Raw genomic sequence first — 57671 nt, forward strand, 5'->3', positions numbered from 1 at the left:
AGAAGGTGTAGCATCATGGAAACGACTGTAAGAAAACAAAAGAAAAATTTAGAAACGAAGAAACCATCAATTTACTCTTTACAACTTCATGAAATGCAAGATTGGTTAAAGGAACAAGGAGAACCGAAGTTCCGTGCTGGACAAATTTTTGACTGGTTATATAAAAAACGTGTAAAAAATTATGAGGATATGTCAAACCTTTCTAAAGGATTGCGTGATAAATTGTCGAATTCCTTTGATATTACTACTTTAAACACGTTAGTAAAACAAACGTCTTCGGATGGAACAATTAAATTCTTATTCCAATTATATGACGGATATTCTATTGAAACGGTATTAATGCGACACGAATATGGAAATTCCATTTGTGTAACAACGCAAGTTGGTTGTCGTATTGGGTGTACGTTCTGTGCTTCGACACTTGGTGGATTAAAGCGAAACCTAGAAGCTGGAGAAATTGTAGCGCAAGTAGTAGAAGTTCAGCGTGCGCTTGATGAAACAGAAGAACGTGTAAGTTCTCTTGTTGTTATGGGAATTGGAGAACCATTTGATAACTACGATAATTTAATGGGATTCTTACGCATCATTAACCATGAAAAAGGACTTCATATTGGTGCGAGACATATGACTGTTTCGACGAGTGGAATTATCCCGAAAATTTATAAGTTTGCTGAAGAAGATCTACAAATTAATTTTGCGATTTCATTGCATGCTCCAAACTCAGAATTACGTTCAAAATTAATGCCGATTAACCGTGCTTATAAATTACCAGATTTAATGGAAGCTATTAAATACTATGTAAATAGAACAGGGCGTCGTATTACTTTTGAATATGGATTATTTGGAGGAGAAAATGACCAAGTAGAGCATGCTGAAGAGCTTGCTGCGCTCTTAAAAGGTGTAAAATGTCATGTGAACTTGATTCCGGTAAACTACGTACCTGAACGTGATTATGTACGTACGCCACGTGAACAAATTTTCTTGTTCGAGAAAACGTTAAAAGATCGTGGAGTGAATGTAACGATTCGCCGTGAACAAGGTCATGATATTGATGCAGCCTGCGGTCAGTTGCGTGCGAAGGAGCGCAAAGAAGAGACGAGGTGACGAGATGAAAGCCGTATTTCTATCGGATAAAGGAAAAGTTCGTCAACATAATGAAGATAGTGCAGGAGTTTTTCACAATTTAGATGGAAATGTATTAGCGGTAGTAGCAGATGGAATGGGAGGTCATCGAGCTGGTGATGTAGCTAGCTCGATGGCCATTCAATTATTCCATGATTATTGGAAGCAAACACATAATATGAATGAGCCGAAAAAAGTAGAACAATGGTTACATACTAGTGTTGGGATTATTAATGAGCGTATATATGAATACGCTCAGCAAAATGCGGAATGTAATGGTATGGGAACAACGCTTATAATAGCTGTTTGTACACCAAGCTTTGTGACAATAGGGCATATAGGAGATAGTCGTTGCTATATGGTATCAGAAGGAGAAATGACTCTAGTAACGGAAGACCATTCACTTGTAAATGAGCTTGTGAAACATGGTGAAATTTCGAAGGAAGACGCAGAGTATCATCCGAAAAAGAATGTGTTATTAAGAGCATTAGGAACAGAAGAAAAAGTTGGGTTAGATGTTAAAACGTTGGTGATTGAGGAAGATGATCAATTACTTCTTTGCTCTGATGGGTTATCAAACAAAGTTTCTATTGATGATATGCGACAAATTTTACAGTTAAATGAACAGCTTGAAGGTAAAGGGCAGCAACTCATTCAATTGGCAAATGATCGCGGTGGAGAAGATAATATCACACTTGTTCTTATTGATTATGCGGGTTCGACAAACGAAAGTAGGTGAAGTGCAACGTGCTGATTGGAAAACGCTTAAATGACCGTTATAAGCTGCTGAAAATGATTGGTGGTGGCGGAATGGCCAATGTATATTTAGCTCATGATGATATACTTGGCCGAGATGTAGCGGTAAAAATATTAAGACTCGACTACTCAAATAACGAAGAGTTTATTAAACGTTTCCATCGAGAAGCGCAGTCTGTTACAACGTTGTCGCATCCAAATATTGTGAATATGTATGATGTCGGAGAAGAAGATGGTATATACTATCTTGTCATGGAATATGTACCAGGGCAAACATTGAAGCAATACATAATTGAGCGAGGGATGTTACCTATAGGAGAAGCTCTTGATATTATGGAGCAGTTAACATCCGCTATGGCACATGCCCATCATTTTGAAATTGTGCATCGTGATATAAAGCCGCACAATATTTTAATTCGAGCTGATGGAATAATAAAAGTAACAGATTTTGGAATTGCGACAGCTACAAGTGCGACAACAATTACACATACAAATTCAGTGCTCGGTTCAGTCCATTATTTATCACCAGAACAGGCACGTGGCGGGATAGCAAATAAACAATCAGATATCTATTCTCTGGGGATAGTTATGTTTGAATTGTTAACAGGAAGACAACCGTTTTCTGGCGAATCTGCTGTTGCTATAGCTTTAAAACATTTACAAAGTGAAATCCCATCACCAAAAAGATGGAATGAAAATATTCCGCAAAGTGTTGAAAATATTATATTAAAAGCAACTGCAAAAGATCCGTTCCATCGATATCAATCTGCCAATGCGATGAAGCGAGATATTGAAACTGCGCTATATCCAGAGAGGATAAATGAGCAACCATTTTACATACCAGAAGATATGGAAGCGACGAAAGCGATTCCGATTATTCAACAAGAACAATTATTTGAAAATGTAAGTGATGAAACAATTGTTTTAAAAGGGAGTAAGGTGGAAGAACCGGTAAGAGCAGAAGCAGCTAAGTTAGATAAGAAGAAAAAACGGAGTAACAAGTGGCTTAAAGTTTTAATTTCAACATTTTTATTTTTAGCAATAGGAATAACATTAGCGCTTACGGTTATTCCAGGATTATTTATTCCGAAAGATGTGAAAGTTCCTGATGTGGCTGGTATGAAATACACGACAGCTGTAAATACATTAGTAGAAAAGGGCTTTGAGGTGACGGAGCCTAATATTGTATATACAGATGATGTTGAAGTTGGGGATGTAATAAAAACGGACCCTGTAGCAGGAAGAGTCGTAAAAGAAAACGCTAAAATTACTATCTATCAATCAGGTGGAAAAAAGAAAAGTAAGATGGCGAATTTCACAGGGCAAAACTTTGAGAGTGTAAAAGCTGAGTTAGAAGAAAAATATAAACAAGTTACAGTAAATTATATTGAAAATGATAAGCCGAAAGGTGAAATTGTAGAGCAAATTCCGACGCCTGATCAAATGGTTATAGAAGCGGAGCAAGAACTGAAAATCTGGGTAAGTAAAGGTCCTTATCAAATTAGACCAGGTGACTTTTCGGGGTGGACTGAAAATAGTGTAACTGGTTATTTGAATGAGAGAAAACTAACGTCAGATATAAAACGAGAGTATTCAGATACAGTCGAAAAAGGACTTGTAATTTCGCAATTTCCAAAACCAGGTACACCATTAAAAGAGGGAGATAAAGTAACTATTATTATCTCTGATGGTCAAAAACCTAAAGTGACTAAAACGGTAAAAGTGGACAATATCTCTATCCTATATGAGCCTGCTGTAACAGGTGAAAAAAAACCGCAAACAATAGAAATTTATAAAGAAGACATGCAGCAAAAAATGGATAGACCGGTTGAAACGAGAACAATTACTGAATCAGCGACTATTTCTTTAGAATTTGTAATTCAAGAAGGTTCAAAGGGACACTATAAAATTGTACGAGATGGAATAACGATTATTGATAAAGAAGTACCATATCCAACTCAATAATAGTGAAAGTCTACTTATTATTATTATTATTATTATTATTATTATTGCCTGTTATGCTGTCTACAAAGTGGACGGTATAGCAGGCAAAAATATATGATTCAAAAAGCTAGTAAAGTGATGCAGCTGTAAATATTTTTTTGCATTTAATGGGAAATTTAATGTATATTAGCGAAAGTATATATGGTAGGTTTTGAAATCTTTATTTGGAAAAATTAAATCCATTCATTTTTAAATTCAGCATCACCTTATACAAAAAAAGGAGAATTCTATGCCAGAAGGAAAAATTATAAAAGCTTTAAGTGGGTTTTATTACGTGCAGCATGAAGAAGGGGTTACGCAATGTCGTGGGCGAGGTGTATTTAGAAAAAATAAAATTACACCACTTGTAGGAGACCAAGTTGTTTTTCAGGCAGATAATCCAACTGAAGGTTATGTGCTTGAAGTGTTTGATCGGAAAAATGAACTTGTTAGACCTCCTATTGCTAATGTCGATCAAGCGATCCTTGTGTTCTCTGCAGTAGAACCAGATTTTAACCCTGGACTGTTAGATCGATTTTTAGTGCTGATTGAATATCATAACATTAAGCCAATTATTTGTATTAGCAAGATGGATTTAGTAGATGAAAAGATGAAAGCAACTGTTGAAGCTTATGCGAATGATTATCGTGAGATGGGTTATGATGTTTTATTTACTTCTATTAATACGTCAGAAAGTATTGATATATTAAAACCATACTTAGAAAATTGTGTTTCTGTCGTTGCGGGTCAATCTGGTGTCGGGAAATCTTCAATGCTTAATGTGCTACGTCCAGAATTAGAGCTGAAAACAAATGATATTTCCTCCCATTTAGGACGCGGGAAGCATACGACAAGACACGTAGAATTAATTGCAATTGGGAGTGGGCTAGTAGCAGATACACCGGGTTTTAGTTCACTAGATTTCATTGATATAGAAGTAGAAGATCTTACATATTGTTTTCCAGAGTTGAAAGAAGCGAGCCAATACTGTAAATTTAGAGGGTGTACACATCTTTCTGAACCGAAATGTGCGGTGAAAGCTGCGGTTGAAGAAGGGAAGATTACAGAATATCGCTATAAGAACTATAAACAATTCGTAGAAGAAATTAGAGAGAGAAAGCCGAGGTATTAGTTATGATTAAAATTGCACCATCGATTTTATCAGCAGATTTTTCAAAATTAGGGGAAGAGATTAAAGATGTAGAAAAGGGCGGAGCGGATTACATTCACGTTGACGTAATGGATGGACATTTCGTACCAAATATTACGATTGGACCGTTAATTGTAGAAGCAATCCGTCCGATTACATCATTACCATTAGATGTACATTTAATGATTGAAAATCCTGATAACTATATCCCGACTTTCGCACAAGCGGGAGCGGATATTATTACTGTTCACGTAGAGGCGTGTCCGCATCTACATCGTACAATTCAGTTAATTAAATCTCATGGCATTAAAGCAGGTGTTGTATTAAATCCACATACGCCAGTTTCAGTGATTGAGCATGTATTAGAAGATATAGATATGGTATTACTTATGACAGTAAACCCTGGATTTGGTGGACAGAAGTTTATCCATTCTGTATTACCGAAAATTAAACAAGTTGCAGACATGGTGAAAGAGCGCAATCTAGAAGTAGAAATTGAAGTTGATGGTGGTGTAAATGCTGAAACAGCAAGACTTTGTGTGGAAGCGGGAGCAAATGTACTTGTAGCTGGGTCAGCAGTATACAATCAAAAAGACCGCGGTGAAGCAATTCGCGTAATTCGTGGGTAGTGATGAACTTTTATCCTAGTAAGGTATTTATAGGATAGGGTAAAAATACGTAAAAAGGCAATCTACCGAATGGCAGATTGCCTTTTTACAATGGAAGGGGAAGAAAAAATGATTATTCATATTTTGGCAGGAGGACCTTCGGAATATTGCGCAGATTTTGCTCGATATGAGAATGAGGAAGTAGTATGGGCAGCGGTTGATAGGGGAGTATACCGTCTATTAAAGAAAGGGATTACACCGGCTGTTGCGTTTGGAGATTACGATTCAGTTACTGAAGAAGAATTAGTATGGATGGGACAGCAAACGAACGAATTACATATTGTTCCGCGAGAAAAAGATCAAACGGATTTAGAAATTGCAATCAACTGGGCATTAGAACAGAAGCCGGCACTAATTCGTATTTTTGGTGCTACCGGTGGAAGGCTTGATCACGGTTTGGCAAATATACAGATGCTTTTAAAAGGATTAGAAGTAGAGATAGAAATGTGTATTGTGGACAATAAAAATGAAATAACAGTTAAAAAAGTGGGTACACATATAATTGAAGAAAATAAAAATTTTCCTTATGTATCTTTTGTACCAGTTACTGAAATAGTGGAAGGGATTACATTGTTTGGTTTTAAGTACCCTCTTACTAATAAAACAATAGAGTGGGGATCAACACTTTGTATTAGTAACGAACTCGTTGAGGAAAAAGGTACTTTTTCATTTACTTCTGGCATATTAATGTTGATAAGAAGCACTGATTGAAGAAACAATTTTGCTCCTTACATCATATAGTGACCAAGTGGAGTAATGGGGATTAGGAGGGAAACCATGAGATTTTATACAATTAAGTTACCTAAATTTCTTGGTGGGATAGTTCGTGCAATGTTAAATACCTTTAAAAAAGATTAAAAAAAGCACCTATCACCGGTGCTTTTTCCATTGTTATAGTAAAAAAAGAGCCTATTGGCTCTTTTTTTTATTATTAAACACGTTCGATTTTGCCAGATTTTAATGCTCTAGCAGAAACGTAAACACGTTGAACTTTTCCGTCGATGCGTACGCGAACTTTTTGAAGGTTAGCGCCCCACTTACGTTTTGTAGCGTTCATTGCGTGAGAACGAGAGTTACCAGAACGAGCTTTTCTTCCAGTAATAGCACAAACACGAGCCATTTATATTTCCCTCCCTTGATACCTTACCATACGTAATTTTTCAATGTTAGTCTTTTATGCGATGCTAAAAACACTACTATAATTTAACACAACTAAAAAGAGAATGCAACACCGTAGAAAAAAGAAATCAAGAAAATTTACTTGACACTATATGTCAATGAAGAAAAGTTGAAATCCATAAAAATTGCTTGACATATTATAGTGGTACATGTTGTATAATAACAATGGACTATTTTGCTCATCATAAAAAAGTGTAATTTAAAACATAAAATATGAGAGTGAAAAGAAAGAACGATGGAATTTTCTTTAAAAAGATTATATGATAGTAACTAAAGTAGTCTAGCTCACTTTCACCATTTATGAAGGGGGAAACGAGATGTCAATTGAAATTAAAACGAAGTACGGTCAAATTGATATTAGTACAGATGTAATTGCAACAATTGCTGGAGGTGCCGCGGTAGATTGCTACGGTATCGTAGGTATGGCATCAAAAAATCAGTTAAAAGATGGATTAACAGACATTTTACGAAAAGAAAACTTTACTAGAGGTGTTATTGTTCGTAAAGATGAAGATGAAGTACATATTGATATGTATATTATTGTGAGCTATGGTACGAAAATTTCAGAAGTGGCACATAATGTGCAGACGAAAGTGAAATATACATTAGATCAAACTGTAGGACTAGCAGTAGATTCTGTAAACATCTACGTACAAGGAGTTAAAGTAATAAACTTGTAATGTGCATTAAGGAGGAAAATCTGTGTCAATTCAAAAAATTGATGGAAAACGTTTATCACAAATGATCATGCAAGGAGCGAATAATTTAACAAACAATGTTCAGCTTGTTGATGCATTAAACGTATTTCCAGTTCCAGATGGCGATACCGGTACAAACATGAACTTATCTATGACTTCAGGTGCGCGTGAAGTGAAAGCAAACCCTTCACAGCATGCTGGTAAAGTCGGCGTAAGTTTAGCCAAAGGATTATTAATGGGAGCTCGTGGTAACTCTGGAGTTATTTTATCTCAGTTGTTCCGTGGTTTCTCTAAATCCATTGAACAAAAAGAAGAATTAACAACAGTTGATTTTGCTGCAGCACTAGAAGCTGGAGTAGAGGCGGCTTATAAAGCGGTTATGAAACCGATTGAAGGAACGATTTTAACGGTTGCAAGAGAAACGGGTAAATATGCAGTAACAGTTGCGAAAAAACAGCGCGACTTTGTTTTGTTTATGGAAGACGTTGTGAAAGAAGCAAACGCATCGTTAAATCGTACGCCAGATTTATTACCTGTATTAAAACAAGTTGGCGTTGTAGATAGCGGTGGTAAAGGTCTTGTAGTGGTATACGAAGGATTTTTAGCTGACTTAAAAGGAGAAACGATTTCTTCTGATGCACCGACGCAACCATCTATGAATGAAATGGTACGCGCAGAACATCACCGTAGTGTACAAAGCCAATTGAGTACAGAAGATATTAAGTATGGATATTGTACGGAGTTCATGGTGAAATTAGAGGCTGAAAAGGTGAAAGAGCATAATTTCTCTGAACAAAAATTCCGTGAAGATATTAGTGTATATGGTGATTCTCTACTAGTTGTGTCTGATGATGAAATTGTAAAAGTTCATATCCATGCAGAACATCCTGGAGACGCTATGAACTACGGACAAAAATACGGTAGTTTAATTAAGATTAAAGTAGAAAATATGCGTGAACAGCATACTGCTTTATTAGATGAACCTACTATGGTTCCTGAACAACCAGCTCAATCGAAAGAAAAACAACCATATGGTATCGTAACTGTAGCTATGGGGTCTGGTATTAAAACTTTATTTGAGAGCATCGGTGCAACGAAAGTTATCGAAGGTGGTCAAACGATGAATCCAAGTACGGAGGATATCGTGAAGGCAATTGAAGAAGCAAATGCTGAAAAAATCATTATTTTACCGAATAACGGAAATATTGTAATGGCAGCAGAACAAGCGGCATCAGTTGTAGATCAAGAAGTTATTGTTGTTCGTTCGAAAACAGTTCCTCAAGGTATGGCAGCAATGTTAGCATTTAACCCAGTTGGAACGTTAGAAGAGAATGAAGAAAATATGCAAGAAGCTTTATCTCATGTGAAAACAGGTCAAATTACGTATGCTGTACGTGATACGGAAATTGATGGTGTAGCAATTCAAAAAGATGACTTCATGTGTATTGCAGATGGGAAAATTGTATCTACAAATGCTGAAAAAGTAGGAGCTGCGAAGCAATTACTAGAAGCGCTTATTGATGAAGATTCTGAAATCGTAACGATTCTACAAGGTGAGGATGCAACTGACGAAGAAGTAGCAGAGTTAGTTGAATTTGTAGAAGAGAAATTTGAAGATGCAGAAGTAGAAGTGCATGCTGGAAACCAACCAGTGTATTCTTTCATCTTCTCTGTAGAATAAGATAAGATTCGTTTTGAAAATAAATGGATTACTTACTTGCTAATGGATAAGAAGTAGTAATATGAAGTTTATTACTAGTTTTTATTCAAAAGGCTAGCATATTGAAGAGAGAAAAGAGCCTTGCTGCTAATAGTGAGGCTCTTTTTTACTTGTTTTATATAAGGGATTTGAGTAGTTTCTCTTAGAATGCCTATGATAGAATATATAAGGTGAAAGAGAGCGATTACAGATGCTAATTGGTACTCAAATAAAATGCAATAAAGAAAATAATGTGACGGGGTGTGAGAATCTTGAATGATGTTGTACAAGTTCCTGTTACGGATGTAAAGGGGATCGGAGGAGAAACATCTGAGTTACTACATGAGATGGGTATTTATACAGTTTCTCATCTATTAGAACATTTTCCGTACCGTTATGAAGATTATGCGATGAAAGATCTTGCTGAAGTAAAGCATGATGAACGTGTAACGGTTGAAGGAAAGATTCATAGTGCTCCTTTGCTGCAATATTATGGTAAGAAGAAATCGCGTTTAACAGTTCGTGTTCTCGTCGGTCGTTATTTAATTACGGCGGTATGTTTTAATAGGCCTTACTATAAGCAAAAATTAAAGTTAGATGAAACGGTAACGATTACTGGTAAATGGGATCAACATCGTCAAACAATTGCTGTATCAGAACTTCATTTTGGGCCGGTTGTACGTCAACAAGAAGTGGAACCTGTTTATTCAGTAAAGGGGAAACTTACAGTAAAACAGATGCGTCGTTTTATTGCTCAAGCGTTAAAGGAATATGGAGATTCTATAGTCGAAGTGTTACCGGATGGTTTGTTAGGGCGATATAAATTATTACCAAGATATGAAGCGCTTAGGGCATTGCATTTTCCGGTAGGACAGGAAGATTTGAAGCAAGCGCGTCGCCGTTTTGTATATGAAGAATTTTTCTTATTTCAGCTGAAAATGCAAACGCTCCGGAAAATGGAGAGGGAAAATTCAAAAGGGACCAAGAAAGAGATTCCGTCAGTAGAATTACAAGAATTTATCGATGCACTGCCGTTTCCATTAACGGGTGCACAGCGCCGAGTTGTAGATGAAATTTTGAAAGATATGACATCTCCTTATCGGATGAACCGACTATTGCAAGGTGACGTTGGTTCTGGGAAAACGGTTGTTGCTGCGATTGGCCTTTATGCATCGAAATTAGCTCATTATCAAGGTGCTTTAATGGTTCCTACAGAAATTTTAGCTGAGCAACATTATCAGTCGCTTGCTGAAACGTTTTCGCATTTTGGTATTAAGGTGGAACTGTTAACAAGTTCTGTTAAAGGTGCGAGACGTCGAGAAATTTTAGCGAAGTTAGAACAAGGAGAAATAGATATTCTTGTTGGAACGCATGCCTTAATTCAAGATGAAGTTATATTTCATAGGTTGGGTCTCGTTATTACAGATGAACAGCATCGATTTGGTGTAGCGCAGCGCCGAGTTTTACGGGAGAAAGGTGAAAGTCCAGATGTATTATTTATGACAGCGACACCAATTCCGCGTACGCTTGCGATTACTGCATTTGGAGAGATGGATGTTTCGATAATCGATGAGATGCCAGCAGGTAGAAAGGTGATTGAAACATATTGGGCAAAACATGATATGTTAGATCGCGTTCTCGGTTTTGTTGAAAAGGAGATAAAAAAAGGAAGACAGGCATACGTTATTTGTCCTCTAATTGAAGAATCTGAGAAACTTGATGTGCAAAATGCTATCGACTTACATAGTATGCTGACGCATCATTACCAAGGGAAATGCCAAGTTGGATTGATGCATGGGAGATTATCGTCTCAGGAAAAAGAAGAGATAATGGGACAGTTTAGTGAAAATAAAGTGCAAATTCTTGTATCGACAACAGTTGTTGAAGTAGGTGTGAACGTACCGAATGCGACTGTAATGGTTATTTATGATGCAGAACGTTTCGGTTTATCGCAGCTTCATCAGCTTAGAGGGCGTGTCGGCCGTGGTAGTGAACAATCATATTGTTTATTAATAGCAGACCCTAAATCAGAAACAGGGAAAGAAAGAATGCGCATAATGACTGAAACAAATGATGGATTTGTATTGTCAGAAAAAGATTTAGAATTACGAGGTCCTGGAGATTTCTTTGGGAGTAAGCAAAGTGGCTTACCAGAATTTAAGGTTGCTGACATGGTACATGATTATCGAGCGTTAGAAACAGCAAGGCAAGATGCGGCGATACTAGTAGATTCAGAAGCGTTTTGGCACAATGATCAGTACGCTGCCTTGCGTACGTATCTTGATGGGACAGGTGTGTTCCAAGGAGAGAAGCTCGATTAAAGGGAGTCAACAAAAGTTTTTGTTGCATTCTACTTTTAATGATTATATACTACTGTTAGTACCTAGTCATAAAAATGGATGGTGCGGTATGAAAAAAAGAAGAAGTAAAAAAGAAAGACAAGAGTTATTACAACAAACAATCGAATCAAATCCTTTTATTACGGATGAAGATTTAGCGGAAAAATTTCAAGTGAGTATACAAACAGTACGACTTGATCGTATGGAATTGTCTATTCCTGAATTAAGAGAGAGAATTAAACATGTAGCTACAAAGCAACATGAAGAAGATGTGAAATCTTTACCGTTAGAAGAGGTTGTTGGAGAAATTATTGATATTGAATTAGATAGACATGCAATCTCTATCTTTGAAGTAAAGGTAGAACATGTATTTAAAAGAAATCAAATTGCCCGTGGGCATCATCTGTTTGCGCAAGCAAACTCACTAGCTGTTGCGGTTATTGATGAAGAATTAGCTTTAACTGCAAAGTCTACCATTCGATACATTCGCCCTGTAAAATTAGGGGAGCGTGTTGTTGCAAAAGCGCGCGTTGAAGATGTAGAGAATGATAAGGGACGGACGGTTGTCAAAGTGCGTAGCTTCGTTGGAGAAGAACTTGTTTTTACAGGCACTTTTGAAATGTATCGATCTAGTAATTATAGTGAGGAAGGTAACAACTTATGAAAATCGCAATAGATGCAATGGGCGGAGATCACGCTCCAAAGGCTGTAGTATTAGGGGCAATGAAAGCTATTAAGGAATATTCTGATTTACATATTACGTTAGTAGGGAAAGAAGAGGAAATTCGTCAATACTTAACGAGTGATGAACGAATTACTATTCTTCATACAGACGAAAAAATAGAATCAACGGAGGAACCGGTAAGAGCGGTTCGTCGAAAAAAACAAGCTTCAATGGTGCTTGCGGCACAACAAGTAAAGGATGGAGAAGCAGACGCTTGTATATCCGCAGGTAGTACAGGAGCTTTAATGGCAGCTGGATTATTTGTAGTCGGTCGTATGGAAGGAATTGAGCGACCAGCTTTATCGCCTACAATGCCAACTGTAGATGGAAAAGGTTTTGTTATGTTAGATGTTGGAGCAAATGTTGATGCAAAACCAATTCATTTATATCAATATGCAGTAATGGGATCTGTTTATGCTGAGAAGGTAAGAGGAATTGAAAATCCTCGCGTTGGACTATTAAACGTTGGAACAGAGGATGGAAAAGGAAACGAGCTTTCAAAGCAAGTGTTTGCAATGCTTAAAGATGCGCCAATTAATTTCGTTGGGAACGTTGAATCAAGAGATTTATTGCAAGGTGTAGCAGATGTTGTTGTATGTGATGGTTTTACAGGGAATGTAGCGTTGAAATCATTAGAGGGAACAGCACTTGCGCTATTCTCTATGTTGAAAGAACAACTAATGAGTTCGTTTACGAGTAAATTAGCAGCGGCGGTATTAAAACCAAAACTTATGGTATTAAAAGATAAAATGGATTATTCGGAGTATGGAGGAGCTGCATTATTTGGATTGAAAGCACCTGTCATTAAGGCTCACGGTTCTTCTAATGACCAGTCGATATTTAGTGCGATTCGTCAAACGAGAGAAATGGTAGCGAAAGAAGTAATTCCTACGATTTCAAGCGTAATGGAGAAAGAGTCACTCCAATAAGAGGAGGATTTGAAATGGGAAAAATAGCATTTCTTTTTCCGGGCCAAGGTTCACAGGCAGTTGGAATGGGTAAACAATTAGCAGAGAATAATAAAGAGGTTGCAAAAGTGTTTGCAAAAGCAGATGAGGTGTTGCAAGATTCACTTTCAGAAGTGATTTTTGAAGGACCGCAGGAAAAGCTTACATTAACAACAAATGCGCAGCCTGCATTATTAACAACGAGTTTTGCTATTTTGACAGCTTTGAAAGAGTATGACATTACACCTGACTTTGTCGCTGGTCATAGTTTAGGCGAATATAGCGCTCTTGTAGCAGCTGGTGCATTAACTTTTGAAGATGCTGTATATGCTGTAAGGAAACGCGGGGAATATATGGAAGAAGCTGTTCCGGGTGGGGAAGGCGCAATGGCAGCTATATTAGGTGCTGATCCACATATGCTGAAACAAGTTACAGAAGAAGTAACAAGTGAAGGATATGCAGTGCAAATCGCTAATATGAATAGTACGAAGCAAATTGTAATTTCTGGAACGAAGCAAGGCGTAGAGGTTGCCTCTCAAAGAGCGAAAGAAAATGGTGCAAAGAGAGCGATTCCACTAAAAGTAAGTGGGCCATTCCATTCTTCACTTATGAAGCCGGCAGCTGAGAAGTTCCAAAGTGTTTTAAATGAAATTACAATTCATGACACGAATATTCCTGTTATTGCAAATGTTACGGCGGAAGTTATTACACGTGGTGCAGACATTCAAGAAAAGTTAATCGAACAGCTTTATTCGCCTGTATTATGGTACCCGTCTATTGAATATATGGTGAACCAGGGAGTAGATATATTTATTGAAATTGGACCTGGAAAAGTACTTGCTGGACTTATGAAGTCAATTGATTCATCAGTAAAAGCATATGCGATATACGATGAAGAGACATTAAAAGATACCATTTCAAATTTGAGAGGAGAAAACTGATGTTAAAAGGGAAGGTAGCATTAGTAACTGGCGCTTCACGTGGAATTGGTCGCGCGATTGCGATCGATTTAGCGAAACAAGGGGCAAATGTAGTAGTAAATTATGCTGGTAATGAACAAAAAGCAAATGAAGTAGTAGATGAAATTAAAAAATTAGGTTCTGATGCAATTGCGGTAAGAGCAGATGTTGCAAATGCTGATGATGTTACAGATATGGTGAAACAAACAGTAGATACATTTGGACAAGTTGATATTCTTGTAAATAATGCTGGTGTAACGAAAGATAATTTATTAATGCGTATGAAAGAAGAAGAATGGGATACAGTTATTAATACAAACTTAAAAGGTGTATTCTTATGTACAAAAGCAGTATCTCGTTATATGATGCGTCAACGTCATGGTAGAATTATAAATATCGCTTCTGTTGTTGGTGTTATAGGAAACCCAGGACAAGCTAACTATGTTGCTGCTAAAGCGGGTGTTATTGGATTAACAAAAACATCTGCAAAAGAGTTAGCAAGTCGAAATATTACAGTGAATGCAATTGCGCCGGGCTTTATTGCGACTGATATGACGGATGTACTAGATGAGAATATTAAAGCCGAAATGTTAAAAGTTATTCCAGCTGCTCAATTTGGTGAAGCGAAAGATATAGCGAATGCTGTAACGTTTTTTGCTTCTGATCAAAGCAAATATGTTACAGGTCAAACGTTAAATGTTGATGGCGGTATGGTAATGTAATAAAAGAATTGATTTCACCTAGTTTTTTTGGTCAATATTTAATATAATATTTGAGGGGAGGTGAATGGAATGGCAGATGTTTTAGAGCGCGTAACAAAAATCATCGTTGATCGTTTAGGAGTAGAAGAGACTGAGGTAGTACCAGCTGCAAGCTTCAAGGAAGATTTAGGAGCAGACTCCCTAGATGTAGTAGAACTTGTAATGCAATTAGAAGATGAATTCGAAATGGAAATTTCTGATGAAGATGCTGAAAAGATTGCTACTGTTGGCGATGCTGTGACTTACATAGAGAGTCATCTATAATGCTTAAGTGAAGTCCCGTTTTTTAGCGGGGCTTTCTCGGCTTATATCTGGAGGGACCTATGCCGTACCGAAAATATAGAGAAAAAAAATACGAAACAAAATATCGTGAAGCATTTAAAGTGTTTCAAGAAAAGATAGGTATTACGTTTACGGATGAAAAATTATTGATTCAAGCATTTACGCATTCATCGTATGTGAATGAGCATCGAAAAAAACCGCATGAAGATAATGAGCGTCTTGAATTTCTTGGAGATGCAGTATTGGAACTGACTGTATCGCAGTATCTGTTTCAAAAATATCCGACAATGAGCGAAGGAGAGTTAACAAAACTACGTGCAGCTATTGTATGTGAGCCATCTCTTGTTCGTTTTGCGAACGAATTGTCATTTGGTAGCCTTGTTTTATTAGGAAAAGGTGAAGAAATGACAGGTGGACGTGAACGACCAGCTTTATTAGCGGATGTCTTTGAAGCGTTTATTGGTGCCCTTTATCTTGATCAAGGGCTAGAAACAGTTTGGGAATTCTTAAAAGAAATTGTATATCCGAAAATTAATGAGGGTGCTTTTTCTCATGTGATGGATTATAAGAGTCAGTTGCAAGAATTGATTCAGCGTGATGGCAGTGGCAATGTTGAGTATCAAATTTTGCAAGAAAAAGGACCAGCTCACAATCGAGAATTTGTGTCACGTGTTACGTTAAATAACGTAGCTTTAGGTCTTGGTAGTGGTAAGTCAAAAAAAGAAGCAGAGCAACAAGCTGCTGCAGAAGCATTGAAAAAATTAAAAGAACAACTATAAGGAATCCCCCTTTGAATGAGGGGGATTCCTTGTGCATAGAATGAAACTTTCTTTTTGTTTGTAAAGAAAAAGAAGGTAAATCCGTATAATACTTGTTTTTGTATAGAGAACATTTATAAAGACGGAGAATAGGAGGAAGGCCTTTCGTGTTTTTAAAAAGATTAGAAATAGCAGGGTTTAAGTCTTTTGCTGAGCGTGTATCTGTTGATTTTGTCCCAGGTGTAACTTCTGTAGTAGGACCTAATGGAAGCGGGAAAAGTAATATTACTGATGCAATTCGCTGGGTACTTGGTGAACAATCTGCAAAATCATTACGTGGTGCAAAGATGGAGGATATTATTTTTGCAGGCAGTGATACGAGGAGAGCGGTTAATGTTGCTGAAGTAACAATAACTTTAAATAATGAAGATCAACGTTTACCAATTGAATACAATGAGGTGTGTGTAACACGTCGTGTATCTCGTTCAGGTGATAGTGATTTTTATATTAATAAACAATCATGTAGATTGAAAGATATTATTGATTTATTTATGGACTCTGGTATGGGAAGAGAAGCTTTTTCGATTATTAGCCAGGGGAAAGTTGAAGAGATTTTAAGTAGTAAGTCAGAAGAGCGTCGAGGTGTATTTGAAGAAGCGGCAGGCGTACTAAAATACAAACTTCGCAAAAAGAAAGCTGAAGGTAAATTAGCAGAGACACAAGAAAACTTAAATCGTGTACAAGATATAATTCATGAATTAAGTAGTCAAGTAGAACCTTTAGAAAGACAAGCTTCTATTGCGAAAGATTATCTTGAGAATAAAGAAGAATTAGAGAAAGTAGAAGCTGCGCTTATTGTCCATGAAATTGAAGAATTGCATGAGAAATGGGAAGCGCTTCGAAATCAGTTTGGGCATAATAAAAACGAAGAAGCTAAAATGTCAACGAATTTACAAAAAAGTGAAGAAGAGCTTGAGGAATTACGAGGACAATTACAAGCGGTAGATGAGTCTGTAGACTCGTTACAAGAAGTACTTCTTCTTTCTAGTAAAGAGCTAGAAAAACTTGAAGGACAGCGCGAGTTGTTAAAAGAGAGAAAGCAAAATGCTACGACGCATTGTGCGCAACTTGAGCAGTTAATTGTTGAATTAACAGAGAAAGCTAAAAGTTACGATGGTGAGATTGATTCAAGTACAGAAGCTTTAATGCAATTTGTGAATGAAGTAAAAGAGTTGGAGCAAAAATTGCATGATAATGAGCAATTACTTGCTACTTTTGCTGACAATTTAGAGGAACAGATTGAGAATTTAAAAGGTGACTATATTGAGCTTTTAAATCAACAAGCTAGTCATCGTAATGAATTATCTATGATTGAAGAACAATCTAAACAACAAAACTCTAAAAATGAACGCCTTGATGAAGAAAATGCGAAATATGTAGAAATGCGTATGGAAATTACAGCGAAAAAGACGAAACTTGTAGAAAGTTACGAACAAGCGAAAGAAAAAGTAGCTGGCATTCTCTCAAACATACAGAAGACAGAGGCGGCGCTTGGGAAATGTAAGACGCAGTATAGTGAAAATGAAACAAAACTGTATCAAGCATATCAATTTGTGCAACAGGCACGTTCCCGAAAAGAAATGCTTGAAGAAATGCAAGAAGATTATTCTGGATTCTATCAAGGTGTACGTGAAGTATTGAAAGCTAGAGAAAATAGGTTGCAAGGTATCGAGGGGGCTGTTGCGGAACTGTTAACGGTACCGAAAGAATACGAAGTTGCAATGGAAATCGCTCTAGGTGCAGCGATGCAGCATATTGTTGTACAAACAGAGGAGCATGCTCGTAATGCGATTGCATTTTTAAAGCAAAATAAACATGGACGTGCAACGTTTTTACCGCAAGCTGTTATTAAAAGCAGATCATTATCATTTGAGCAATTACGCATTGCAAATCAACACCCATCGTTTGTAGGTGTGGCGGCAGAACTTGTGCAGTACAATAATAAATATGAAAATGTAGTTTCAAATTTATTAGGTACTGTTATTGTTGCAAAAGATTTACGCGGGGCGAATGAGTTGGCGAAACAACTACAATACCGTTATCGCATTGTAACAATCGAAGGTGATGTAGTGAACCCTGGCGGTTCTATGACAGGTGGAGCGGTAAAACAGGCGAAATCTTCTTTATTAGGACGTCAACGTGAGCTAGAAGAGTGGACGAACAAGTTAACTGATATGGAAGAAAAAACGACGAAGTTAGAAAACTTTGTTAAAGCAGTAAAGCAAGAAATTCAAGAAAAAGAAGTACAAATACGCGAACTGAGACAAAGTGTAGAGGTAGAGCGTGTAGAAGAACAGAAATTAAGAGAAGAAATTAGTCGCTTAGAATTAGAAGAACATCGTATTAATGATCGTTTATCAATTTATGATTTAGAGATTGAAGGGTTCTTACAAGATCAAGTGAAAATGCAAGGGCGTAAAGAAGAGCTAGAAAAGATTTTAGCGACCCTTCAAGTGGAGATTACGGAATTAGATAGTAACATTGCAGCTTTAACGAAACAAAAAAGTGAGCAGCATTCTTCGAAAGAAAAGGTTCAAAAAGAAATGACAGAGTTAAAAGTGTTAGCAGCTGAAAAGCAACAACGCTTATCTAACCAAAAAGAAAAAGTTGAACGATTGACGAAGGAAAAAGAAGAAACAGATGCAACGCTTGTTAAAACGAAAGAGGACTTAGCATTCTTAAAACAAGAAATGACATCGAACTCAAGTGGTGAAGAGCAAATTACGAATATGATTGAGAAGAAAGCATACGATCGTAATCAAACTTCAGAGTTAATTCGCTCTCGTCGTGAACAACGTGTATCGTTACAAGAGAGAGTAGAACAGTTAGAGCGTAATCTGAAAGAGACCACAGGTAAACATAAATACATTCTTGAGATGTTGAAAGATCAAGAGGTGAAAATTAACCGACTTGATGTAGAGTTAGAAAATAGATTACAACATTTACGTGAAACATATACAATTTCATTTGAAGCGGCAAAACTAAAATATACAATGACAATGCCTGCAGAAGATGCGCGTAAGAAAGTAAAATTAATCAAATTATCCATAGAAGAGTTAGGTACAGTGAACCTAGGGGCAATTGATGAATATGAACGTGTAGCGGAGCGTCATACATTCTTACTAGAGCAGAGAGACGACCTAGAAGAAGCGAAAGCGACATTGCACCAGCTTATTACCGAAATGGATGAAGAAATGAAAAAACGCTTTTCTACTACGTTTGAAGGCATTAGAATGGAGTTTCAATCGGTATTCTCTGAATTATTTGGAGGCGGTAGAGCGGATTTAGTAATGACTAATCCAGAGGATTTACTAAATACGGGTATTGATATTGTAGCACAACCGCCAGGGAAGAAACTGCAGAACTTAGGTTTACTTTCAGGTGGAGAGCGTGCTTTAACAGCAATTGCGCTTTTATTTGGTATTTTAAAAGTACGCCCAGTACCGTTCTGTGTACTAGATGAGGTAGAGGCAGCCCTTGATGAGGCGAATGTAGCTCGTTTTGCACAGTATTTAAAGAAATTCAGTGATGAGACGCAGTTTATTGTAATTACACATAGAAAAGGTACAATGGAAGAGTCTGATGTGTTGTACGGTGTAACAATGCAAGAATCGGGGGTATCTAAACTTGTTTCGGTTCGTTTAGACGCCGGAGAAGAACTTATTGCAAGTGAATAGGAAGGATGGGAAAGTATGAGTTTTTTTAAAAAACTAAAAGAAAAAATTTCAAAACAAACGGATACAGTTACAGAGAAATTTAAACAAGGATTAGAAAAAACGAGAAATTCATTTGCGGATAAAGTGAATGATTTAGTGTATCGTTACCGTAAAGTGGACGAAGATTTCTTCGAAGAGTTAGAAGAAATCTTAATCGGTGCAGACGTTGGCGTTGCGACGGTAATGGAATTAATTGACCAATTGAAAGAAGAAGTACAACGTCGTAACATTCAAGATCCAAAAGAAGTACAAGCTGTTATTTCAGAAAAACTAGTAGGAATTTACAAAGGTGACAGCGATTTTAGTAACGAAATTAATATGCAAGAGGACCAATTAACGGTTGTTTTATTTGTTGGTGTTAATGGTGTAGGAAAAACGACGACAATTGGTAAACTGGCGCATAAGTTTAAATCAGAAGGTAAGTCAGTCCTATTGGCGGCAGGAGACACATTCCGTGCTGGAGCGATTGAACAATTAGAAGTATGGGGCGATCGCGTTGGTGTAGAAGTGATTAAACAAGGATCTGGATCTGATCCAGCGGCGGTTATGTATGACGCTGTACAAGCAGCGAAAGCACGTAAGGTAGATGTATTACTATGTGACACAGCAGGACGCTTGCAAAATAAAGTGAACTTAATGAAAGAGTTAGAGAAGGTAAAGCGTGTAATTGAGCGTGAAGTACCAGGTGCTCCTCATGAAGTATTGCTTGTTATTGATGCAACAACAGGACAAAACGGTTTAAGCCAAGCGAAAACATTTCGTGAAGCAACGAATGTAACTGGTATTGTTTTAACGAAGTTAGATGGAACTGCTAAAGGTGGTATTGTATTAGCGATTCGTAACGAAATGGATGTACCGGTGAAGTTTGTTGGATTAGGAGAGCAGATGGATGACTTGCAGCAGTTTGATCCAGAACAATATGTGTATGGTTTATTTGCGAACTTAGTAGAAACAGAAGAAGTATAAGCGAAAGAAGCGGTATTTCCGCTTCTTTTTCTACAAAAAATATATGATGTTAAGAAAAAAACTTGACACTCTTTTGGACTACATGTAAACTAATTCATGTAAAGGGAAATCACTTAACAAAGGATGATCCAACATGCTCGAAAAAACAACGAGAATGAACTATTTATTTGATTTTTATCAATCGTTGTTAACGCAAAAACAAAGAAGTTATATGTCGCTTTATTATCTAGATGATTTATCTCTTGGTGAAATTGCGGAAGAATTTGATGTAAGTCGCCAAGCCGTGTATGATAACATTAAACGGACTGAAGCGATGCTTGAAGAATATGAAGAAAAATTAGTATTACTTCAAAAGTTTCAAGAGCGACAGCGACTTGTTGCAAAGCTAAAACAGCTAATCAGCGAAGAAGAGCATGTGAATGAAGAAATGAAACAAGTTGTTGAAGCTATCGAAAAATTAGATTAGGAGGGCGGCAATATGGCATTTGAAGGATTAGCCGACCGACTTCAACAGACAATGCAAAAAATCCGCGGCAAAGGAAAAGTTTCTGAAGCCGATGTGAAAGAAATGATGAGAGAAGTTCGTCTAGCTCTTTTAGAAGCGGATGTTAACTTTAAAGTAGTAAAAGATTTTGTGAAGCGTGTGTCTGAACGTGCTGTCGGACAAGATGTAATGAAAAGTTTGACACCTGGACAACAAGTAATTAAAGTTGTACAGGAAGAACTTACAGAACTTATGGGCGGAGAGCAAAGCAAAATTGCTGTTGCTAATAAGCCACCGACTGTTATTATGATGGTTGGTCTGCAAGGTGCGGGTAAAACAACGACGACAGGTAAGCTTGCGAATTTGCTTCGTAAAAAGCATAATCGTAAACCGATGCTTGTTGCAGCGGATATTTACCGTCCAGCAGCGATTAAACAGCTTGAAACATTAGGGAAGCAATTGGACATGCCTGTATTTTCTTTAGGAGATCAAGTAAGTCCTGTTGAAATTGCGAAACAAGCGATTGCAAAAGCAAAAGAAGATCATCACGATTATGTTTTAATCGATACAGCGGGTCGCCTGCATATTGATGAAGAATTAATGGATGAATTAGCGAAAGTGAAAGAAGTTGCGAAACCGGATGAAATTTTCCTTGTTGTCGATGCGATGACCGGGCAAGACGCGGTAAATGTTGCACAAAGTTTCCATGAACAGTTAGGTTTAACAGGTGTTGTATTAACGAAATTAGATGGTGATACGCGCGGTGGTGCTGCATTATCTATTAAGGCTGTAACAAACACGCCGATTAAATTTGCTGGTATGGGTGAAAAACTAGATGCAATTGAAGCGTTCCATCCAGAGCGTATGGCATCCCGTATTTTAGGGATGGGCGATGTCTTAACGTTAATTGAAAAAGCGCAAGCTACAGTTGATGAAGAGAAAGCAAAAGAACTTGAGCAAAAAATGCGTACGCTTTCGTTTACGCTTGACGATTTCCTAGAACAACTTGGACAAGTGCGCCAACTTGGGCCGCTTGATGAATTGTTAGGAATGCTTCCTGGTGCAAATAAAATTAAAGGGCTGAAAAATGCGCAAGTTGATGAAAAACAAATTGGGCATATTGAGGCAATTATTCGTTCTATGACTAAATTAGAACGAGAACAACCGGAAATAATCAATGCTAGTCGCAAAAAGCGCATTGCCAAAGGTAGCGGTACAACTGTACAAGAAATCAATCGTCTAATTAAGCAATTCGATGACATGAAAAAAATGATGAAGACGATGACGGGAATGCAAAAAGGTAAGAAAAAAGGACTAGGTGGATTGAAGTTTCCATTCATGTAAGGAAAAAAAGATGGCTCTGTTAAGAAAAAATACTTTACAAAGCAATAGTCTTTTTGCTAATATAATTATCTGTGTGAAATAAATTCGGAGGTGCTTTATAAATGGCAGTTAAAATTCGTTTAAAACGTATGGGAGCTAAAAAAACTCCTTTCTATCGTGTAGTTGTTGCAGATTCTCGTTCTCCTCGTGACGGACGTTTCATTGAGGAAATCGGAACTTACAATCCAGTTGCTCAACCAGCTGAAGTTAAGATCAACGAAGAAGCAGCATTAAAATGGTTAGGAAATGGTGCTAAACCATCTGATACAGTTCGTAACTTATTCTCTAACCAAGGTATCATGGAGAAATTCCACTTATCTAAACAAGGTAAGTAATTGAGGCAATGACTATGAAGAAGTTAGTCGAGACGATTGTCAAGCCTCTTGTCGATTATCCTGAAGATGTAAAAGTTACACAGGAACTTTGCAACGGAGAGATAAAGTATCGATTAACTGTACATCCTGAGGATGTTGGAAAAGTCATTGGAAAGCAAGGGAGAGTTGCGAAGGCGATTCGAATGCTCTTGTATTCAGTGGGACATCATAATGATGAAAAAGTAACACTGGAAATTCAATAAACGTAAAAAGGGCGAGGAGTTATTCCTCTCCCTTTTTTAACATTTAAATAGAGATTGCATGTTCCATCTGTGAAATGGAGATGCTTAATTTATATAGAAACCAGGGGTGACATACTATTTATGACAAAATGGTTTAACGTAGGGAAAATTGTAAATACTCATGGCGTAAGAGGAGAAATCCGTGTTATTTCTCGTACTGATTTTCCAGAAGAGCGATATAAAGTAGGAAATACGCTATACATATCGAATGAGAAAGGCACAGACTATCTTCCGGTGAAGGTAACTTCTCATCGCCAACATAAGACATTCGATTTATTAACATTTGAAGGATATAACAATGTAGATGAAGTAGAGAAGTTTAAAGGTTCTTTAATAAAAGTACCAGAAGAGCAGTTAGGCGAACTTGCTGAAGGTGAATACTACTATCATGAAATTATTGGTTGCAGTGTTGTAACGGAAGAAGGAGAAGCGCTAGGGACAATCAAAGAGATTCTATCTCCTGGTGCAAATGATGTTTGGGTAATTAAACGCCCGAAGGGTCAAGATCTTTTAATTCCTTATATCGATGACGTTGTACTTCAAGTTAATATTGAAAATAAATTAGTAACCATTCATGTAATGGAAGGGCTGCTATAATGAAAATTGATATTTTAACGTTGTTCCCAGACATGTTTACCGGTGTATTTGGATCTTCTATATTAAAGAAGGCGCAAGAAAAAGAAGCGGTAAACCTTCGTGTTGTTAACTTTCGTGATTATACAACAAGTAAGCATAATAGCGTAGACGATTATCCTTACGGCGGAGGAGCTGGTATGGTGCTTACTCCTCAGCCTATTTTTGATGCTGTAGAAGATTTGACGAAAGAGACAGAGCGTAAGCCGAGAGTTGTCTTAATGTGTCCGCAGGGCGAAAGATTTACGCAGAAGAAAGCGGAAGAGCTTGCAGGGGAAGAACATTTAATCTTCGTATGTGGGCATTATGAAGGATATGACGAACGAATTCGTGAGCATCTTGTAACGGATGAGATTTCTATTGGTGACTATGTATTAACGGGCGGAGAATTAGCCTCTATGGTTATTACTGATAGTGTGGTACGTCTCTTGCCGGGTGTGCTAGGAAATCATGCTTCACAAGTAGAGGATTCGTTTAGTACAGGTTTATTAGAGCATCCTCATTATACACGTCCAGCTGATTTTCGTGGTATGAAGGTACCGGATGTATTAATGTCAGGGAATCATAAAAACATTGATGAATGGCGACATAAGGAATCTTTGCGCCGAACGTATACGCGTAGACCTGATTTATTAGATGAGAGAGAGTTATCTAAACAAGAGAAAAAATGGCTTGAGGAAATAAAGCGAGAGCAGTAATAACTTCATATATTTGCTATTGCAACAGGCTTAGTAATATGCTATTATAACATTTGTGCTACTGAAATCAGTAGCCGTATTAACGATGTTCCGCTGTAATTTATTAAGACTTTATAAGAGCATCTGTTTAAAGGAGAGAATTTAATATGCAACAATTAATCGCAGAAATTACAAAAGGCCAATTAAAAACTGACCTTCCTTCATTCCGTCCTGGTGACACTTTACGTGTACACGTAAAAGTTGTTGAGGGAACTCGTGAAAGAATTCAGCTTTTCGAAGGTGTTGTAATTAAACGTCGTGGTGGCGGAATCAGTGAAACATTCACAGTTCGTAAGATTTCTTACGGTGTAGGTGTTGAGCGTACATTCCCAGTTCACACGCCAAGAATCGCGAAAATCGAAGTACTTCGCCGTGGTAAAGTACGTCGTGCTAAGTTATACTACTTACGTAACCTTCGCGGTAAAAAAGCACGTATTAAAGAAATTCGATAAGACATGTATGGGAGCTTGTAAATGCACAAGCTCCCTTTTTCCAATCTATATGAAATTTTGGTATAATACGAGCAGTTTACATAACCGTGGAGGGGAAATGCATGAAAAAAGAGAAGAGTTCACTTTGGGAATGGATTAAAGCAATTTTGATTGCTGTTGTATTAGCTGGTGTTATTAGACAGTTTTTCTTTGCGCCAATTCTCGTAGACGGGGTATCGATGGCACCTACTTTACATGATCGTGATCGAATGATTGTGAATAAAATTGGTTATCACATTGGAGATCCAAAACGCTTTGATATTATCGTATTTCGAGCAACAGAAGATAAAGATTACATTAAGCGTATTATAGGCCTGCCAGGCGATGAAATAGAGTATCGTAATGATAAACTGTATGTTAACGGAAAGGCTTATGAGGAGCCGTATTTAGACAAGCAGAAAAAGCAAATTGCTGACGGACCGCTTACATATGATTTTAATCTTGAAGAAATGACAGGCAAGAAAACCGTTCCAAAAGATCAATTATTTGTTTTAGGTGATAATCGTCGTTTTAGTAAAGATAGCCGTTCAATCGGTACGATTTCAATGGATCAAGTAATTGGTAAAGCTAATATGTTATATTGGCCGTTAGAAGACGCACGTATTGTGAAATAAATGAAAAAGAAGGTGGCAACATGGTAATTCAATGGTTTCCAGGGCATATGGCGAAGGCTAGACGCCAAGTAACGGAGAAATTAAAATTAATTGATGTTGTAATTGAACTTGTAGATGCTCGATTACCATTATCATCTCGAAACCCAATGATTGATGAAATCATTACACATAAGCCAAGGCTTGTTGTTTTAAATAAAGCGGATATGGCGGATGATCGTTTAACAAAACAATGGATCGCATATTTTAAAGAAAAAGGCCATATGGCAATTTCGATTAACGCGCAAGCTGGACAAGGTATGAAGGAAATTGCAGCAGCTTGTAAAGTGCTTGTTAAAGAAAAATTTGATAAAATGGTTGCAAAAGGTATTAGACCGAGAGCGATTCGTGCATTAATTGTAGGTATACCAAATGTTGGTAAATCTACATTGATTAATAAATTGGCAAAGAAAAATATTGCTAAAACAGGAGATCGTCCAGGTGTGACAACAGCTCAACAATGGATTAAAGTTGGGAAGGAAATGGAATTGTTAGATACACCAGGTATTCTGTGGCCTAAATTTGAAGATCAATTAGTGGGTCTTCGTTTAGCGACAACGGGTGCAATTAAAGATTCAATTTTAAATTTACAAGATGTAGCTGTTTACGCATTACGTTTTATGGAGAAACATTATCCAGAACGCTTGAAAGAACGCTATAATTTAAATGAGATTCCAGAAGATATCGTGGAATTATTCGATGCAATTGGAAAAAATAGAGGCTGCTTAATGGGCGGCGGAATGATTGATTATGATAAGACATCTGAGCTTGTGCTTCGTGAGCTTCGTGGTGGCAAACTTGGAAAAATGACGTTTGAAACACCGGAAGAGTTTGCAGAGCAAGTAGAAGATGTGGAAAAAATAGAAGAAGTATAAGACGTGCGTTTGTGCGTCTTTTCTTTTTGGATATGTTTAAAAAGGAGCTTGTATAAATGCAAACTATGACGATAAAAGAAGCGGAAAATGTATTGAAAGAAATTATGAATGAAGAAGATGATCGCTTTCAACTGTTAATGAAAGATGATCGAAAAGGTGTTCAAAAGCTCGTTTTGAAGTGGTATAAACAAAAAGAGTTAGAACAGAAAGAAAAAGAGAAGTTTTTTGAAATGTCCAAGTATGAAAATGCTTTGCGTGAAAAAGGGGTCACATATATTGCGGGTATTGATGAAGTAGGGCGCGGGCCATTGGCTGGGCCTGTTGTGACGGCAGCTGTCATTCTTCCTGAGGATTTTTATATTCCAGGGTTAAATGACTCGAAAAAGTTGAGTGAAGCGAAACGTGAGCGTTTTTATGATGAAATAAAAGTACAAGCAATTGCAATTGGAGTAGGAATTGTATCACCGCAAGTTATTGATGACATTAATATTTACCAAGCAACGAAACAAGCGATGTTAGATGCAGTTGCAAATTTATCTTGTACACCCCAACATTTATTAATTGATGCGATGAAGCTTCCTACACCAATTCCGCAAACATCAATTATTAAAGGTGATGCGAAAAGTGTTTCGATTTCAGCAGCATCCATTATCGCAAAAGTAACGAGAGATCGTATGATGAAAGAACTGGGAGAGAAGTATCCTGAATATGGATTTGAGCAACATATGGGATATGGCACAAAGCAACATTTAGAGGCAATTGAAGTGCATGGAGTACTAGATGAACACCGCAAGTCATTCGCACCAATTAAAGATATGATTCAAAAATAAGCTGTAAATATACAGCTTATTTTTTTATTTTGGCATATAAACATTACTATTTTCGAAAAAGAATAAAGCGATTTCAGTTTTCTGACACTTTATTGTAGACAGCGTGCCAATCATCTTATACAATGGCAATGTAATGTTTTTTAAACATTAAAAAACTTTTCGAGTAAAACAGGAAAACAGGGGAGGATGGGACCATGAATATCCATGAGTACCAAGGTAAGGCAGTCCTTAGAAGCTATGGGGTTAGCGTTCCGAACGGGAAGGTTGCATTTACAGTAGAAGAAGCTGTAGAAGCAGCGAAAGAATTAGGAACAGATGTATGTGTAGTGAAAGCACAAATTCACGCTGGTGGACGCGGCAAAGCTGGCGGAGTAAAAGTTGCAAAAAATTTAGATGAAGTTCGTACATATGCAGAAAGCATTTTAGGAACTACACTTGTGACACATCAAACAGGTCCTGAAGGTAAGGAAGTAAAACGCTTACTTATCGAAGAAGGTTGCGATATTAAAAAAGAATATTATGTAGGTCTAGTTTTAGATCGTGCAACTTCTCAAGTTGTTTTAATGGCGTCTGAAGAAGGCGGAACAGAAATTGAAGAAGTAGCAGAAAAAACACCTGAAAAAATCTTTAAAGAATATATTGATCCAGCAGTAGGCTTACAAGGTTTCCAAGCGCGCCGAATCGCATTTAACATCAATATTCCAAAAGAGCTTGTAGGACAAGCTGTGAAGTTTATGATGGGCTTATATCGTGCGTTTATCGAAAAAGATTGCTCTATCGCTGAGATTAACCCACTTGTTACAACAGGTGAAGGTAAAGTTATGGCATTAGATGCAAAATTAAACTTTGATTCTAATGCATTATATCGCCATAAAGACATTTTAGAGCTTCGTGATCTTGATGAAGAGGATTCAAAAGAAATTGAAGCTTCAAAATACGACTTAAACTACATTCCTTTAGATGGAAATATCGGTTGTATGGTTAATGGTGCAGGTTTAGCGATGGCTACAATGGATATCATTAAACATTACCACGGTGACCCAGCTAACTTCTTAGATGTTGGTGGCGGTGCAACTGCAGAAAAAGTTACAGAAGCATTCAAAATTATCCTTTCTGACAAAAATGTAAAAGGTATCTTCGTTAACATTTTTGGTGGCATTATGAAGTGTGATGTTATTGCAGAAGGTGTTATTGAAGCAACGAAACAAGTAGGTCTTGAGTTACCTTTAGTTGTACGTCTTGAAGGTACAAACGTAGAACTAGGTAAGAAAATTTTAAATGAGTCTGGCTTAAATATTGTTGCAGCAGAATCTATGGCAGACGGTGCACAAAAAATTGTTTCACTAGTGGGCTAATAGAAAGCGGGGGAGAAAAATGAGCGTATTAGTTAATAAAGATACAAAAGTTATTGTTCAAGGTATTACAGGTTCTCAAGGTTTATTCCATACAAAACAAATGATTGAATACGGTACGAAAATTGTCGGTGGTGTAACACCAGGTAAGGGCGGCACTGATATTGAAGGTGTACCAGTATTTGATACAGTAGAAGATGCAGTGAAAGCAACAGGCGCAAACGCTTCAGTTGTATACGTTCCACCCGCTTTTGCGGCAGATGCAATTATGGAAGCTGTTGATGCAGAAATTGATTTAGTAGTATGTATTACTGAAGGGATTCCTGTATTAGATATGGTAAACGTAAAGAGGTATATGGCGGGTAAACATACACGTTTACTTGGACCAAACTGCCCAGGTGTAATCACACCGGATGAATGTAAGATTGGTATTATGCCAGGATATATTCATAAAAAAGGTCATGTTGGTATCGTATCTCGCTCTGGTACATTAACGTATGAAGCTGTACATCAGTTAACACAAGAAGGTATTGGCCAATCTACTGCTGTAGGTATCGGCGGAGACCCTGTTAACGGTACAGACTTTATTGATGCTTTAAAAGCATTTAATGAAGATGAAGAAACACATGCTGTAATTATGATTGGTGAAATCGGCGGTACAGCAGAAGAAGAGGCAGCTGAATGGGTAAAAGCTAATATGACAAAACCTGTTGTAGGGTTCATTGGTGGTCAAACAGCGCCTGCTGGCAAACGTATGGGCCATGCTGGTGCAATCATTTCTGGCGGTAAAGGGACTGCTGCTGAAAAGATTAAAACAATGGAAGCTTGTGGCATTAAAGTAGCTGAAACTCCAGCAGTTATGGGAGAAACGCTAATCTCTGTTTTAAAAGAAAAAGGTTTATTTGAGACTTGTAAAAACTATTAATCTGTTGAAAGACACCTTCTTACTTGAGGGTGTCTTTTTAGACTTTTTCTGTTTACATAATAAAAATTATGGGTAAGGAGAATCAAGATGAAAAGAGAGAGATTATTACATCTTCATTACTTGCTAGCAGATTATTGGAAAGCGATGGAGAGGCTACTATATGTCGATCCAGAATTAGAGAACATATATAATTTTAACGAAAAACAAATGGAATACTACACTGGAATATCCTCGAAAAAATCTGCAGAACTAGTAAAATTTCTTCAAAGTTCAAGTCTTCCGCAATATATATCGTATTTAGAGAAAAATCGTATTTTTTATATAACGATATGGGATGAAAATTATCCACAATTATTACATGAAATACAAGACCCCCCCTTCGTTTTATATGGAAAAGGAGAGGAAAATTTCCTGAATAAAGTAAATAAATTAGCGGTTGTTGGAACGAGAGAACCATCATTATATGGTCATGAGAGTTTGAAGTTTATTTTACACCCTTTATTAGAAAGAGAGTGGCTTATTGTCAGTGGGTTTGCAAAAGGGATAGATACAATGTCTCATGAGATTACAGTAAGGCATCATTGCCCGACTATTGCGGTATTAGGGCACGGATTGTCTTTTATGTATCCGAAAGAAAATAGACATTTATATAAAATGTGGAAGGAATATATATTGTTATTGACAGAGTATCCGCCGCACTATGCACCGAAAAAATGGTATTTTCCAAAAAGGAACCGGATTATTAGTGGCATAAGTAAAGGTGTTTTAGTTGTAGAAGCGAAATCAAGAAGTGGAACACTTATTACTGCAGACCTTGCGTTAGAGCAAAATAGGGAGGTGTTTGCGCTTCCTGGACCTATATTTATAGAGGGGGCATCGGGAACGAATCATCTTATTCAACAAGGAGCAAAACTAGTAAGAAATGCAGAAGATATCTTGGAAGAGATTTTAAATTAACCTTATATTTTTATGTTTTTATTAAACAATTATTGACAAATGGTAGATTGGCACTGTATGGTATATTCATTCTTGATTGACAAAAACAAGAGAAATCAATAAGATTAATGAAGACTTGAATCCACCTCTTAAGGAGGCACTAGCATGTCAGATTACCTCGTAATCGTGGAGTCGCCTTCTAAGGCGAAGACCATTGAGAAATATTTAGGGAAAAAATACAAAGTTGTCGCGTCTATGGGACATGTTCGCGATTTGCCAAAAAGTCAAATGGGGATAGAAGTAAAGAACAACTTCACCCCGAAGTATATTACCATTCGTGGTAAAGGTCCCGTCTTAAAAGATTTAAAATCAGCGGCCAAAAAAGCAAAGAAAGTCTATCTCGCGGCCGATCCAGACCGCGAAGGGGAAGCAATTGCTTGGCATTTAGCGAATACGTTAAATGTGGACGTTGAATCAGATTGTCGAGTTGTGTTTAATGAGATTACGAAAGATGCAATCAAAGAATCATTTAAACATCCTCGTGCAATTAATATGGATTTAGTGGATGCACAACAAGCAAGACGTATACTTGATCGTCTTGTTGGTTACAATATTAGTCCTTTATTATGGAAGAAAGTAAAAAAAGGATTAAGTGCAGGACGTGTACAATCTGTAGCAGTTCGTTTAATCATCGAGCGTGAAAGGGAAATTCAAAACTTTGAACCTGAAGAATTCTGGACAATTAAAACAGAATTTGTAAAAGGAAAAGACACATTTGAAGCAAGCTTTTACGGTGTAGATGGTGAAAAAGTTCAATTAACAAATGAAACGCAAGTGAATGAAATAATTGAACAGATGAAAGACAATGCGTTTTCAGTTGAAAATGTAACGCGCAAAGAGCGAAAACGTAATCCTGCATTACCGTTTACAACATCTTCCTTGCAACAAGAAGCAGCACGTAAGTTAAACATGCGAGCAAAGAAAACGATGATGCTTGCACAGCAATTGTATGAAGGGATAGATCTTGGAAAACAAGGAACTGTAGGTCTTATTACGTATATGAGAACTGATTCAACACGTATCTCAGAAACAGCTCAAACAGAGGCTCGTACTTATATCACTGAAGCGTATGGTACGGAATACATAGGAACAGAAAAGAAGAAAGAAACGAAAAAGTCAAATGCACAAGATGCGCATGAGGCAATTCGTCCTACTTCGGTAATGAGAAAGCCAGAGGAACTAAAAAGTTTCTTAGGTCGTGATCAACTTCGATTATATAAATTGATTTGGGAGCGATTTGTTGCAAGTCAAATGGCGTCTGCTATAATGGATACTGTGACAGCGAGACTCATTAATAACAATGTTCAGTTCCGTGCAAGTGGATCGGTTGTAAAGTTCCCAGGATTTATGAAAGTGTATGTAGAGTCAAAAGATGATGGTGCTGAAGAAAAGGATAAGATGTTGCCGCCTTTAGAAGTAGGGGAAACTGTATTTTCAAAGGATTTAGAACCAAAGCAACATTTTACACAACCTCCTCCGCGCTATACAGAGGCTCGTCTAGTAAGAACACTTGAAGAACTTGGAATTGGAAGACCGTCGACATATGTACCTACACTTGAAACGATTCAAAAGCGTGGGTATGTAGGCTTAGATAATAAACGCTTCGTTCCGACTGAACTTGGTGAAATAGTAATTGAACTTATTTTAGAGTTTTTCCCAGAAATTATTAACATTGAATTTACTGCCAATATGGAGCAAAGCCTTGATGAAGTAGAAGAAGGAAATGCGAATTGGGTAAAAATTGTTGATGATTTCTACGTAGGTTTTGAACCGCGTTTAGAAAAAGCGGAAAAAGAAATGCGTGAAGTGGAAATTAAAGATGAACCAGCTGGGGAAGATTGTGAATTATGTAATCACCCAATGGTCTTTAAAATGGGTAAATACGGGAAATTTATGGCTTGCTCGAATTTCCCAGATTGTCGTAATACAAAGCCGATTGTGAAAGAAATCGGTGTTACTTGTCCAAAGTGTGATAAGGGTCAAATTATTGAACGCCGTAGTAATAAAAAGAAACGTCTTTTCTATGGGTGCGGTACGTATCCGGAATGCGACTTTGTATCTTGGGATAAGCCAATTGGTCGTAAGTGTCCGAAGTGCGAAGGCATGCTTGTAGAGAAAAAGTTGAAAAAAGGCGTGCAAGTACAATGTATTTCGTGCGATTATGAAGAAGAACAACAAATGTGAGCGTAACTGCTCACATTTTTTTCGGGAAGAAAAGGAAAGGTGATATAAATGACAACACAAGTAGTAAACGTCATTGGCGCAGGTCTTGCAGGAAGTGAAGCAGCTTACCAAATTGCAAAACGTGGTGTCCAAGTTAGATTATATGAAATGAGACCGGTAAGGCAAACGCCAGCTCATCACACAGATAAATTCGCTGAATTAGTATGTAGTAACTCACTTCGTGCAAACACTTTAACAAATGCAGTTGGAGTTATTAAAGAGGAAATGCGCTTAATGGATTCTGTAATTATTCGTGCGGCGGATGAGTGCTCTGTACCAGCTGGAGGTGCTTTAGCTGTAGACCGTCATGAGTTCGCAGCTAAAGTAACGGAATACGTAAAGAACCATCCAAATGTAACTGTAATGAATGAAGAAATTACAGATATTCCAGAGGGACCGACAATTATTGCTACAGGTCCATTAACATCTCCTGATCTTTCTGCAAAATTGAAAGAATTAACAGGAGAAGATTATTTCTACTTCTATGATGCTGCAGCCCCAATCGTAGAAAAAGACAGCATTGACATGAATAAAGTATATTTAAAATCGCGCTATGACAAAGGGGAAGCTGCATATTTAAATTGCCCAATGACAGAAGAAGAGTTTGATCGTTTTTATGAGGCTCTGATTGCTGCTGAGACAGTGCCTTTAAAGGAGTTTGAAAAAGAAATTTTCTTTGAAGGTTGTATGCCAGTAGAAGTTATGGCAAGTAGAGGGAGACAGACGTTAGTATTTGGACCTATGAAACCTGTTGGATTGGAAGATCCAAAAACAGGGAAAACGCCATATGCTGTTGTTCAGTTACGTCAAGATGATGCAGCGGGAACTTTATACAATATCGTAGGTTTCCAAACACATTTAAAGTGGGGACCACAAAAAGAAGTGCTACAGTTAATTCCGGGATTGGAAAATGCAGAGATTGTACGTTATGGTGTAATGCATCGTAATACGTTTATTAATTCACCCAATTTGCTTCGTCCAACATATCAATATAAACAACGTGATGATTTATTCTTCGCTGGTCAAATGACTGGAGTAGAGGGATATGTTGAATCAGCAGCATCAGGATTATTAGCAGGGATTAATGCTGCGCGTCTTGTGCAAGGTGAAGAACCAGTTGTATTACCACCAGTAACTGCAATGGGTAGCATGGCAAATTACATTACGGCAACGAACGCTAAAAACTTCCAACCGATGAATGCGAACTTCGGTCTATTTGCACCGTTAGAGAAGAAGATTAAAAAGAAAGCAGAACGAAATGAAGCGTACGCAGCACGCGCTTTAGAAACGATTCGAAATTTTGTAAATATTTAGTTAAATTTCTTGCAAAGGCTACTAAGTTGTGATACGATTTAGTAGCCTTTATTGAGGTGAGTTGTGTGAATGTGAAGAAATTGTTACAATTATTCGTTGGATATTTACAAATTGAAAGAAATTATTCAAAATATACAATTGCAAGTTATCAAAATGATTTAGAACATTTTGTGCAATTTATGGAACGAGAAGGCATATCCTCTTTTTTAGACGTTACATACGCGGATGTTCGTTTGTACTTAACGACGTTGCACGATGAAAAGTTAGCCCGTAAATCTGTCGCAAGAAAAGTATCAAGCTTACGAAGTTTATATCGTTTTTTGATGCGTGAAGGTTATCGAAAGGATAATCCGTTTGCACTTGCGTCACTCCCCAAAAAAGAATTGTCAATCCCAAAGTTTTTATATGCTGAAGAGTTAGAGGAATTATTCGAAGTTTCTGACACGGAAACGCCATTAGGTCAAAGGAATCAAGCTTTATTAGAGTTGATGTATGCGACTGGGATCCGTGTGAGTGAATGTGTCAATTTACAACTTACCGATATTGACTTTGCGGTGGGAACAATTTTAGTAATGGGAAAAGGAAAAAAACAAAGGTATATTCCATTTGGAAGCTATGCGCAAGATTCTTTAATTACTTATATAGAGAATGGGAGAAAACAGTTAGTTAATAAGACTGACGAAGACTCTCATATGGTATTTTTAAATGCGAAAGGTACACCGCTAACAAGTCGTGGAGTTCGTTATGTTTTAAATGAAATCATTAAAAAGGCTTCACTGACAATGCGGATAAGTCCCCATATGTTAAGGCATACATTTGCTACACATATGCTAGATGAAGGGGCAGATTTACGTACTGTACAGGAGCTATTAGGCCATGAGAATTTGTCGACGACACAAATTTATACGCATGTCTCTAAAGAAAGATTGCGTTCTGTTTACATGAAGCATCACCCGCGGGCATAAATTGCTTTAAAAGCTATAAAAACAAATAAAGGAGTTTTTTCTATGGGAAATTTCCACGCTACAACGATATTTGCAGTTCATCATAATGGAGAATGTGCAATGGCTGGAGATGGCCAAGTGACGATGGGAAATGCTGTTGTAATGAAACATACAGCTCGTAAAGTTCGTAAGCTTTTCCAAGGTAAAGTTTTAGCTGGTTTCGCAGGATCAGTTGCTGACGCATTTACTCTTTTTGAAATGTTTGAAGGGAAATTAGAAGAGTATAATGGCAACTTGCAACGTGCTGCTGTTGAAATGGCAAAACAATGGCGTGGCGATAAAATGTTACGTCAGCTAGAAGCGATGCTCATTGTCATGGATAAAACAACTATGCTCCTTGTTTCAGGTACAGGAGAAGTGATTGAACCGGATGATGGTATTTTAGCAATTGGATCTGGTGGGAATTATGCACTTTCTGCAGGTCGTGCTTTAAAGCGATATGCAAGTGAACACTTAACAGCGAAGCAAATTGCGAAAGCGAGTTTAGAGATTGCTGGCGATATTTGTGTTTATACGAATCACAACATAATTGTTGAAGAATTGTAGAATCGTAAGGGAGGCATTTTATATGCATTTACATTTTACTCCGCGCCAAATTGTGGAAAAATTAGATCAATACATCATCGGTCAAAAAGACGCAAAGAAAGCGGTTGCTGTAGCGTTGAGAAATCGATATCGTCGCAGTAAATTAGCTGAAAATTTACGTGACGAAATTGCACCTAAAAACATCTTAATGATTGGACCGACAGGTGTTGGGAAAACAGAGGTAGCACGACGAATGGCGAAACTCGTTGGAGCACCTTTTATTAAGGTTGAGGCTACAAAATTCACAGAAGTTGGATATGTGGGTAGAGATGTAGAGTCGATGGTACGTGACCTGGTGGAAACATCGGTTCGTATTGTAAAAGAAGAAATGGTAGTGAAAGTTCAAGATAAAGCAGAAGAGCAAGCGAATCAACGTCTTGTTGAAATTTTAGTGCCGAGTCCGGAGAAGCAATCTGGATTTAAAAATCCATTAGAGATGCTTTTTGGAGGCGCTCAAAATTCGAATCAAACGTCTGATACACAAGAAGATGTTGAAATCGAAAAGAAACGTCAAGATGTGGAGAGAAAGCTTGCTGCAGGGCTTCTTGAAGAAGAAATTGTATCGATTGAAGTGACTGAACAACAGTCTTCCATGTTTGATATGTTACAAGGAACTGGCATGGAACAAATGGGAATGAATTTCCAAGATGCGCTAGGAAGTTTTATGCCGAAAAAAACGAAAAAACGTAAACTTTCTGTAAAAGAAGCAAGAAAACTCTTGACAAATGAAGAGGCACAGCGCTTAATTGATATGGATGAAGTTACACAAGAGGCTGTTTATCGTGCTGAACAGCTCGGGATTATTTTTATTGATGAAATTGACAAAATTGCTGGTAAGCAGTCGAATAGCGTAGATGTATCACGTGAAGGTGTGCAACGTGACATTTTGCCAATTGTAGAAGGATCGAATGTTGCGACAAAATACGGATCAGTAAAAACGGATTATATTTTATTCGTTGCAGCTGGAGCGTTCCATATGTCTAAACCGTCGGATTTAATTCCGGAATTGCAAGGGAGATTTCCGATTCGAGTAGAATTAACAAAATTATCGACAGACGATTTTGTTAAAATATTAATCGAGCCTGACAATGCGTTAATTAAACAATATATGGCATTATTAGCGACTGAAGGTATAGAAATTGAATTTTCAGACGAAGCTATTCGTAAGATTGCTGAGATTGCTTATCAAGTTAATCAGGATACAGATAATATTGGAGCAAGAAGACTTCATACGATTATGGAGAAGCTCCTTGAAGATTTATCGTTTGAAGCATCTGAAATTACGTTAGAGAAAATAACGATAACACCTCAATACGTTGAGGAGAAATTAGCAACAATTGCTAAAAATAAAGATGTGAGCCAGTTTATTTTGTAATAGTGTCATCAGGTGACTCGCCCTAGTTTCCAAGTGATGAAAAAATATGTGAGTAACATGTAGGAGGAACTTTTGAAATGGAATTATTAGCAAAAACGAGAAAATTAAATGCGTTATTACAGAGCGCAGCAGGGAAGCCTGTAAACTTTAGAGAAATGTCTGACACAATGTGTGAAGTAATCGAAGCAAACGTATTCGTAGTTAGCCGTCGTGGTAAATTACTAGGTTATGCAATTCACCAACAAATCGAAAACGAACGCATGAAGCAAATGCTTGCAGAACGTCAATTCCCAGAAGAATATACACAAAGCTTATTCAACATTACAGAAACATCTTCAAACTTAGATGTGAACAGTGCTTACACAGCATTCCCAGTAGAAAACAGAGAATTATTTGGTCAAGGTTTAACTACAATCGTACCAATCGTTGGTGGCGGTGAGCGTCTAGGTACATTAGTATTAGCTCGTCTTGGTCAAGAGTTCTTAGATGATGATTTAATCCTTGCTGAGTACAGCTCAACTGTTGTAGGTATGGAAATCTTGCGTGAAAAAGCAGAAGAAATTGAAGAGGAAGCACGTAGTAAAGCTGTTGTTCAAATGGCGATCAGCTCATTATCTTACAGTGAGTTAGAAGCAATTGAGCACATCTTCGAAGAATTAAATGGAACAGAAGGTTTACTTGTTGCAAGTAAAATTGCTGATCGCGTAGGAATTACTCGTTCTGTAATCGTAAATGCACTACGTAAATTAGAAAGTGCTGGTGTTATTGAGTCTCGTTCTTTAGGTATGAAAGGAACATACATTAAAGTGCTAAACGACAAGTTTCTACAGGAACTTGCTAAATTAAAAACAAACTAATTTATAAAAAACTCTCCTCGATTGAGGAGAGTTTTTTTGTGCAATGTATAGATGGTGCTTGTGAAAAGTGTCATAAGCGTGTTTTCTGGGAAAACTATTAATTGTATTTACTTTTTTGCTTAAAAGAAATGAAGGTTGGTAATACTAGAATTCGAGTATGAACAAAGAAAGTTTTACATTGTTCGCATTTTCGACTTGATTGAAATATTTCAGTATGATATAGTAAGCAGTGGTGTCAGTACAAAGTACACACGTTTACTGATTTAAGTGTTGGTGCTACGTTTGTAGTTTCGCTTAGAGATGAAGTAAACGGAGGATATCAAAAACCATTTAGGAGGAACTATATTATGTCAGTAATTTCTATGAAGCAATTGCTTGAAGCTGGTGTTCATTTCGGACATCAAACTCGTCGTTGGAACCCAAAAATGAAGCGTTACATTTTCACAGAGCGTAACGGTATCTACATCATCGACTTACAAAAAACTGTGAAAAAAGTTGAGGAAGCTTACAGAACGATGCGCGACATCGCTGCTGAAGGCGGAGACATCTTATTCGTAGGTACTAAAAAACAAGCACAAGAAGCTATTAAAGAAGAAGCAACTCGTGCTGGTATGTACTTCGTTAACCAACGTTGGTTAGGCGGAACTTTAACAAACTTCCAAACAATCCAAAAGCGTATCAAGCGTCTTAAAGACATCGAAAGAATGCAAGAAGATGGTACTTTCGAAGTACTTCCTAAGAAAGAAGTTGTTCAACTTAAAAAAGAGTTAGAGCGTCTTGAGAAATTCTTAGGCGGTATTAAAGATATGAAAGGTCTTCCAAGTGCATTATTCGTAGTAGACCCTCGTAAAGAGCGTATTGCAGTTGCTGAAGCACGCAAATTACACATTCCAATCATCGGTATCGTTGATACAAACTGTGATCCAGACGAAATCGATCACGTTATCCCAGCAAACGATGATGCAATTCGTGCTGTAAAACTTCTTACATCTAAAATGGCAGACGCGATCCTTGAAGCAAAACAAGGTGAAGAAACTGTTACTGCGTAACAAAGTTGGAAAGGTGATAAGGGGTTCGGCCTTTTATCACCTTTTTTAAGGTATAAACACCTTTATAAAAGGTATAAATACATATTTTAGGAGGATGAAAAGTATGGCAATCACTGCTCAAATGGTAAAAGAATTACGTGAAAAAACTGGCGCAGGTATGATGGACTGCAAAAAAGCTTTAACAGAAACTAACGGCGACATGGAGAAGGCAATTGACTTCTTACGTGAAAAAGGTATTGCGAAAGCTGCTAAAAAAGCAGACCGCATTGCTGCTGAAGGTTTAACTTTCATCGAAACAAACGGTAATGACGCTTTAATCTTAGAATTAAACTCTGAAACTGATTTCGTTGCGAAAAACGAAGGTTTCCAAACACTAATTAAAGAATTAGCTGCTCACTTATTAACTAACAAACCAGCTAACGTTGAAGAAGCTATGGCTCAAACAATGGAAAACGGTAAAAAAGTTGAAGAGCACATCAACGAAGCAATCGCTAAAATTGGTGAAAAACTTACACTACGTCGTTTCGAAATCGTATCAAAAACTGATGCAGATGCATTCGGCGCTTACCTACACATGGGTGGACGTATTGGTGTATTAACAGTTCTTGAAGGTTCTACTGATGAAGCTGCTGCTAAAGATGTTGCAATGCACATCGCTGCAGTTAACCCTAAATACATCGACCGCGATGCTGTAACAGCTGAAGAAGTTGAGCATGAGCGTCAAGTATTAACACAACAAGCATTAAACGAGGGCAAGCCTGAGAAAATCGTTGCGAAAATGGTTGAAGGCCGTTTAGGCAAATTCTTCGAAGAGATTTGCTTACTTGACCAAGCATTCGTTAAAAACCCTGATATGAAAGTTCGTCAGTTCGTTGAGTCTAAAGGCGGAACATTAAAAGGATTCGTTCGCTACGCTGTTGGTGAAGGTATCGAAAAACGCGAAGACAACTTTGCTGAAGAAGTAATGAACCAAGTAAAAGGTAGTAACTAATACAGATTAGGGAACACATTGTGTTCCCTTTTTTAAAATAAAGATGTAAGCAATTGGAGGTTCATTATGAGTAAACCGAAATATAATCGTGTCGTTTTAAAGCTAAGTGGAGAAGCTTTAGCTGGAGAGCAAGGATTTGGAATTAACCCAACTGTTATTAAGTCAGTTGCGGAACAAGTAAAAGAAATTGCAGAACTTGATGTAGAGGTTGCTGTTGTTGTTGGTGGCGGTAACATTTGGCGTGGGAAAATTGGAAGTGAAATGGGCATGGATCGTGCAGGGGCAGATTACATGGGCATGTTAGCGACAGTTATGAATTCATTAGCTCTTCAAGATAGCTTGGAGAATATCGGAATTCAAACTCGTGTACAAACTTCAATTGAGATGCGTCAAGTTGCAGAACCTTACATTCGTCGTAAAGCAGTTCGTCACTTAGAGAAAAAACGTGTTGTTATCTTTGCAGCAGGTACAGGTAACCCATACTTCTCTACAGATACAACAGCAGCATTACGTGCGGCAGAAATTGAAGCAGATGTAATTTTAATGGCGAAAAACAATGTGGATGGTGTATATAATGCGGATCCATCTATTGATCCAACAGCTACGAAATACGAAACGCTTACTTACTTAGACGTATTAAAAGAAGGTTTAGGTGTAATGGATTCTACAGCTTCTTCTCTATGTATGGATAATGATATTCCATTAATTGTATTCTCAGTTATGGAAAAAGGTAATATTAAACGTGCCGTTTTAGGCGAAAATATCGGAACAGTGGTAAGGGGGAAATAAATATGGGACAACAAGTATTGAAGTCTTCAAATGAAAAAATGGAAAAAGCAGTTGCTGCTTATTCTCGTGAATTAGCAACAGTTCGTGCTGGCCGTGCAAACGCGTCTGTATTAGATAAGGTACAAGTTGATTACTATGGTGCACCAACACCAGTTGTGCAATTAGCGAACATTACAGTTCCAGAAGCGCGTTTACTAGTAATTCAACCTTATGATAAAACTTCTATCGGTGATATTGAAAAAGCAATTTTAAAAGCAGATTTAGGCTTAAACCCTTCTAATGATGGAACTGTAATTCGTATTGCATTCCCTGCATTAACAGAAGAGCGTCGTCGTGATCTTGTAAAAGTTGTGAAAAAATATGCTGAAGAAGCAAAAGTTGCTGTTCGTAACGTACGTCGTGACGGAAATGATGATCTTAAGAAGCTTGAAAAAGCTGGCGAGATTACAGAAGATGATTTAAGAGGATATACTGAAGATATCCAAAAAGAAACAGATAAATATATTGCAAAAGTTGACGAAATCGCAAAAAACAAAGAAAAAGAAATCATGGAAGTGTAATAGCGATAACTTCGCAAATATGACCCTCTTCTTAAGGGGGTCTTTTTACACTTTTAGGCATACGTCTGCTTGCTGGAGGGTATGAATGATGTTTAAAAACTTTCCTTTTTTTAAAGGTAAAAAGGACACATCGTTTGATCATCTCGTTGAAGAAGTGAAAAAAGGATATATCCCAGAACATATTGCCATCATTATGGATGGGAATGGAAGATGGGCAAAGAGGAGAGCAATGCCTCGTATTGCGGGACATCATGAAGGTATGCAAGTTGTAAAGAAAATTACAAAATTTGCAAGTAAACTTAATGTGAAAGTGTTAACTCTCTATGCTTTTTCAACTGAGAACTGGAAAAGACCGAAAAAGGAAGTTGATTATTTAATGAAGCTTCCAGAAGAATTTCTAGGTACATTTTTACCAGAATTGATTGAAGAAAACGTACAAGTCCGAGTAATAGGGCAAAAAGATCGTCTTCCTACGCATACACGCAGAGCGATGGAGAAAGCCATGGAAGATACGAAAGAGAATACGGGATTAATTCTTAATTTCGCGTTAAACTATGGGAGTCGAGATGAAATCGTTTCTGCTGTGCAACATATGATGAAAGATAATGAGGAAGGAAAAATTCGTTCTGAAGAGGTAAGTGAAGAAATGCTTTCCTCCTACTTAATGACGAGTTCTTTACCTGATCCAGAGTTGTTAATCCGAACAAGCGGAGAGCTACGTATTAGTAATTTCATGTTGTGGCAAATTGCATATTCGGAGTTTTGGTTTACAGACGTGTATTGGCCAGACTTCAAAGAAGAACATTTGCTAAATGCGATTACTGACTTTCAACATAGAGGGCGCAGATTCGGAGGCGTGTAGAAAGAGAGGGTTTGGTAGTGAAACAGAGAATTATTACTGGAGTGGTTGCTGCCGCGCTATTCATTCCCATCGTAATATACGGTGGCGTGCCTTTTACGGTTTTAGTGTATGCACTTGCTTCTATAGGTTTATATGAATTAATTCGTATGAATAAGCTTACGCTTATTTCAGTACCGACAGTTTTAGCTGCAGTATTATTGTGGATTCTTTTAATTCCAAGTAGTGCATCAGAACTGTTTACATGGATTGGATTAGGTAAATTGGAAATCACATTTGTGATTGTTTTATTACTTTTATCATATACAGTCCTTTCTAAGAATACATTTACTTTTGATAATGCTTCATTTTTACTGATGGCAACGACATATGTGGCAATGGGATTCTTATATTTAAATGAAACGAGAATATTAGGAATTAAATATGTATTTTGCGCATTATTTGTTATATGGGCTACTGATTCAGGCGCATATTTCGTAGGAAAAGCATTGGGCAAGAGAAAATTGTGGCCAGAAATTAGTCCAAATAAAACGATTGAAGGTTCATTAGGTGGCATCGTTTGTGGAATTATTGTGGCACTTGTTTACAATGTGTTCTTCCCAGTCGAATCGAATGTAGTAATTTTAATTGTGCTGACAATTATCATTTCTATTTTTGGACAAATTGGTGATTTGGTACAATCTGCATTTAAACGTCATTATGGCGTAAAAGATTCAGGTACAATTTTACCTGGGCATGGTGGTATATTAGACCGAACAGATAGTTGGTTATTCGTTTTACCAATTCTCTACTTCTTATTACAATACAATTAATAAATGAACGAGGGGTTGGAGTCATGAAAAACATTAGTTTATTAGGTGCAAGCGGATCAATTGGTACACAAACTTTAGATGTATTACGCTCGCACCCAGACCAATTCCGTCTCGTTGCTTTTTCTGTAGGGAAAAATATTGACTACGCAGTAAAGGTAATTCAAGAATTTTCTCCGCAAATCGTCTCTGTGCAAAGAGAGGAAGATGTTTTAAAATTACAATCTGTTTCTGGTAATACAAAAATTGTATATGGTAGTGAAGGACTTTTAGAAGTAGCATTACATCCAGATGCGGAGATTGTAGTAAATGCTGTTGTAGGTAGCGTAGGGTTGTTACCAACACTTCGTGCAATCGAGGCGAAAAAAACAATTGGAATTGCAAATAAAGAAACGTTAGTAACTGCAGGACATCTTGTAATGGAAGCAGCACGAAAACATAATGTTTCGTTACTTCCAGTAGATAGTGAACATTCGGCTATTTTTCAATGCTTGAATGGTGAAAATGAAAAAAGAATTTCTCGTCTTATTATAACGGCTTCTGGTGGAAGTTTCCGTGATAAAACGAGGGATGAATTGCATCATGTGACCGTAGAAGATGCGCTTCGACATCCAAACTGGTCAATGGGTTCGAAAATTACAATTGATTCTGCTACAATGATGAATAAGGGACTAGAAGTAATTGAAGCACATTGGCTTTTTGGTATCCCTTATGAGCAAATCGATGTTGTTTTACATAAAGAAAGTATTATCCATTCTATGGTTGAATTTGAAGATCGTAGTGTAATGGCGCAGCTTGGTTCACCTGATATGCGAGTACCAATTCAATACGCACTTACATATCCTGATAGATTGCCTCTTTCAGACACAAAACAGTTAAACTTATGGGAAATAGGGACGTTGCATTTTGAGAAAATGGACCAAGAACGATTCCGTTGTTTACGTTTTGCGTATGAAGCTGGAAAAGCAGGTGGAAGTATGCCAGCTGTAATGAACGCAGCGAATGAAGTAGCTGTTGAAGCCTTTTTACAAAAGAGAATTGGTTTCTTAACAGTGGAAGACCTCATTGAAAAAGCAATGAACCATCACAATGTCATTGCACGACCGAGCTTAGAGGAAATTTTGGAAATTGATGCGGCCACAAGACGGTTTGTGATGGAACAAATTTAGCAAAGGTGGTTATGGAATTGAATACAGCGATTGCCTTTATATTAATTTTCGGTGCACTCGTATTTTTCCATGAGCTAGGGCATCTATATTTCGCAAAAAGAGCAGGTATTTTATGCCGCGAGTTTGCGATTGGTTTTGGTCCGAAAATATTCTCATTTGAAAAGAATGAAACGGTGTATACGATTCGATTACTGCCCCTTGGTGGCTATGTAAGAATGGCTGGCGAGGATGCGGACACAGTTGAGTTAAAGCCTGGGAAAAAGGTTGGCCTTGTATTAAATGAAAAAGACGAAGTTGTGAAATTGGTTTTTGATGGATATGAAAAGTATCCAAATGTTCGTGTTATTGAAGTCGAACAAGCTGATTTGGAGCATAATTTAACAATTTCGGGCTATGAAGAGTACGAGGAAGAGCTTCAAACGTTCCGAGTGAATGAAAAGGCTCGTATTATTACTGCGGGGGAAGAAATTCAAATTGCTCCGTATAATAGACAATTTGGCTCGAAAAAACTAGGGCAACGCGCTTTAACAATCTTTGCGGGTCCTGCAATGAACTTCATTTTAGCATTTGTTATTTTTGTGATTCTTGGATTTGTACAAGGGGTTCCTATTGACAAACCAATGGTCGGAAAAGTGATGGATAACAGTGCAGCACAGCAAGCTGGATTGAAAGAGAATGATACAATTCAAGCTATTGATGGGAAAAACACAAGTACATGGAAAGATGTTGTTACTATTGTACGTGAAAACCCAAATAAAGAAATTACGTTACAAGTAAAGCGTGATAATGAACAGTTTAATGTGAAAGTAACGCCAACACTCGATAAAGAAGGAAAAGACGAAGTTGGTAGAATCGGTGTTTATTCTCCTGTAGAGAAAACAGTAATGGGTTCTATTAAATCAGGATTTGAACAAACGTACCAATGGACGAAACTAATTTTTGAATCTCTTGTTAAATTAGTAACTGGTCAATTTTCTATTAATGAGTTGTCAGGTCCAGTAGGAATTTATAATCTAACAGATCAAGTTGTAGATTATGGGTTTACGCGTGTACTAAGTTTAGCTGCAGTTCTAAGCATTAATCTTGGTTTATTTAATTTATTACCAGTTCCTGCTTTAGATGGTGGCCGTTTATTCTTCTTCTTAATTGAAGCGTTACGAGGGAAACCAATTGACCGCCAAAAAGAAGGAATGGTTCACTTTATTGGTTTTGCATTATTAATGTTACTTATGTTAGTTGTAACTTGGAATGACATTCGTAAGTTTTTCTTGTAAAATAAAGTGAAACTTATAATGAAATAGAGCTCGTAGAATAAAATCCCTCACCTAACTCGAGGTGAGGGGTTTTACTGCGTGTAAGAGTAAAATGAAGAGGTGCAAATAAATGAAACAAAGTATGATATTCAGTCCTACATTACGTGAAGTTCCAGCTGATGCTGAAATTAAGAGTCATCAGCTGTTACTTCGTGCAGGTTTTATGCGTCAAAATGCTTCTGGTATTTATAGCTTTCTACCATTTGGATTAAAAGTATTACACAAAGTAGAACGTATCGTTCGAGAAGAAATGGAGCGCGCAGGAGCTGTAGAATTATTAATGCCAGCTATGCAAGCTGCAGAATTATGGCAAGAATCAGGTCGCTGGTATTCTTACGGATCTGAATTAATGCGTATGAAAGATCGTAACGCTCGTGAATTCGCATTAGGAGCGACACATGAGGAAGTAATTACGGACCTTGTGCGTGATGAAGTGAAATCATATAAAAAATTACCGTTAACCTTATACCAAATTCAAACAAAATTCCGTGATGAGCAAAGACCTCGTTTCGGCTTATTACGTGGAAGAGAGTTTCTAATGAAAGATGCATACTCTTTCCATGCTACACAAGAGAGCTTAGATGAAGTATACGATCGCTTATATAAAGCATACTCTAACATTTTTGCTCGCTGTGGCTTGAATTTCCGTGCAGTTATTGCTGATTCTGGAGCAATGGGCGGAAAAGATACACATGAATTTATGGTATTATCTGAAGTTGGTGAAGATACAATTGCATACTCTGACACATCTGATTATGCAGCAAACATCGAAATGGCTCCTGTTGTAGCTACGTATACGAAGAGTGACGAAGCCGAAAAAGCACTTAAAAAAGTAGCAACACCAGACCAAAAAGCAATTGAAGAAGTATCTGCATTCTTAAACATTGCAGCTGACAAGTGCATTAAGTCTATGGTATTTAAAGTAGATGAGAAATTAGTAGTTGTACTTGTTCGTGGTGATCACGAAGTAAACGATGTGAAAGTGAAAAATGTATACGGCGCTTCAGTTGTTGAGCTTGCTTCTCATGAAGAAGTAAAAGCATTATTAAATTGTGAAGTTGGTTCATTAGGACCGATTAATGTAACAGGTGATATCGAAATTATTGCTGATCATGCTGTAGCATCAATTGTTAACGGATGTTCAGGAGCGAATGAAGAAGGATTCCATTATGTAAATGTAAATCCAGAACGTGACTTTAAAGTAAATCAATATACAGATTTACGCTTCATTCAAGAAGGAGACCAATCTCCAGATGGAAACGGAACAATTCTTTTCGCACGCGGAATTGAAGTTGGTCATGTATTCAAATTAGGAACTCGTTATAGTGAAGCAATGAACGCAACATTCCTAGATGAAAACGGAAAAACACAACCACTTATTATGGGTTGTTACGGTATCGGTGTATCTCGTACAGTTGCAGCAATTGCAGAGCAGTTTAACGATGAGAACGGCTTAGTTTGGCCAAAAGCTGTAGCACCGTTCCATGTGCATGTAATTCCAGTAAATATGAAATCTGATGCACAACGTGAAATGGGTGAAAATATCTACAACTCATTACAAGAACAAGGCTATGAAGTGTTATTAGACGATCGTGCAGAACGTGCAGGTGTTAAATTTGCAGATGCAGATTTATTCGGTCTTCCAGTTCGTGTTACAGTCGGTAAAAAAGCAGACGAAGGTATTGTAGAAGTGAAAGTACGTGCTACAGGTGAGTCTGAAGAAGTAAAAGTAGAAGAACTTCAAACATATATTGCAAATATTTTAAAATAAGAAGAGGTACCTCGTAATGGGGTACCTTCTCTTTCTTTGTAAACGTATTTTGTAAAAGAAGAAGTGAGAAATCTTTCTTTGTGGTACGTTTCAATTTATAATAGCAAATGGAAGGAGAGTGCTTATGTCTTTAACAAATGAACAACAAGAGCGATTTCAAATTTTGCTCCAGCAGTTGCAAATACCAGACGACCTTATAAATCAATATTTACAAGGCGGTGGTATTGAAAGGCTCGTTATTGATAAAGCGAATAAAAGTTGGCATTTTGATTTACAAGTGCCACGTATTTTGCCTACAGAATTATATGAATTGCTAGAAACAAAGCTTAAGCAATCATTTTCTCATATTGCAAGAACAACATTTGCATTAGAAACAGAGAATAAACAATTTACAGAAGAAGAAGTGAGGGCGTATTGGCCGCTTTGTACGGAACGAATTACATTTTCACCTATGTTCGCATACTTAAAGAAGCAGCTTCCACAGGTGAATGGAGTGAAGTTGCTAATAAATGTGAATAACGAGCTGGAGTCTACTGCTTTAAAGAAAAACGTTGCGAAACCAGTAGGGGATCAATACGAAGTTTTTGGATTCCCGCGTTTTCAGTTAGACACACATATACAGCAAAATACAGAAGAAATGCAAAAGTTTCGTGAACAAACGCAGCAAGAAGACCGCGAGCGTGTTATACAAGCTATGGAAGAAATGGCGAAGAAGCAAGCTGAAGAAAGCAGCGTTGTGTATGAAGGACCGATTACACTCGGGTATCTTATTAAGCCAGATGAAGAGATTACACCAATGCGAGAAATTCAAGATGAAGAAAGAAGAAAAACGGTTCAAGGATATGTCTTCCATGTAGAAACAAAAGAGCTTCGTAGTGGACGTACGTTATTAACTTTAAAAATAACGGATTATACGGATTCTATTATGATCAAAATGTTCTCGCGTGACAAAGAAGATATTCCAATGCTGCAATCCTTGAAAAAAGGAATGTGGGTGAAAGCGCGTGGTTCTGTTCAAAACGATACATTTGTTCGAGATTTAGTAATGATTGCAAATGATATTAATGAAATAACAGGACCGTCTCGTAAAGATAAAGCGCCAGAAGGCGAAAAACGAGTAGAGCTGCATCTCCATACTCCGATGAGTCAAATGGACGCTGTCACTCCAGTTTCTAAGCTTGTTGCTCAAGCTGGTAAATGGGGACATGAGGCTATTGCGGTGACAGACCATGCCGTGGCTCAGTCTTTCCCAGAGGCGTATTCTGCGGGGAAAAAGGCTGGAGTTAAAGTTATATATGGTGTAGAAGCAAATCTAGTTAATGATGGTGTACCGATAGCGTATAATGAAGCGCATCGTTTACTTGCAGAGGAAACGTATGTTGTTTTCGACGTTGAGACGACAGGTTTATCAGCTGTATACGATACAGTCATTGAGTTGGCTGCCGTAAAAGTAAAGGGTGGCGAAATTATTGATCGCTTTGAATCTTTCGCAAATCCACATCAACCATTATCAGCGACGATTATTGAATTGACAGGTATTACAGATGATATGTTAACTGATGCACCTGAAGTGGACGAAGTGTTTAAAAAGTTTGAGGAATGGATGGGCGATCATACACTTGTTGCCCATAACGCGAGCTTCGATATGGGCTTTATTAATGTAGGTTTTAAAAAGGCTGGGTTAGAAAAAACGAATAACCCCGTTATTGATACGTTAGAACTTGCACGATTCTTATTCCCAGAAATGAAAAATCATCGATTAAATACGATGTGTAAAAAACTTGATATTGAATTAACACAACATCACCGTGCGATTTATGATACAGAAGCGACGGGATATTTACTTGTGAAAATGTTGAAAGACGTAATTGAAAAGGGATTTGAATATCACGATCAATTAAATGATAGCATGGGACAAGGGGATGCGTATAAGCGTGGCCGTCCAAGTCATATGACGTTACTTGCCACATCAGATGTTGGATTGAAAAATTTATATAAACTTGTTTCATATTCTCACCTTAATTACTTTTACCGTGTACCACGTGTGCCGAGGTCACTATTAAAAAAATACCGTGAAGGAATTTTAGTAGGAACGGCTTGTGATAAAGGTGAAGTGTTCGAGGCAATGATGCAAAAGGCACCTGAAGAGGTAGAAGAAATTGCCCAGTTCTATGACTACATTGAAGTAATGCCTCCAGAGGTGTTACGTCATTTAGTAGAACGTGAGCTTGTTCGAGACGAAGGTCAATTAAAAACAATCATTTCTAACTTAGTAAAACTAGGTGAGACGTTAGATAAACCAGTTGTTGCTACAGGAAACGTGCATTATTTAGACCCTGAGGATGCAATGTATCGTAAAATTTTAGTCAGTTCGCAGGGCGGAGCCAATCCGTTAAATCGACATTCATTACCGCCAGTACATTTCCGTACAACTGATGAAATGTTAGAATGTTTTTCATTCTTAGGTGAAGACAAAGCGAAAGAAGTTGTTGTAACAAATACACAAAAGATTGCGTCATTAATTGGTGATGTGCATCCAGTAAAAGACGATCTATACACACCGAAAATTGAAGGTGCTGATGATGAAACGCGTGATATGAGTTATAAAATGGCGCGTAGCATTTATGGTGAAGAGCTACCGGAAATTGTAGAAGCACGTTTAGAAAAAGAATTAAAAAGTATTATTGGGCATGGATTCGCCGTAATTTATTTAATTTCACATAAGCTTGTGAAAAAATCGTTAGTAGACGGATATCTAGTAGGTTCGCGTGGATCGGTAGGGTCATCATTTGTTGCAACGATGATGGAAATTACAGAAGTAAACCCATTACCACCACACTATGTATGTCCGAAGTGTAAGCAATCAGAATTCTTTAATGATGGTTCTGTAGGTTCTGGTTTTGACTTACCAGATAAAGAATGTCCTGCTTGTAATATTCCGTATGTAAAAGATGGACATGACATTCCGTTCGAAACGTTCCTTGGATTTAAAGGAGATAAGGTACCCGATATCGATTTGAACTTCTCCGGGGAGTACCAACCACGTGCCCATAACTATACGAAAGTACTGTTCGGTGAAGACTATGTATATCGTGCAGGAACGATTGGTACAGTTGCGGAAAAAACTGCTTACGGATATGTAAAAGGTTATGCAAATGATCATAACTTAACGATTCGAAATGCAGAGATTGATCGCTTAGTAGCAGGATGTACCGGTGTAAAACGTACAACTGGACAGCATCCAGGCGGTATTATCGTTGTGCCAGATTACATGGATATCTTTGATTTCTCACCAATACAGTATCCAGCAGATTCAATTGGTGCTGAATGGAGAACAACGCATTTTGATTTCCACTCGATTCATGATAATTTATTGAAACTTGATATACTCGGACACGATGATCCGACCGTTATTCGTATGTTACAAGATTTAAGTGGTATTGATCCGAAAACAATCCCAACGGATGATCCAGAAGTAATGAAAATTTTCTCAGGTCCAGAATCGCTAGGCGTAACGGAAGAACAAATTAACTGTAAAACAGGTACACTTGGTATACCAGAATTCGGTACGAAATTCGTAAGACAGATGTTAGAAGAGACAAAACCAACGACATTCTCAGAGTTAGTCCAAATTTCTGGACTATCACATGGTACGGACGTATGGCTTGGTAATGCAAACGAGTTAATTTATAACGGTACATGTACGCTGAGCGAAGTTATCGGTTGTCGTGATGACATCATGGTATATTTAATCTATCAAGGTCTAGATCCATCATTAGCCTTCAAAATCATGGAGTCGGTACGTAAAGGTAAAGGTGTACCGGAAGAATGGGAAGACGACATGAAAAGTAATAATGTACCAGGTTGGTATATTGATTCATGTAAGAAAATCAAGTATATGTTCCCTAAAGCCCATGCGGCTGCTTACGTGCTTATGGCTGTACGTATCGCATACTTTAAAGTACATTTTGCACTGTTATTCTATGCGGCATATTTTACAGTTCGAGCAGATGACTTTGACGTAGAAGCAATGGCGAAAGGTTCAGCATCTATACGTGCAAGAATTGATGAAATTGCGCAAAAAGGTTTAGATGCAGCGCCGAAAGAGAAGAGTTTATTAACGGTATTAGAAATGACACTTGAAATGTGTGAGCGTGGATACTCATTCCAAAAGGTTGATTTGTATCGTTCGCATGCAACAGACTTTATTATTGATGGAGACTCATTAATCCCTCCATTTAATGCGGTACCTGGTCTTGGTACAAACGCAGCTTTAAGTATTGTAGAAGCACGCAAAAATGGAGACTTCTTATCAAAAGAGGACTTGCAGCAGCGTAGTAAGGTTTCGAAAACAATTATTGAGTATTTAGATAGTCAAGGTTGTTTAGGAGATTTACCGGATCAAAACCAGTTATCACTGTTCTAGTAGGTAGGAAAAGTCTTTGCAAATCAACATTTCCTATGATATACTATTAACCGAGATAACCATGTCATGTATATTGTGTAAAGAAAAGAGTGGGGAAACCCACTCTTTCGTGTTACTATCTATGTTTTCTCTACGTAGATAGGTAAAAGATTTCTGTCGTATATACATATTTTGTTACAAGTTTTACTTCTTAAATTTGGTAATACTAAGACAGATAATCCCTGCTGAACAGCAGGGGCTTTTGTTAGCTAACGAGAAAGAATAAGATAGACCGTTTTTAAAGTGGCGGGGTCTTCTTCTTTTAAATGGTACATGACGGCAGGAAGGAGGCTGTTTATGGATAAGAAAGTCACAGAAGTTGTAGAAGCATTTGCGCAGCCGATCGTTGAAGAGTTAAATCTTGAACTTGTAGATGTAGAGTATGTGAAAGAAGGACAAGACTGGTTCTTACGCGTATTTATCGATTCTGAAAAGGGAGTCGACATTGAAGAATGCGGTGCGGTAAGTGAACGTTTAAGCGAAGCTTTAGATAAAGAGGATCCAATTCCTCATCTTTACTTTTTGGATGTATCATCTCCTGGAGCGGAACGCCCATTAAAGAAAGAAAAAGACTTCCAGCAAGCGGTAGGAAAACAAGTGGCAATTAAAACATATGAGCCGATTGATGGTGAAAAGATGTTTGAAGGAAAACTGCTTTCTTACGATGGTACAACAATAACATTATTATTAACAATTAAAACACGTAAAAAAGAAATCCAAATTTCGATGGATAAAGTCGCAAATGCGCGACTTGCTGTTACGTTTTAGTTAGAAGGGGGATCTTCATGAGCACTGAGTTATTAGATGCTTTGCTCGTATTAGAATCTGAAAAAGGCATTAGCAAAGACATTATTATTGATGCGATTGAAGCAGCTTTAATCTCTGCTTATAAGCGCAATTTTAATCAAGCACAAAACGTTCGTGTGAGCTTTAACCCAGAAGTGGGAACAATTCAAGTTTTAGCACGTAAAGACGTAGTAGACAATGTGTTTGATCCACGTCTTGAAATTTCTGTAGAGGAAGCAAGACAAATTAATCCAAACTACCAAGATGGTGACGTACTAGAAATTGAAGTAACACCAAAAGACTTTGGTCGTATTGCAGCACAAACTGCAAAACAAGTTGTCACACAACGAGTGCGTGAAGCAGAGCGCGGTGTTATTTACTCTGAGTTTAGTGACCGTGAAGAAGATATTATGGTAGGTATTGTACAACGTCAAGATGCTCGTTTCATCTATGTAAGCTTAGGGAAAGTAGAAGCTTTATTACCTGTAAGTGAGCAAATGCCTAATGAGCAATACAAACCACATGATCGTATTCGCGTATTCATTACGAAAGTAGAAAAAACGACAAAAGGACCACAAATTTACGTATCACGTACACATCCTGGTCTTTTAAAACGTTTATTCGAAATGGAAGTTCCTGAAATCTATGATGGAACTGTAGAAATTCGTTCTGTAGCACGTGAAGCTGGCGATCGCTCTAAGATCTCTGTATATGCAGAGAACACTGATGTTGATCCAGTTGGTTCTTGTGTAGGACCAAAAGGGCAACGTGTACAACGCATTGTAGACGAATTAAAAGGTGAAAAAATTGACATCGTCCGCTGGTCAAATGATCCAGTTGAATATGTTGCAAATGCATTAAGCCCATCACAAGTTGTTAAAGTACTTGTAGATGAAGAAGAAAAAGCGACAACAGTAGTTGTTCCAGACCACCAATTATCATTAGCTATCGGTAAGCGTGGACAAAATGCACGTCTTGCAGCTAAATTAACAGGCTGGAAAATTGATATTAAGAGTGAGTCTGATGCGAAACAACTTGGTATTGTAACAGAAGAAGATAGCGTAATCGCATTTGGATTCGATTCAGTGGAAGACGAAATCGAATAGAGGTGATGAGTATGAGCAATCGAAAAGTTCCGTTACGAAAATGTGTTGCAACGCAAGAAATGAAATCAAAACGAGAGCTCGTTCGCATTGTTCGTTCCAAAGAGGGAGAAGTGTCCATTGATTTAACTGGGAAAAAATCAGGACGAGGTGCTTACTTGTCGAAGGACAAGGAGAGCATTCTTCAAGCTCAAAAGAAAAATGTTTTGGAACATCATCTAAAAGCGAAAATCGACGGTTCTTTATATGAAGAGCTTCTTGAGCTTGTTGAGAAGGAGTCGAAATAAGTGTCCGATTGGAAATCGTTTTTAGGACTAGCAAACCGGGCTCGGAAAATTATTTCGGGTGAAGAACTCGTTTTAAAAGAAGTACGAAGTGGCAAAGCAAAACTTGTATTGCTATCTGAAGATGCGTCAGTAAATACTACAAAACGCATCACAGATAAAACTACGTACTACAACGTACCAATGAGAAAGGTCGAAAATCGACAACAATTAGGGCATGCGATTGGGAGAGATGAGCGAGTCGTTGTAGCTGTGTTAGATGTAGGCTTTGCGAAAAAGCTGCGTAGCATGCTCGATACAAATTACCGGGGGTGAAGGTATGAGTAAAATTCGAGTGCATGAATATGCAAAAAAACATAATATCTCAAGTAAAGATCTTATGACAAAACTAAAAGAAATGAATATCGAGGTTTCGAATCATATGACAATGTTAGACGATGAAGTAGTAAATAAATTAGATAATGAATATCAAACTGAAAAACCTTCTGTTGCAGATGAGTTTGAAGTAGAAGAAAAAGTTGTTCGCAGTAAAAAGAACAGCAATAAGAAAAAGAAAAAAGGCAAAGGAAACGAAGACAAACGTCAAGAGAACTTTGCTGGTAGACAACAAACTCAAATTGTAGAAACACCAGATAAAATTACTTTCTCTGGAAGCCTTACAGTAGGAGATCTTGCTAAAAAATTAAGCAAAGAGCCATCTGAAATTATTAAGAAGCTCTTCATGCTTGGAATTATGGCAACAATTAACCAAGACTTGGATAAAGATACAATTGAGTTAATTGCTAACGACTACGGTATTGAAGTAGAAGAAGAAGTAATTGTAAGCGAGACTGAGTTTGAAACATTCATTGATGAGCAAGATGATGAAGAGAACTTAAAAGAACGTCCAGCTGTAGTTACAATCATGGGACACGTTGACCATGGTAAAACAACATTACTGGATTCTATTCGTAACTCAAAAGTAACTGCAGGCGAAGCGGGTGGAATTACTCAGCATATCGGTGCATATCAAGTTGAAGTAAACGATAAGAAGATTACATTCTTAGATACACCTGGTCACGCAGCATTTACAACGATGCGTGCTCGTGGGGCACAAGTAACGGATATTACAATCCTTGTTGTTGCAGCGGATGACGGTGTTATGCCACAAACGGTTGAAGCAATTAACCATGCGAAGGCAGCAGGAGTACCAATTATTGTTGCTGTGAATAAAATGGATAAACCAGCTGCAAACCCTGATCGCGTAATGCAAGAACTAACTGAATATGAATTAGTTCCAGAAGCTTGGGGCGGAGATACTATTTTCGTACCAATTTCTGCAATTCAAGGCGAAGGCATTGACAACTTACTAGAAATGATCCTTCTTGTAAGTGAAGTAGAAGAATATAAAGCAAATCCAAACCGCTATGCAACTGGTACAGTAATCGAAGCACAGCTTGATAAAGGTAAAGGAACTATCGCGACATTACTTGTTCAAAATGGTACGCTTCGAGTTGGAGATCCAATCGTTGTTGGAACTTCATTCGGACGTGTTCGTGCAATGGTAAGTGATATTGGTCGTCGTGTAAAAGTTGCTGGTCCATCAACTCCTGTTGAAATTACTGGTTTAAACGAAGTACCACAGGCTGGAGATCGTTTCATGGCATTTGCTGATGAGAAGAAAGCTCGTCAAATTGGTGAATCACGTGCACAAGAAGCGTTAGTTGCACAACGTGGTGAGAAATCTAAATTAAGCCTTGAAGATTTATTCCAACAAATCCAAGAGGGCGATGTAAAAGAAATTAACTTAATCGTAAAAGCAGACGTACAAGGTTCTGTTGAAGCGATGGCAGCATCACTTCGTAAAATTGATGTTGAAGGCGTAAAAGTTAAAATCATTCACACTGGTGTAGGTGCGATTACAGAATCTGATATCATTTTAGCTTCTGCATCTAATGCAATTGTAATTGGATTTAACGTACGTCCAGATGTGAACGCGAAGCGTACAGCTGAATTAGAGAACGTTGATATTCGTTTACACCGTATTATTTATAAAGTAATCGAAGAGATTGAAGCAGCTATGCAAGGTATGCTTGATCCAGAATTCGAAGAAAAAGTAATCGGTCAAGCAGAAGTTCGTCAAACGTTTAAAGTAACAAAAGTTGGAACAATCGCAGGTTGTTACGTAACAGACGGTAAAATTACGCGTGATAGTGGCGTACGTATTATCCGTGACGGCGTAGTAATTTTCGAAGGACAACTTGATACGTTAAAACGTTTCAAAGACGACGTAAAAGAAGTTGCACAAAACTATGAGTGTGGTATTACAATTGAGAGATATAATGATCTTAAAGAAGGGGACATCATTGAAGCGTACATTATGGAAGAAGTGAAGCGATGATTATCGCTTCACTCTCATTCGAGTGTATGATTTACAATGTGCATTCTTTAAAAGAGAAACGTGCAATTTTACAACGTGTGTTAACTCGTGTAAAACAGCGCTATAATGTAGCTGTTTCTGAAGTTGGGCACCAAGATGTATGGCAACGTACAGAAATTGCAATTGTTTCCGTATCCTCAAATCGTGTTATCTGTGAGAAAGAAATGAATCGTGTACTTGAGTACATCGATTCATTTCCTGAAATTGAACGTACAATAACACATTTGGAATGGTATTGAATGAGGTGAAGAGTTATGAAATTACGTGCGAACCGTGTGGGCGAGCAAATGAAAAAAGAATTAGGCGACATTATCAGTCGTAAAATTAAAGACCCACGTATTGGATTTGTTACAGTAACTGATGTACAAGTGAGTGGTGATTTACAAATTGCTAAAGTATATATTTCTGTTTTAGGTGATGAAGAACAGAAAGAAAATACTTTAAAAGGTTTAGCGAAGGCAAAAGGCTTTATTCGTTCAGAAATCGGCCAACGTATTCGTCTTCGTAAAACACCAGAAATTACCTTTGAGTTTGATGAGTCTATCGGATATGGTCATCGAATTGATACACTTTTACATGAAATTAATAAAGACGGTAAACGTGAAGAATAATGGATAGACATTTGTCTATCCATTTTTTCAATGCAAAATAAGTTTTGGATATTTACTACGAGAGAATTATGATGAGGTGAACATATATGGAAGGTGTAGTATTATTACATAAGCCAAAAGGCATGACATCACATGATTGTGTATTTAAATTAAGAAAGATATTGCGAGAAAAGAGAATTGGTCATACGGGAACATTAGACCCTGATGTAACAGGAGTATTACCAATTTGCGTTGGAAGAGCAACGAAAATTGCACAATTTTTAACAAGTGAAACGAAAACATATGAAGGTGAAGTAACATTAGGGTTTTCAACGACAACCGAAGATGCTTCTGGTGAGGTTGTTGAAACGAAAAATGTAGATCGTACTATTACTCGTAAGGAAGTAGAGAAAGTCCTTGCGGAATTAACAGGCACGATTGAACAAATGCCACCAATGTTCTCGGCTGTAAAAGTAAACGGGAAAAAATTATACGAATATGCAAGAGCAGGACAAGAGGTAGAACGTCCAGTTCGTACAATTACAATTCATGAATTCGTATTACTTGATGATCGTGAAGTTTTTGAAGGAGAAAATATTTCATTCCGTTTCCGTGTA

General features: G+C 37.6%; 57 protein-coding genes (2 of these 57 cut by a window edge). 56 read left to right on the forward strand and 1 reads right to left on the reverse strand.

The annotated features are described in order from the left end of the window. From rsmB to spoVM, 8 genes are all read left to right on the forward strand, one after another. Positions 1-11, forward strand: partial view of a 16S rRNA (cytosine(967)-C(5))-methyltransferase RsmB gene (rsmB, locus tag CGQ22_RS05695; RefSeq protein ID WP_001249684.1) — the end only. It extends 1324 nt beyond the left edge of the window; the window shows 11 of its 1335 coding nt (coding positions 1325-1335); its start codon lies off the left edge, out of view; its stop codon occupies positions 9-11. Positions 12-15: 4 nt separating this feature from the next. Beyond that, positions 16-1104, forward strand: coding sequence for a dual-specificity RNA methyltransferase RlmN (gene rlmN, locus CGQ22_RS05700; protein ID WP_000450541.1), 1089 nt, complete (start codon positions 16-18; stop codon positions 1102-1104). 4 nt (positions 1105-1108) lie between these two features. Then, positions 1109-1861: a Stp1/IreP family PP2C-type Ser/Thr phosphatase gene (locus CGQ22_RS05705; protein ID WP_000648704.1), complete on the forward strand. Its 753-nt coding sequence runs from the start codon at positions 1109-1111 to the stop codon at positions 1859-1861. 8 nt (positions 1862-1869) lie between these two features. Further along, positions 1870-3843: a Stk1 family PASTA domain-containing Ser/Thr kinase gene (pknB, locus tag CGQ22_RS05710; protein WP_000904754.1), complete on the forward strand. Its 1974-nt coding sequence runs from the start codon at positions 1870-1872 to the stop codon at positions 3841-3843. Positions 3844-4111: 268 nt separating this feature from the next. Continuing rightward, positions 4112-4993, forward strand: coding sequence for a ribosome small subunit-dependent GTPase A (gene rsgA / locus CGQ22_RS05715; RefSeq protein ID WP_001113932.1), 882 nt, complete (start codon positions 4112-4114; stop codon positions 4991-4993). Positions 4994-4995: 2 nt separating this feature from the next. Beyond that, positions 4996-5640: a ribulose-phosphate 3-epimerase gene (rpe, locus tag CGQ22_RS05720; protein ID WP_000589974.1), complete on the forward strand. Its 645-nt coding sequence runs from the start codon at positions 4996-4998 to the stop codon at positions 5638-5640. Positions 5641-5709: 69 nt separating this feature from the next. Beyond that, the gene (locus CGQ22_RS05725) at positions 5710-6390 is read left to right on the forward strand and encodes a thiamine diphosphokinase (protein WP_000752664.1); all 681 of its coding nucleotides are present in this window, start codon (positions 5710-5712) and stop codon (positions 6388-6390) included. A gap of 66 nt (positions 6391-6456) precedes the next feature. Further along, positions 6457-6537 carry a stage V sporulation protein SpoVM gene (gene spoVM, locus CGQ22_RS05730; protein ID WP_001213599.1) on the forward strand — a complete coding sequence of 27 codons (81 nt, stop codon included), beginning with the start codon at positions 6457-6459 and terminating at the stop codon, positions 6535-6537. 73 nt (positions 6538-6610) lie between these two features. On the opposite strand, the gene rpmB is transcribed toward spoVM, so the two are convergent. Beyond that, the gene (gene rpmB, locus CGQ22_RS05735) at positions 6611-6799 is read right to left on the reverse strand and encodes a 50S ribosomal protein L28 (protein WP_000124776.1); all 189 of its coding nucleotides are present in this window, start codon (positions 6797-6799) and stop codon (positions 6611-6613) included. Positions 6800-7175: 376 nt separating this feature from the next. Between rpmB and CGQ22_RS05740 the strand changes: the two genes are divergently transcribed. From CGQ22_RS05740 to truB, 48 genes are all read left to right on the forward strand, one after another. Continuing rightward, entirely contained in the window at positions 7176-7538 is a 363-nt protein-coding gene (locus CGQ22_RS05740) for an Asp23/Gls24 family envelope stress response protein (RefSeq protein ID WP_000021109.1), read from the forward strand. A 22-nt stretch (positions 7539-7560) separates the two neighbouring features. Next, the gene (locus CGQ22_RS05745) at positions 7561-9237 is read left to right on the forward strand and encodes a DAK2 domain-containing protein (RefSeq protein WP_000027129.1); all 1677 of its coding nucleotides are present in this window, start codon (positions 7561-7563) and stop codon (positions 9235-9237) included. 290 nt (positions 9238-9527) lie between these two features. Next, positions 9528-11576, forward strand: coding sequence for an ATP-dependent DNA helicase RecG (gene recG, locus CGQ22_RS05750; RefSeq protein ID WP_001000812.1), 2049 nt, complete (start codon positions 9528-9530; stop codon positions 11574-11576). 88 nt (positions 11577-11664) lie between these two features. Next, positions 11665-12258, forward strand: a complete 594-nt coding sequence (gene fapR / locus CGQ22_RS05755) for a transcription factor FapR (RefSeq protein WP_000747349.1) — start codon at positions 11665-11667, stop codon at positions 12256-12258. Beyond that, a complete protein-coding gene (plsX, locus tag CGQ22_RS05760) occupies positions 12255-13247 on the forward strand; it encodes a phosphate acyltransferase PlsX (RefSeq protein ID WP_000684100.1) in 993 nt (330 codons plus the stop codon). Before fapR ends, plsX begins: the two co-directional genes overlap by 4 nt. Positions 13248-13261: 14 nt before the next feature. Beyond that, complete coding sequence (gene fabD, locus CGQ22_RS05765; protein WP_000515904.1) at positions 13262-14206, forward strand: ACP S-malonyltransferase; 945 nt, start codon at positions 13262-13264, stop codon at positions 14204-14206. Next, positions 14206-14946, forward strand: a complete 741-nt coding sequence (gene fabG / locus CGQ22_RS05770) for a 3-oxoacyl-[acyl-carrier-protein] reductase (protein WP_000911771.1) — start codon at positions 14206-14208, stop codon at positions 14944-14946. Before fabD ends, fabG begins: the two co-directional genes overlap by 1 nt. Positions 14947-15015: 69 nt before the next feature. After that, complete coding sequence (acpP, locus tag CGQ22_RS05775) at positions 15016-15249, forward strand: acyl carrier protein (RefSeq protein ID WP_000786062.1); 234 nt, start codon at positions 15016-15018, stop codon at positions 15247-15249. Positions 15250-15308: 59 nt separating this feature from the next. After that, positions 15309-16046, forward strand: a complete 738-nt coding sequence (gene rncS, locus CGQ22_RS05780) for a ribonuclease III (RefSeq protein ID WP_001146875.1) — start codon at positions 15309-15311, stop codon at positions 16044-16046. A gap of 146 nt (positions 16047-16192) precedes the next feature. Next, the gene (gene smc, locus CGQ22_RS05785) at positions 16193-19762 is read left to right on the forward strand and encodes a chromosome segregation protein SMC (RefSeq protein WP_000478969.1); all 3570 of its coding nucleotides are present in this window, start codon (positions 16193-16195) and stop codon (positions 19760-19762) included. Between the two features lie 15 nt (positions 19763-19777). Next, positions 19778-20767, forward strand: a complete 990-nt coding sequence (gene ftsY / locus CGQ22_RS05790; RefSeq protein ID WP_000007655.1) for a signal recognition particle-docking protein FtsY — start codon at positions 19778-19780, stop codon at positions 20765-20767. Positions 20768-20900: 133 nt separating this feature from the next. Next, a complete protein-coding gene (locus tag CGQ22_RS05795; protein ID WP_000891062.1) occupies positions 20901-21233 on the forward strand; it encodes a putative DNA-binding protein in 333 nt (110 codons plus the stop codon). Between the two features lie 12 nt (positions 21234-21245). Next, positions 21246-22595, forward strand: coding sequence for a signal recognition particle protein (gene ffh / locus CGQ22_RS05800; RefSeq protein ID WP_000863460.1), 1350 nt, complete (start codon positions 21246-21248; stop codon positions 22593-22595). Between the two features lie 101 nt (positions 22596-22696). Further along, positions 22697-22969, forward strand: coding sequence for a 30S ribosomal protein S16 (rpsP, locus tag CGQ22_RS05805; RefSeq protein ID WP_000268750.1), 273 nt, complete (start codon positions 22697-22699; stop codon positions 22967-22969). A 14-nt stretch (positions 22970-22983) separates the two neighbouring features. After that, positions 22984-23211, forward strand: a complete 228-nt coding sequence (locus tag CGQ22_RS05810) for a KH domain-containing protein (RefSeq protein WP_000737401.1) — start codon at positions 22984-22986, stop codon at positions 23209-23211. 120 nt (positions 23212-23331) lie between these two features. Then, positions 23332-23847, forward strand: coding sequence for a ribosome maturation factor RimM (gene rimM, locus CGQ22_RS05815; protein WP_000170278.1), 516 nt, complete (start codon positions 23332-23334; stop codon positions 23845-23847). Beyond that, entirely contained in the window at positions 23847-24581 is a 735-nt protein-coding gene (gene trmD / locus CGQ22_RS05820) for a tRNA (guanosine(37)-N1)-methyltransferase TrmD (protein ID WP_000686903.1), read from the forward strand. The genes rimM and trmD overlap by 1 nt, the downstream gene beginning before the upstream one ends. Positions 24582-24727: 146 nt before the next feature. Further along, the gene (gene rplS / locus CGQ22_RS05825) at positions 24728-25072 is read left to right on the forward strand and encodes a 50S ribosomal protein L19 (protein ID WP_001186516.1); all 345 of its coding nucleotides are present in this window, start codon (positions 24728-24730) and stop codon (positions 25070-25072) included. Positions 25073-25173: 101 nt separating this feature from the next. Further along, positions 25174-25725: a signal peptidase I gene (gene lepB, locus CGQ22_RS05830; RefSeq protein ID WP_000711853.1), complete on the forward strand. Its 552-nt coding sequence runs from the start codon at positions 25174-25176 to the stop codon at positions 25723-25725. A gap of 20 nt (positions 25726-25745) precedes the next feature. Next, positions 25746-26636: a ribosome biogenesis GTPase YlqF gene (gene ylqF, locus CGQ22_RS05835; protein ID WP_000236702.1), complete on the forward strand. Its 891-nt coding sequence runs from the start codon at positions 25746-25748 to the stop codon at positions 26634-26636. A 56-nt stretch (positions 26637-26692) separates the two neighbouring features. After that, complete coding sequence (locus CGQ22_RS05840) at positions 26693-27466, forward strand: ribonuclease HII (RefSeq protein WP_001194261.1); 774 nt, start codon at positions 26693-26695, stop codon at positions 27464-27466. A gap of 194 nt (positions 27467-27660) precedes the next feature. Beyond that, the gene (gene sucC / locus CGQ22_RS05845) at positions 27661-28821 is read left to right on the forward strand and encodes an ADP-forming succinate--CoA ligase subunit beta (RefSeq protein ID WP_001020791.1); all 1161 of its coding nucleotides are present in this window, start codon (positions 27661-27663) and stop codon (positions 28819-28821) included. Positions 28822-28840: 19 nt separating this feature from the next. Further along, positions 28841-29743, forward strand: coding sequence for a succinate--CoA ligase subunit alpha (sucD, locus tag CGQ22_RS05850; protein ID WP_000115178.1), 903 nt, complete (start codon positions 28841-28843; stop codon positions 29741-29743). A gap of 87 nt (positions 29744-29830) precedes the next feature. Further along, positions 29831-30700 (forward strand): DNA-processing protein DprA, encoded by an 870-nt coding sequence (dprA, locus tag CGQ22_RS05855; RefSeq protein WP_089148367.1) that lies wholly within the window; start codon positions 29831-29833, stop codon positions 30698-30700. Positions 30701-30844: 144 nt separating this feature from the next. Further along, complete coding sequence (topA, locus tag CGQ22_RS05860) at positions 30845-32923, forward strand: type I DNA topoisomerase (RefSeq protein WP_001286963.1); 2079 nt, start codon at positions 30845-30847, stop codon at positions 32921-32923. 48 nt (positions 32924-32971) lie between these two features. After that, positions 32972-34276 carry an FADH(2)-oxidizing methylenetetrahydrofolate--tRNA-(uracil(54)-C(5))-methyltransferase TrmFO gene (gene trmFO, locus CGQ22_RS05865; protein WP_000213002.1) on the forward strand — a complete coding sequence of 435 codons (1305 nt, stop codon included), beginning with the start codon at positions 32972-32974 and terminating at the stop codon, positions 34274-34276. 65 nt (positions 34277-34341) lie between these two features. Continuing rightward, positions 34342-35241 carry a tyrosine recombinase XerC gene (gene xerC, locus CGQ22_RS05870; RefSeq protein ID WP_001101242.1) on the forward strand — a complete coding sequence of 300 codons (900 nt, stop codon included), beginning with the start codon at positions 34342-34344 and terminating at the stop codon, positions 35239-35241. 42 nt (positions 35242-35283) lie between these two features. Next, a complete protein-coding gene (gene hslV / locus CGQ22_RS05875; protein WP_089148368.1) occupies positions 35284-35826 on the forward strand; it encodes an ATP-dependent protease proteolytic subunit HslV in 543 nt (180 codons plus the stop codon). A 22-nt stretch (positions 35827-35848) separates the two neighbouring features. Next, complete coding sequence (hslU, locus tag CGQ22_RS05880; protein ID WP_000550078.1) at positions 35849-37240, forward strand: ATP-dependent protease ATPase subunit HslU; 1392 nt, start codon at positions 35849-35851, stop codon at positions 37238-37240. 77 nt (positions 37241-37317) lie between these two features. Continuing rightward, positions 37318-38097 (forward strand): GTP-sensing pleiotropic transcriptional regulator CodY, encoded by a 780-nt coding sequence (gene codY / locus CGQ22_RS05885; RefSeq protein ID WP_000421290.1) that lies wholly within the window; start codon positions 37318-37320, stop codon positions 38095-38097. A 347-nt stretch (positions 38098-38444) separates the two neighbouring features. Then, positions 38445-39146, forward strand: a complete 702-nt coding sequence (gene rpsB / locus CGQ22_RS05890) for a 30S ribosomal protein S2 (protein ID WP_000111485.1) — start codon at positions 38445-38447, stop codon at positions 39144-39146. A gap of 103 nt (positions 39147-39249) precedes the next feature. Next, on the forward strand, positions 39250-40137 hold the full coding sequence (gene tsf / locus CGQ22_RS05895) for a translation elongation factor Ts (protein WP_001018578.1): 888 nt from the start codon (positions 39250-39252) through the stop codon (positions 40135-40137). Between the two features lie 66 nt (positions 40138-40203). Further along, complete coding sequence (gene pyrH / locus CGQ22_RS05900) at positions 40204-40926, forward strand: UMP kinase (protein ID WP_000042668.1); 723 nt, start codon at positions 40204-40206, stop codon at positions 40924-40926. 2 nt (positions 40927-40928) lie between these two features. After that, positions 40929-41486, forward strand: coding sequence for a ribosome recycling factor (gene frr / locus CGQ22_RS05905; protein WP_000531501.1), 558 nt, complete (start codon positions 40929-40931; stop codon positions 41484-41486). 85 nt (positions 41487-41571) lie between these two features. Beyond that, on the forward strand, positions 41572-42348 hold the full coding sequence (gene uppS, locus CGQ22_RS05910; protein ID WP_000971296.1) for an isoprenyl transferase: 777 nt from the start codon (positions 41572-41574) through the stop codon (positions 42346-42348). Positions 42349-42365: 17 nt separating this feature from the next. Continuing rightward, on the forward strand, positions 42366-43157 hold the full coding sequence (cdsA, locus tag CGQ22_RS05915; RefSeq protein ID WP_000813592.1) for a phosphatidate cytidylyltransferase: 792 nt from the start codon (positions 42366-42368) through the stop codon (positions 43155-43157). Between the two features lie 23 nt (positions 43158-43180). Next, positions 43181-44323 (forward strand): 1-deoxy-D-xylulose-5-phosphate reductoisomerase, encoded by a 1143-nt coding sequence (dxr, locus tag CGQ22_RS05920; protein WP_000790373.1) that lies wholly within the window; start codon positions 43181-43183, stop codon positions 44321-44323. A 17-nt stretch (positions 44324-44340) separates the two neighbouring features. After that, positions 44341-45597, forward strand: coding sequence for an RIP metalloprotease RseP (gene rseP, locus CGQ22_RS05925; RefSeq protein WP_001090243.1), 1257 nt, complete (start codon positions 44341-44343; stop codon positions 45595-45597). 109 nt (positions 45598-45706) lie between these two features. After that, on the forward strand, positions 45707-47407 hold the full coding sequence (locus CGQ22_RS05930; protein WP_000814290.1) for a proline--tRNA ligase: 1701 nt from the start codon (positions 45707-45709) through the stop codon (positions 47405-47407). A 124-nt stretch (positions 47408-47531) separates the two neighbouring features. Further along, on the forward strand, positions 47532-51833 hold the full coding sequence (locus CGQ22_RS05935; protein ID WP_000060003.1) for a PolC-type DNA polymerase III: 4302 nt from the start codon (positions 47532-47534) through the stop codon (positions 51831-51833). Positions 51834-52169: 336 nt separating this feature from the next. Continuing rightward, positions 52170-52640, forward strand: a complete 471-nt coding sequence (gene rimP / locus CGQ22_RS05940; protein WP_000359096.1) for a ribosome maturation factor RimP — start codon at positions 52170-52172, stop codon at positions 52638-52640. Positions 52641-52657: 17 nt separating this feature from the next. After that, complete coding sequence (nusA, locus tag CGQ22_RS05945; protein WP_000102604.1) at positions 52658-53764, forward strand: transcription termination factor NusA; 1107 nt, start codon at positions 52658-52660, stop codon at positions 53762-53764. 11 nt (positions 53765-53775) lie between these two features. Beyond that, a complete protein-coding gene (gene rnpM, locus CGQ22_RS05950) occupies positions 53776-54048 on the forward strand; it encodes an RNase P modulator RnpM (protein ID WP_000071127.1) in 273 nt (90 codons plus the stop codon). Then, positions 54049-54360, forward strand: coding sequence for a YlxQ family RNA-binding protein (locus CGQ22_RS05955; protein ID WP_001286524.1), 312 nt, complete (start codon positions 54049-54051; stop codon positions 54358-54360). 4 nt (positions 54361-54364) lie between these two features. Next, positions 54365-56425 carry a translation initiation factor IF-2 gene (gene infB / locus CGQ22_RS05960; RefSeq protein WP_000036343.1) on the forward strand — a complete coding sequence of 687 codons (2061 nt, stop codon included), beginning with the start codon at positions 54365-54367 and terminating at the stop codon, positions 56423-56425. After that, positions 56422-56703, forward strand: a complete 282-nt coding sequence (locus CGQ22_RS05965; protein ID WP_000582368.1) for a DUF503 domain-containing protein — start codon at positions 56422-56424, stop codon at positions 56701-56703. Before infB ends, CGQ22_RS05965 begins: the two co-directional genes overlap by 4 nt. A gap of 15 nt (positions 56704-56718) precedes the next feature. Beyond that, positions 56719-57075 carry a 30S ribosome-binding factor RbfA gene (gene rbfA, locus CGQ22_RS05970; RefSeq protein WP_000776437.1) on the forward strand — a complete coding sequence of 119 codons (357 nt, stop codon included), beginning with the start codon at positions 56719-56721 and terminating at the stop codon, positions 57073-57075. Positions 57076-57161: 86 nt separating this feature from the next. Beyond that, a protein-coding gene (gene truB, locus CGQ22_RS05975) for a tRNA pseudouridine(55) synthase TruB (RefSeq protein WP_089148369.1) crosses the window boundary here: on the forward strand, positions 57162-57671 show its 5' portion. The gene runs 414 nt beyond the window's last position; only the first 510 of its 924 coding nucleotides appear in the window; it begins with the start codon at positions 57162-57164; its stop codon lies beyond the right edge, outside the window.

Source organism: Bacillus sp. M13(2017) (assembly GCF_002218325.1).
Lineage (GTDB): Bacteria > Bacillota > Bacilli > Bacillales > Bacillaceae_G > Bacillus_A > Bacillus_A thuringiensis_K.

Coding starts and splice junctions, on each gene's coding strand:
- rlmN (WP_000450541.1), top strand. CDS start 16: ATGGAAACGACTGTAAGAAAACAAAAGAAAAATTTAGAAACGAAGAAA.
- CGQ22_RS05705 (WP_000648704.1), top strand. CDS start 1,109: ATGAAAGCCGTATTTCTATCGGATAAAGGAAAAGTTCGTCAACATAAT.
- rsgA (WP_001113932.1), top strand. CDS start 4,112: ATGCCAGAAGGAAAAATTATAAAAGCTTTAAGTGGGTTTTATTACGTG.
- rpe (WP_000589974.1), top strand. CDS start 4,996: ATGATTAAAATTGCACCATCGATTTTATCAGCAGATTTTTCAAAATTA.
- CGQ22_RS05725 (WP_000752664.1), top strand. CDS start 5,710: ATGGCAGATTGCCTTTTTACAATGGAAGGGGAAGAAAAAATGATTATT.
- spoVM (WP_001213599.1), top strand. CDS start 6,457: ATGAGATTTTATACAATTAAGTTACCTAAATTTCTTGGTGGGATAGTT.
- rpmB (WP_000124776.1), bottom strand. CDS start 6,799: ATGGCTCGTGTTTGTGCTATTACTGGAAGAAAAGCTCGTTCTGGTAAC.
- CGQ22_RS05740 (WP_000021109.1), top strand. CDS start 7,176: ATGTCAATTGAAATTAAAACGAAGTACGGTCAAATTGATATTAGTACA.
- fapR (WP_000747349.1), top strand. CDS start 11,665: ATGAAAAAAAGAAGAAGTAAAAAAGAAAGACAAGAGTTATTACAACAA.
- plsX (WP_000684100.1), top strand. CDS start 12,255: ATGAAAATCGCAATAGATGCAATGGGCGGAGATCACGCTCCAAAGGCT.
- fabD (WP_000515904.1), top strand. CDS start 13,262: ATGGGAAAAATAGCATTTCTTTTTCCGGGCCAAGGTTCACAGGCAGTT.
- fabG (WP_000911771.1), top strand. CDS start 14,206: ATGTTAAAAGGGAAGGTAGCATTAGTAACTGGCGCTTCACGTGGAATT.
- acpP (WP_000786062.1), top strand. CDS start 15,016: ATGGCAGATGTTTTAGAGCGCGTAACAAAAATCATCGTTGATCGTTTA.
- rncS (WP_001146875.1), top strand. CDS start 15,309: ATGCCGTACCGAAAATATAGAGAAAAAAAATACGAAACAAAATATCGT.
- ftsY (WP_000007655.1), top strand. CDS start 19,778: ATGAGTTTTTTTAAAAAACTAAAAGAAAAAATTTCAAAACAAACGGAT.
- CGQ22_RS05795 (WP_000891062.1), top strand. CDS start 20,901: ATGCTCGAAAAAACAACGAGAATGAACTATTTATTTGATTTTTATCAA.
- ffh (WP_000863460.1), top strand. CDS start 21,246: ATGGCATTTGAAGGATTAGCCGACCGACTTCAACAGACAATGCAAAAA.
- rpsP (WP_000268750.1), top strand. CDS start 22,697: ATGGCAGTTAAAATTCGTTTAAAACGTATGGGAGCTAAAAAAACTCCT.
- CGQ22_RS05810 (WP_000737401.1), top strand. CDS start 22,984: ATGAAGAAGTTAGTCGAGACGATTGTCAAGCCTCTTGTCGATTATCCT.
- rimM (WP_000170278.1), top strand. CDS start 23,332: ATGACAAAATGGTTTAACGTAGGGAAAATTGTAAATACTCATGGCGTA.
- trmD (WP_000686903.1), top strand. CDS start 23,847: ATGAAAATTGATATTTTAACGTTGTTCCCAGACATGTTTACCGGTGTA.
- rplS (WP_001186516.1), top strand. CDS start 24,728: ATGCAACAATTAATCGCAGAAATTACAAAAGGCCAATTAAAAACTGAC.
- lepB (WP_000711853.1), top strand. CDS start 25,174: ATGAAAAAAGAGAAGAGTTCACTTTGGGAATGGATTAAAGCAATTTTG.
- ylqF (WP_000236702.1), top strand. CDS start 25,746: ATGGTAATTCAATGGTTTCCAGGGCATATGGCGAAGGCTAGACGCCAA.
- CGQ22_RS05840 (WP_001194261.1), top strand. CDS start 26,693: ATGCAAACTATGACGATAAAAGAAGCGGAAAATGTATTGAAAGAAATT.
- sucC (WP_001020791.1), top strand. CDS start 27,661: ATGAATATCCATGAGTACCAAGGTAAGGCAGTCCTTAGAAGCTATGGG.
- sucD (WP_000115178.1), top strand. CDS start 28,841: ATGAGCGTATTAGTTAATAAAGATACAAAAGTTATTGTTCAAGGTATT.
- dprA (WP_089148367.1), top strand. CDS start 29,831: ATGAAAAGAGAGAGATTATTACATCTTCATTACTTGCTAGCAGATTAT.
- topA (WP_001286963.1), top strand. CDS start 30,845: ATGTCAGATTACCTCGTAATCGTGGAGTCGCCTTCTAAGGCGAAGACC.
- trmFO (WP_000213002.1), top strand. CDS start 32,972: ATGACAACACAAGTAGTAAACGTCATTGGCGCAGGTCTTGCAGGAAGT.
- hslV (WP_089148368.1), top strand. CDS start 35,284: ATGGGAAATTTCCACGCTACAACGATATTTGCAGTTCATCATAATGGA.
- hslU (WP_000550078.1), top strand. CDS start 35,849: ATGCATTTACATTTTACTCCGCGCCAAATTGTGGAAAAATTAGATCAA.
- codY (WP_000421290.1), top strand. CDS start 37,318: ATGGAATTATTAGCAAAAACGAGAAAATTAAATGCGTTATTACAGAGC.
- rpsB (WP_000111485.1), top strand. CDS start 38,445: ATGTCAGTAATTTCTATGAAGCAATTGCTTGAAGCTGGTGTTCATTTC.
- tsf (WP_001018578.1), top strand. CDS start 39,250: ATGGCAATCACTGCTCAAATGGTAAAAGAATTACGTGAAAAAACTGGC.
- pyrH (WP_000042668.1), top strand. CDS start 40,204: ATGAGTAAACCGAAATATAATCGTGTCGTTTTAAAGCTAAGTGGAGAA.
- frr (WP_000531501.1), top strand. CDS start 40,929: ATGGGACAACAAGTATTGAAGTCTTCAAATGAAAAAATGGAAAAAGCA.
- uppS (WP_000971296.1), top strand. CDS start 41,572: ATGATGTTTAAAAACTTTCCTTTTTTTAAAGGTAAAAAGGACACATCG.
- dxr (WP_000790373.1), top strand. CDS start 43,181: ATGAAAAACATTAGTTTATTAGGTGCAAGCGGATCAATTGGTACACAA.
- CGQ22_RS05930 (WP_000814290.1), top strand. CDS start 45,707: ATGAAACAAAGTATGATATTCAGTCCTACATTACGTGAAGTTCCAGCT.
- CGQ22_RS05935 (WP_000060003.1), top strand. CDS start 47,532: ATGTCTTTAACAAATGAACAACAAGAGCGATTTCAAATTTTGCTCCAG.
- rimP (WP_000359096.1), top strand. CDS start 52,170: ATGGATAAGAAAGTCACAGAAGTTGTAGAAGCATTTGCGCAGCCGATC.
- nusA (WP_000102604.1), top strand. CDS start 52,658: ATGAGCACTGAGTTATTAGATGCTTTGCTCGTATTAGAATCTGAAAAA.
- rnpM (WP_000071127.1), top strand. CDS start 53,776: ATGAGCAATCGAAAAGTTCCGTTACGAAAATGTGTTGCAACGCAAGAA.
- infB (WP_000036343.1), top strand. CDS start 54,365: ATGAGTAAAATTCGAGTGCATGAATATGCAAAAAAACATAATATCTCA.
- CGQ22_RS05965 (WP_000582368.1), top strand. CDS start 56,422: ATGATTATCGCTTCACTCTCATTCGAGTGTATGATTTACAATGTGCAT.
- rbfA (WP_000776437.1), top strand. CDS start 56,719: ATGAAATTACGTGCGAACCGTGTGGGCGAGCAAATGAAAAAAGAATTA.